Origin of the sequence: Cohnella sp. GbtcB17 (assembly GCF_019091135.1) — a bacterium.
Lineage (GTDB): Bacteria > Bacillota > Bacilli > Paenibacillales > Paenibacillaceae > Cohnella.
On the sequence record NZ_JAGXJW010000021.1, the window covers coordinates 57672 to 115342 of the forward strand.

Consider the following 57671-nt stretch of genomic DNA (forward strand, 5'->3'; position numbering starts at 1 on the left):
CGCTCATATAGTGAATCCAATAGTTTCGTTTTGCGCCCGTCCAGTCGGGAAACGGATTTAACCCATCGTAAAACCGCGCAATATGGCTTTTAAAAACCTGATACAGCAAGTCGGTGCAGCCGGCCTCGATCGCCAATCGGATCTCGCTTGTCATGGCGTGGAAAAAATGCGTCAAGTCCGCTATTTTCTGCTCATGGCTGATTTGATTGGCGATTTTATTAAAAATATCCGCGAATTTGGGTTCATAGTAAGCAGTGAATACTTGCTCCAAGCTTTCGTAATTTCGATAAAACGCCATTCGGCTGACGCCGGCTTTTTTGACGACTTCCGAAACGGTCAGCTTAGCGATTTTCTTTGTTTTCAAAAGCTCAAGCAGAGCCAAGGTGATCCATTCCTTGGTGTCTTTTCGTATCGCTTGCGCGTGCTCGGTCGCTGCCATAACAGATCCTCCATTTTGTCACACATGCCTCTTTGCCGCTTGTATGCAATAAGCTTCAGTCTTATTATAAAGGCAAATCTGTTACATGTGTAACGTTAAATAAATGGAGGCTTCGCGATGCCGGAAAATAACAACCCGCTCGTTTTAGTGACCGGAGGCTCGGGCTTTATTGCGGTTCATATTATTTTAAATTTGCTGGCGAAAAAGTACCGCGTGCGGACGACGCTCCGCACGATGGACAGACAGGACGAGGTCCGAGCGATGCTAAGATCGGGCGGGATCGCCGATTTTAACGACTTGTCGTTCGTTCAAGCCGATCTTACTTCCGATACGAACTGGAAGGATGCGACCGAGGGAGCGGACTATGTCATCCATGTCGCTTCTCCGACGCCCAATCGAATCTACAAAGACGAGGATGAAATGATTCGGCCCGCGGTCGAAGGCGTACTGCGCGTGCTGAGAGCTGCGCGCGATGCTGGCGTCAAACGCGTCGTACTGACCTCCGCCTTCGGCGCGATCGGGGTGGGACATCGTCGTCACATCGGTCCGTATACCGAGACGGATTGGTCCAATACGGACGCCAACATTCACCCCTACCAGAAGTCCAAGACGCTCGCCGAGCAAGCTGCCTGGCGGTTTGTTCAACAAGAAGGAAAGGGAATGGAGCTGGCGACCGTTAATCCAGTCGGGGTGATGGGACCGATTCTGGGCCAGGATTATTCCCATTCCAACGACATCGTTCGTCAGATGCTGGAGGGCAAGCTGAAGGCCGTCCCCAAAATTTTTTCGGATTACGTGGACGTGCGGGACGTTGCCGAACTGCATGTATTGGCCATGACACGTCCCGAAGCCAAAGGCGAACGCTTTATCGCCTCCACCGCGGAAAATCTTTCAACGCTGCAGGTCGCGAATATTTTGCGGAAGCATCTGGGGGACGATGCGAAGGATGTACCAAAGAAGGAAGTGGCGAATACGATCGTTCGCGCGGCGGCCATATTTAATCCCAAGCTAAGAATGATCGCGACGCTCTTGGGCAAAGATTTGTCCACGAGCAACGAGAAGGCCAAACGTCTGCTGGGATGGACGCCGCGTTCGGCGGAGGAAGCGATTGTCGCGACCGGCAGAAGCATGATCAAAGTTATGAAGGGGCAAATGAAATAATACGTGCTGCAATAACCAATTGTTGTAACTTATTGCGGCAATTTATATAATACGACCATGAAAACGTTCAGCAGAGCGGGGATTGTGGAGGCGAAAAAGACATGACCCGAATTGTTGTCGCAGACGACGACGCGCACATCCGCAAGCTCATCGCCTTGTATTTGCAGAACGAAGGATTTGACACCGCCGAGGCGTCGGACGGGATCGAGGCGCTCTCCCTCATGGAGCAGTCGTCTGTCGATGCCGTGATTCTCGATATTATGATGCCGTACATGGACGGCTGGGAATTGTGCAGGGAGATTCGGCGCCTCTACCCGGAGATGCCCCTGCTGATGGTGACGGCCATCGGCGAATCGGCGCAAAAGGTGAAGGGCTTTCAGCTTGGCACGGACGATTATGTGACCAAGCCCTTCGATCCCTTGGAGCTTGTGATGCGCGTAAAAGCGTTGCTGAAGCGTTATCGGATCGCTGCCTCCCAGATCGTCCGATTGGGCGGGATCGTGTTGGACCGGCGTGCCGGCAAAGTGTTCCGCGAAGGCGAAGCGCTTCTCATACCTCTAAAGGAGTTTGAGCTGCTGTTTATGCTGGCCTGTCACCCGGGACAAATATTGACCAGAGCGCAGCTGATCGTGCAAATCTGGGGGATGGATTACGAAGGCGACGACCGAACCGTCGATGTCCATATTAAACGGATCAGGGAGCGATTCGCCGAAGATACCGGGCATTTTCGCATCGAGACGGTGCGCAGTCTCGGATACCGGCTAGAGGTGCATCAATGACGAGGTCTTTGTACACCCGCGTCGTGTTCACGTTTTTGGCCGCCATGGCCATCGGGCTGATTGTCTCCGTTGTTGCCGCGCTGGCGCTGTTCGAGAAAAAAATAGACCGCATCGGGCAGAACGATCTGATCGCCGCAGGCGAGGAGATCATTCGCGTCTATGAACAGACGAGCCCGGCGAGCATGGAAACGTTCATGCCAAGCATGGTGAAGCTGACTTCCTATTCGGTTCAACTGTACGACGGCTCCGAAACGATGCGTTCATTCAAATACAGCTCCGAAACGAACGATCTCGCGATCTCGCAGGAAGCCATTCGTCTTGTCAGGGAGGGGGCGATCTACCGATCCACCCGCAAGGACAAGGTGACGTTCATCGGGCTGCCCTTCCAAGTCGGAAGCGAGCGGCAAGCTTTATTTTTACGGCCCTCCTCCAAGAACGAGCCCACCCTCATTCGCTTGGCGCTGACCATTCTGCTATTCGTCCTGGTGACGGGCAGCGTCTGTATTCTCATCGCCGCTAGGTATATGGTCAAACCAATCAAGACGCTTACTGCCGCCACCAAGCGGCTTGCGGGAGGCGATTTTGATGTGGAATTGGGCGTGAAGCGCAAGGACGAGTTGGGCGCCCTGGCTCGAAGCTTTAACGAGATGACGATAGGGCTTAGGCAGCTGGAGCAGATGCGCCAGGAGTTTGTCACGAATGTATCTCACGAGATTCAGTCTCCTTTAACGTCCATCGCCGGTTTCGCGAAGGCCCTCAAGGACATGAATGCGATAGCCGAGGACGAGCGAGCGCAGTATCTGGACATTATCCTGGCGGAAAGCGGGCGCCTGTCCAGACTGAGCGACCATCTGCTGAAGCTCGCCTCTCTCGACTCCGATCGTCATCCGTTGGTATACGCTACCTATCGTCTTGACGAGCAAATCAGGCAGGTAGTCGTCCATTGCGAACCGCTCTGGTCGGAGAAAAACATAGCGGTGGATTTGGATCTGCCGCAGGCTGCCGCAATAACGGCCGATCGGGATCAGCTCGATCAGGTATGGACGAACTTGCTCGGCAATAGCATCAAGTTTACGCCCGCAGGCGGCTTCGTCCATTTTCGAGTTCATACTCGCATGGATGGGTACACCGTCACTTTAACCGACTCCGGGATCGGGATCGCGCCCGAACAGCTGAGCCGCGTTTTCGAGCGTTTCTACAAGACGGACCGGTCCCGGAGCCGCAGCGGCGGCAGCGGTCTTGGACTCGCCATCGTCAGCAAAATTGTCGCACTCCACCAAGGCGACATTCGGATCGAGAGCAACGTTGGGCAAGGCACAACCATCATCGTCGATCTGCCCGCCGTCCCGCCTGTCAAAGCGTAAAGCGATTCACGCTCCGTTCATATTTCCCCTCTACGCTTCCGAGTGTATCGCAACCGATACGGGAGCGAAGGAACGGGAGGAAACGGAAAATGAGCGTTATCGGTACGATCGATTCGGTAAAATGGCTGACGGTTTATGAGCTGACGATGTGCGTCATCAGTTTGTTCGTGTTGACGGTTTACGCGGTACCGATCAAGAGGTATCGCAGATGGTTTGATTTTTTGCCTGGTGCGGGTATGCTGGCAGCCTTGGCAAGTCTCCTTTCCGGGGACACGACCCTTCTGGCCTTGATTCTCGATTCGTTGACGCTGCTCGTGTTTTTAGGCACGGTCAGGAGACTGTATAAGCCTAAAGTCTGGACGGTTCCGAACAGGAAAATATTTAGAATCGTCAGACGCGTCATTTGCGCAGCCGGCGTCGTTCCCATTGTGTTTGCGCTGGCATACGCAGGAGTCATGCGGTACAACCCCGTCAGCGACTTCAGCACGATGAACTATTCCAAAGCCTTCGTGAAGATGAACGAGCGATTATCGCGGGAGTATCCGTTCGGGGAATGGAAACAGGTCGATTGGAACGAGCGTCGAAGCAAGTACGAGTCCGTCTTCAAACAAGCCGAGACAGACAAAGACGCCGCCCTGTATTACAGAACGCTAAGAGAATATTTGTTCTCTCTGCGGGACGGGCACATTAAGATCGTCAACGATTCTGTGTACGAAGGGAATGCGTTATTTAAAAAGGAAGTTGGCGGCGGCTTCGGACTGAGCACCGTTCAATTGGACAACGGCAAAGTTCTCGTTAGTCTTGTGCTGGAGAACAGTCCTGCGGCTGCAAGCGGAATCAAGCTGGGCGCCGAGATTGTCGCCTGGGACGGGAAGCCGGCGAAGGCCGCCTTCGATCAGACGACATGGAGCGAGAGCGGCATGGCTACGGATAAAGTGAAGCGGCTCAATCAGGGCCGATTCATGGTACGTGCGCCCATCGGCAAGGAAGTGCAAGTCGAATTTCGCAATTGGGGAGAATCCGTCTCGTCCCGGACGAAGCTGACGGCTTACGACGACGGGTTCGAAACATTAAAGCAAACGAAGAACAAACTGACCCCCGCGGATCTAAAGTCTTCCCCGATTGAAGGGGAAATGCTTGATCGAGGCTACGGCTATGTGAAAATCAAGCATTTTCTCCCCCGATCGAACGCCGCCTCACCGGAGAAGAGCCTGGCGAAGCTATTGAAAATGTTTCAGGAGAAGCATGCCAAAGGTCTAATCATCGATCTGCGGGACAACCCCGGAGGGGAGGACCAGCTTGCGGCCGATCTGGCCGGCTTCTTCGTCAAGTCGACGAAGCACTACGAATACGTCAGTTATTACAACAGGTACACGGGAAAGTTTGAACAGAACCGGAATGAAGTCGTCAAGGTCAAGCCCGCAAAGCCTTATTACGACGGCAAGGTGGCCATCTTGATCAACAGCAGAACCGGCAGCACGGGCGAAGGGATGCCCCTTGTACTGAAAGGGATGCCCAATATTAAAGTAATCGGATTCACTTCAACGGCAGGCTCGTTCGGCATCATGAGCAGCCCGATCGAGATCAAGATGCCGGAAGGCTACGTCATCCGGTTCCCCGACGGCAGGTCGCTCGATCAGAACAAAAGAGTCCAGGGAGATGCCGACCAAACCGGCGTGGGGGGCGCGATTCCCGACATCGAAATTCCACTGAATGAAGCAACGTTCAAAGCAAGCGTGATGGACGGGGTAGACGTCGAGCTGGAATATGCGATCGAAGCGCTGAAGAAATAGGCGACGTTCGTCGCAACGAAATGAGCCTTACGGGGGCGTTAGGCGGCGGGCACCGGACTCAGGTGACGCTATTTCGTTAAAAACGGTCCAAACTGCGATCGTTGCGGACCGGAGGGACGTTATTGTCCGGGATCAAGGCTAAATAAGGCCGCCAATCCCGCCTTAGCGGCTCCTGAGTCCGCAGACGGGCCGCGAATCGCGATAGGAACAACAATAAGGGCTCCTCAGTCCGGTTTGCTAAGCGCCAATGCGCAACCCTATGCGGCTGCGGGCATGCGGGAATGAATCCGTCGGAGACTGAGGAGGAAAACCGGCTCCTGTCGATCGTGTGAATAACCCAAGAAAGCCGCCGGACTTCCCCGGCGGCTTTCCGCTTTTTATTCCTTCGGCACAATGTCGTAAATCCGGCCGCTCTCCAGCGTTTCAATGAATCGGAGCAGCCACTTGTAATATTTCACAGCTTCAAGAATCTTGGCCTCATCGGTCGCGAGCAGCTCGGACAGTTTTTCGTTGCCCGCCTCCTGCCCTGCCCGGATGGCCTCGATGTCCTTCAGCGATTTGGACAAGGCGTTCATGTTCGCTTCCACGGCTTTTCTCCACTTGATGGAGAAAAAATCGGTGAAGTTCTGGTGCCAGTCCGGCGTCACCTCGTACAGATCCTTGCGCGAGCCTTTGCCCCACACTTTATCAATCATTTTCAGATCAAGCAGCGTGCGGACGCCCGTGCTCATCGAGGTCTTGCTCATGCCCATCGATTGGCTCAAGTCGTCGAGCGTCATCGGGTCGTTGCTGAAATACATGTATCCGTATAAATGGCCGATCGAAGAAGTGATCCCGTACAGATCCATATTCTTGCCGATCGTGTCGATTACGCGTTCTCGGACTTTGCGCACCCGGTTCGCTTCTTCCGGCGCGATTCCATCGAAGTCGTTCATGCAGTCCCTCCTGAAGGATAAGCCTCCGCTAGCCAAACTCTCATCCATATTGTAAACAAACCGCTCTTTACAAGTAAAGGAGCCATCACTACCGGAAATGAGAGGAAAACCGAGTATTCTTTACGATAAGTACGTAAAGTATAAACTGTACAAAGTTAACGGACGCTCAGCCGTTTTGACCGTTTTAGCGAGCGGACGATACACTTCTAACTAGTTAGCAAGCCAACTATTAGACGAAGATTCAGAGACGAGGGGGGTTACATGCCGATTCTAGAGGTGAAAAAGCTGACCAAGGTGTTCGGGCCGGATTCGGGCAGGGCGCTGTCGCTGCTGAACCAGGGCTGGTCCAAGGAAAAGATACTGAAGGAAACGAAGCTGACGGTAGGCGTGAATCAAGCCGAGTTCAGCATCGAGAAGGGCGAGATTTTTGTCATCATGGGTTTATCCGGAAGCGGCAAGTCGACGCTGGTCCGGCTGCTCAACCGTCTGATCGAGCCGACCGCCGGGCAGATTCTGTTTAACGGCAAAGACGTGATGCAGATGAACGACGCCGAGCTTCGCCGTTTCCGCCGTCGCAACATTGGCATGGTATTTCAAAAGTTCGCGCTGTTTCCGCATAAGACCGTCCTCCAGAACGCCGAGTTCGGCTTGGAGATTCAAGGCATCCCCAAAGCGGAAAGACATGAGGCGGCGCAAAAAGCGCTGCATCTCGTCGGCCTGAAGGGCTGGGAGCAGAGCCGCCCCGATCAGCTGAGCGGCGGGATGCAGCAGCGGGTCGGGCTGGCCCGCGGACTCGCCAACGATCCCGATATCCTTCTGATGGACGAAGCGTTCAGCGCGCTCGATCCGCTCATCCGCAAAGACATGCAGCATGAACTGCTCGAGCTGCAGGCGCGTGTCAAAAAAACGATTGTCTTCATCACGCACGACCTCGACGAGGCGCTTCGCATCGGGGACCGCATCGCGCTCATGCGGGACGGTGCCATCGTGCAGATCGGCACGCCGGAGGAGATTCTGACGCAGCCGGCCAACAAGTACGTGGAGCGCTTCGTAGAGGACGTCGACCTGTCCAGGGTGCTGACGGCCGCCCATGTCATGCGCAAGCCCGAGACCATCCGGCCCGAGCGGGGACCGCGCGTCGCGCTCCAGCTCATGCGGGACAGCGGCGTCTCCAGTCTGTACGTGACGGACGCCGAATCCCGCTTGCTCGGCGTGCTGACGGCGGACGATGCCTCCCGCGCGAGCAAGGAGGGCTTGTCGCTCGACGCGGTATTGCAGCGGGAAGTGCCTTGGGCCGGTCCGGATACGCTGCTGAACGAGCTGTTCGAGATGATGGCTGAGGCGAGGCTGCCCGTAGCCGTCCTGGACGAGAATAAGCGGCTGCGCGGCATCGTCATCAAAGGCGCAGTATTGTCCGCGCTCGCAGGAAACGCGCTGCCGGAAGCGGGTGTCGCCAGATGAACATGCCGAAGCTTCCGATCGGAGATTGGATCGAACGGGCCGAGGACTGGCTGACGAACCATCTGGGACCTTTGTTCGACTTCATTCATGTCGTCATCGGCGGCATGGTGGACGGGATCGAGACGGCATTGACGTCCGTGCATCCGCTTGTCCTCATTTTAGTTATCACGGCGTTGTCCTACTGGATCGGCAAATGGAAGATCGCGTTGTTCGCGGTCATCGGGCTGCTGCTGATCTACGATCTCGAGCTGTGGGAGCCGTCAATGCAGTCGCTGGCGCTCGTCCTGACCGCCTCGATTCTGTCCGTCGTCGCAGGCGTGCCGATCGGCATCCTCTGCTCGCGGTCGAGAACCTTCCGCCATATCGTCACGCCGATCCTCGACTTCATGCAGACGATGCCCGCCTTCGTCTACCTGCTGCCCGCAGTCTCGTTTTTCTCGCTGGGCGTCGTGCCCGGGGTCATCGCCTCGATCATCTTCGCGATTCCGCCGACCATCCGTTTGACGGAGCTCGGCATCCGGCAGGTGCCCGCCGAGCTGGTCGAAGCGGCCGACGCGTTCGGCTCCACGCCCTCGCAGAAGCTGTTCAAGCTGCAGTTGCCGCTCGCGATGCCGACCATCATGGCCGGCGTCAACCAGACGATCATGCTGTCGCTGTCCATGGTCGTCATCTCCTCGATGATCGGCGCCCAGGGCGTCGGCGCATACGTGTACCGCGCCGTGACGCAAGCCAAGACGGGCGTCGGCTTCGAAGCCGGGATCGCGATCGTCGTCATGGCGATCTTGCTCGATCGTCTGACGCAGAACGCCTTCAAAAAACAAAAAATCTAGGGGGATTCACCGATGAAAAAATGGTTAGGTTTGCTGTCGCTCGCACTCGTCGTCGCTTTGGCGGCGGGATGTGCCGATAGCGGAAGCAAAAAGAAAGAGATCAAGCTCGCCTACGTCGCCTGGGATTCGGAGATCGCCAGCACGAATGTCGTAAAAACGGTGCTCGAGGATAAGCTCGGCTACGACGTCGAGATGCTGCAGGTCGATGCGGGCCCGATGTGGGCGGGCATCGCCGACGGCAGCGCGGACGCGATGGTAGCCGCCTGGCTGCCGGGGACGCATGCCACCTATATGGAGAAGTACCAGTCGAATGTCGAAGATCTGGGTCCCAACCTCGAGGGCACGAAGATCGGGCTCGCCGTGCCCGAGTATATGAACATCTCGTCGATCGAAGATCTGGCCAAGGCCGATGTCGCCAAGTCGCTGCAAGGCCAGATTATCGGCATCGAGCCCGGCGCCGGCATCATGATGGCAACGGAGAAGGCGCTGGAGCAGTACGGACTTAAGGACGTGAAGCTTCTGGAAAGCTCGTCCGCGGCGATGGCGCAGCAGCTCCAGAGCGCGTACGACAAGCAGCAGCCGATCGTCGTGACCGGCTGGACGCCGCATTGGATGTTCGCGAAAATGAAGCTGAAGTACCTGGAAGATCCCAAGGGCGTGTACGGCGGCGACGAGCAGATTCATACCGTCGTTCGAAAAGGCTTGAAGGACGACAAGCAGGATGCCTACGCATTCCTCGACAGCTTCAACTGGACGCCCGACGATATGGCGAAGGTGATGGTGGACATTCAAGAAGGACAATCTCCGGAGGATGCCGCCAAGGCCTGGGTCGACAGCCATGAAGACCAGGTGAACGCATGGCTCGGAAAATAAAGCCCGCGGCGCCTTGAATGCGGGACAGCTGGCGCTGACGACGGGAGCGATAAGACAACCGGCCGTTGCTCGCGCGTGTATCCGAAATCGATATTTACTTCATCTATCCAAAAGCGTATATTCATATCAGTCATATGAGTGGATAGGGGAAGAGCGGGGATGCACGACCAGGCAAGAGCCGGCTACAAATCGATTGCGCTCGATATCGCCCAACGAATCGTCAGCGGCGAGCTGCCCGAGAATAGCAAGATATCCGGGAGATCCCTTCTGGCAGGACAGTACCATGTATCCCCGGAGACGATCCGCAAAGCCATGGTTCTGCTCAAGGAAGAAGGCATCGTATCCGTGTCCCAGGGCAAAGAAATTACGATCGTTTCCGCGGTCAAGGCCCACGAATACATTTCAAGGAACAATTATTTGAAGTCCGTCTATTCGCTTAAACAGGAGATTCAGCAGCTGCTGGACGAGAAGCGCGGGGTGGATCGCAAGTTCGAGGATTTGCTCAACGATATCGTCGAAGCCTCCGACCGACTCAAAAACCTGAAGCCTTACAATCCCGCGGAGCTCAAAATCAATCAGGATTCGCATGTGATCGGGAAGACGATCGCAGGGCTGGCGTTTTGGCAAAATACCGGCGCGACCATCATCGCCTTGCGACGCGGCATTCACGTTTCCATCTCTCCAGGTCCACAAGTAGTGTTGCTCGAGAATGACGTCGTCGTCGTCGTCGGGGACGACGCCGCGCAGCGGAAAGCCGCGCAATTTTTGAATATGCCGCGCTGATCATCGTTGGTAAAAGCCATCGTTCGGATGGCTTTTTGTTTTCGACCGCAAACTTACAACTTGTAATTGATAATAAGGTTGTCAGTTAACCGCGTTTTTGGTATCCTTTTAAGGAACTCTATATGACATTCAAACGGTGGAGCCTGTCAACAAGGGCTCTTTCTATTTTATTTACGGTCAAAGGAGTCGGAAATGTCTATTCACAGAGAATCAAGCAGACCTTTTCATCTATACCTCAGCTATGCCTGGAACGATGGCCGTACATTGGACGAATTCAGAATGCTTCTGCAGCGCGAACAGTTCAAGCCTACGATCTCCATCCTTTCTCCCACGCATTCCGCGAATGGGGCCGAGGACGAGAGGGCGCTCTACCGTGTCATTAAAACGAAAATGAAGTTCTGCGACGCGGTCGTCATGCTTGGCGGGGAATACGTGAAGTACGGACGGTGGATCAACAAGGAGTTGATTGCCTGCAGGGACGGATTGCGCAAGCCGGTGATCTTCGTCCGCAGAGATCAAAGCGAGTCTATTCCTTTTATTTTGGAGCAGCATGCGGATACGATCGTCGATTGGGATGCCGCAGCGATTATAGGCGCGATCAGGCAACTGTCCGGCCGGCAAGCGTAAAAAGGCAAAAGCCCCCTCGCCGAGGGGGCTTTCGCCTTTCAAGTCATTCCTGCAGCAGGCCTAGGGCTTCCCAGCCCGCAGAAGTCATACGCAACAGGTGTTTGAACAATTGGCCTTCGCCATCTTCTATGGCAACCAGGAGCCCTTCCGGCCGGGGTAAAACATATAAAATTTCCCCATCCGGGACGAGGCTGCGCGCAAGCGGGGCCAGGATCGGCACCAGGGCATCCTCCAGCCATATTCGCTCGCGATACCATTGCGGGGCGGGCGTTGGCGGCGGATAACCGCCGACCGGTGCGCCCAGCTCGATCGCCAATCGGCGGGGATCGGACGACAGCCGGCGTCCCGCCCCTATGGCAGCCACGAACCGAAGACACAATTCGACGGTGTTGATCACTTCATCGTAGTCCAGGGAACCGTTCGCGTAGCGGATCTCTACGGTGCCGATATCGTACCAGGCCGCCAGATTGATGCCGCACCGATGGGATTGGGGGCGCCCCTTGCGGTGTAGCGCTGCTTCCCCTGGATCGGACATAAATTGATCGTACATCTCCCGCGTGACGGGCGGACAGAAGGGCAGACGGGCGTCGCCGGTATGGAGCAGATTCTTCAGCGCGTCTTGATACAGCAACGCCGCTTCCAGCAAGCGCGGCAACGCATCTTGCCCCCACGGCTCCAAGCCGACATGGACATGCAGGCCGCAGTTCCAATTGGCGCGGGCACCCGTCGCCTGGAGCCGCTTCAACATCTCGCGAATTTGCTCGCGATCCGCCCACCGGATCGGCGGCGGCTTGAGTTCGCTGCCCGATTCGGCTCCCGTATCGTCGATCTGCCGTTCATCCAACGACATGATCCAGCCCGGCAGCAGCTCGACGCGCTCGGGGCTGCCGCCGACAAACTCGATCTCCACGCCGAACCGCAATTCCTTCCAATCCTTCCATAAAGGCATCATTTATAATCTTCCTCTCTTCTTAAAGTCGCATGGGGTCGGACTGAAGAAGAAAGGAGGCGGACCACGGGCTTAGCGAGGCACTTTTTTTCTGGGCACGAGGGCTTCCTCCAATCGAAATTTTCTGGTTGATTGGTTACTTCGGCGTTATGCCTGCGATCTCCTGCATGGTCGAACGTCGTTGGCGACGGTCACCAAGCCCTCTCCTCTCCCGTTTTCTCATGCTGTGGGACTATGCTATATTTAGGCTATGTCGCCAAGGCAAATTCAGCACGTAAAAGAGGTTTTCCATGTCAAAGTCCGTGACGGTTCACGACATCGCCAAATTGGCCAACGTCTCTTCGGCTACGGTATCCCGGGTGCTCAGCAACAGCAATTATCCGGTCAGCGACAAGCTCAGAACCCGGATTCTCAAAATTGCGGAGGAAGTCAACTACGTTCCGAATTTGCTCGGCAAGCAGTTGAAAAAAAATTCGACGATGACGATCGGCGTCATTATTCCGTCGATCATTAATCCTTTCTACTCGTCCGTCGTGTTCGGCGTGGAGGAAGTGGCCAGGCAAGCGGGATTCACGGTATTCGCCTGCAATTCGCTGCAGGACCCGGAGCTTGAGGACGAGTACATCCAGACCATGATGGAAAAGCAGGTCAAAGGCGTAATTATCTCCTCCATCACGACAAATAAAGAGAAGCTGAAGCGGTTAATCGAGATGAACGTGAACGTCATTGCGATCGACCAGAAACTGGACGAGGAAGGCATCTCCCAGATCGAATTCGATCATCGCAAGGGAGGCTATCTGGCCGCCAAACATTTGCAAAGCAAAGGGCATACCCGTATCGGTTATGTGACGACCAAGCTCAACCGCCCCAGCCGACAAGGGATCTGCCGCGGCTACGTCGATGCGATGGAGGAAGCGGGTCTTGCGCCGTTCGTGGAAGAATACCGGTCGGACGAGCCGTTTAATCCGATCTTCGAATTCGAGACGGGCAGGGAGCTTGCCGGGCGAATGATGGATGCAGAACGCCCGCCGACCGCGATCTTCGCTTGCAACGACCTTCTGGCATTCGGCGTCATTCATGAGCTGACGGCTCGCGGGCTGCAAGTGCCGTCCGACGTATCGGTCATGGGATTCGACGGCATCGACGTCGGGCAGATGATCCATCCCCCGTTAACGACGATCAAGCAGCCCGATTACGAGATGGGCAAGATGGCATGCCGGATGCTGGTCGACATGACGAAGGGCGAGGACAAGCCGATGTTCAACGTTACGCTTCAACCTAAGCTGCTGGAGCGGCACTCGGTCCGGGATTTGAATGGCTGATGCTGGACCGTTTTTTGCCGTTTATTTAGTAATCGATTACTGATTTTAAGAAGCTGCACTACCGTACACTTGTGCGCGATTGATCGCAAAAACAGCAATATCAGCCTTGGATGGTGCACTTTTGCACGATAGCCATGACGGCCGTGGTTGAATTGCCAACACGATCATGTTACGCTTTATATAGAAATCGATTACTTTTTGGAGAGGATGAAGATCGATGCATTTGAACATATCGGATACGCCCGATCAATCGGGACTGGAAGCGGCGATCGAGGCGGAGCGAATTTTACAGGATACTTTGGCGAAGCAAAAAGAGGCGCGGCTGCTGTTGTCGACCGGCGCATCGCAGTTTCAATTTTTGAAGCACTTCACGGCCAGGAACATCGATTGGAGCCGGATCGAAATGTTCCATCTGGACGAATACATCGGCTTGCCGGAGTCGCATCCTGCGAGCTTTCGCAAATATCTCAAGGAACGGTTCCTTCGGGATGCGAAGGTGAAGCGCGCTTATCTGGTAGACGGGGAGGGAGCGGTCCCGGACGTGCTGAAGTCCCTTAAGGAAGAGATCGCCCGGGCCCCCATCGATCTGGCTCTGATCGGCATCGGAGAGAACGGCCATATCGCCTTTAACGATCCGCCGGCCGACTTTGACATCGAGGAGCCGTACATGGCGGTCGATCTGAACGACTCGTGCAAGGATCAGCAGGTCGGAGAGGGCTGGTTCGCATCGCGTGACGAGGTGCCGAAGCAGGCGATCACGATGACGGTGAAGCAAATTATGAAAAGCCGCCATATTCTCTCGGTCGTACCGCATGGGGTGAAGGCGGAGGCGGTTCGCAACACGATGCAGAAAAGCGTGGATCCGCAATTTCCTTCGACGATACTAAAGACGCATCCGCATTGGCAGCTGTATCTGGACCAAGCATCGGCGTCTTTGATCTATCAGCGAGGATAAGGATTGTCGTGCATCGCCGCAATCGTCTTGGCAGGAGGGGGCAGGTTTGCCATTTCTGCACGGCGCAAGCCGCCTTCTCACGAAGGCGGCTTTTCGAGTTGACCGTTGTTTATCGTCGCGGCCGGACGGACCGAGGAGCCCTTATGCTTGATGCTATCGCGCTTCGCGGCCCACTTGCGGACCCGGATGCCGCTATTGCGGGATGGCCGGTCCTTTTTAGCCCTTGTTCCGGGTCCATAACGTCCCTCCGGTCCGCAACGATCGCTGTTGAACCGGTTTTAACGGAAATAACGACCCCTGAGTCCGCTCCCATTGCCCCATTCAGCGGCGTTATCCTTCTTCGTATGCGATTCCTTGCTCCTCGAACACCTTCATGACGACGAACATCGCATCCAGCGTCTTGGGGAAGCCGGCGTAGGATACGCAGTGCATGACGGCTTCTACGATCTCGTTAGGCGTAAGGCCGACGTTCAAAGCTCCCTGAATATGAAAATCCAGTTGTGCCGACGCGCCTGAAGCGAGCATCGCCGCGATGGTGAGCAGGCTCCGCTGCTTCAGATCCAGGCCCGGGCGGGCATACAGCGAGCCGTAAGGGAACTCGACGATCAGCCTGGCCATGTCGGGGCTGAACTGTTCCATTCGTTTGACCGTCGCGTTCAGCGTCTCTTCGCTGACCATCTTTTTTAACACTTCGATGCCTTGATCGTAGCGATTCGTATCCATAGCGAGGCGTCCCTCCGTTAGGTTTAGTCTAAGCTAAGCAGCCGGGTCAAAATGGGCGGGATCTCCTGCGGGTCCACCATGACCTCGACGACCGAAGCGGTGTCGGATTGCAAGGCGGACCGCACCGCGCGCTCAACTTCGGCGCCCGTCTCGCAGCGGTAGGCCGTCGCGCCCATCGATCGGGCGAACAGGCTGACGTCCAACGGCCGCTCGTAGACGGCGCCGACCGAGCGTCCCGTGTTATAGGACATGCCCTTATCCACCATGTCCAGGCGTCCGTTGTTCAGGACGAAAAAAATGACGGGAATGCCATGGTTGACTGCCGTCGAAATCTCCGTGCCGTGCATCATGATGCAGCCGTCGCCGGTAACGCAGACGACAGGGCGGTCCGGCATGGCGATCTTGGCCCCGATCGAGTAGCCGATCGCCGCGCCCATGGCGATGAACACTTCGTCGAAGAAGAACGTTCCGGGCTCGATAATTTCAAAATTTTGCACGGCATGGAACGAGTGGCTCCCCGCATCCCCGAACAGAACCGCGTCTTTGGGAAGCGCCGCCCGCAGACTCCTGAACGCCGTTCCCGCCGATAACGCGGCTTCCGTCTGCGTCGTCGCCGCTACCGCCGCTTCGGCACGGGCGGTCAGCGCCTCATGCGTCTCATGCGCCCTGGCTGACGCTCCGCTCTGCCGGATGAGCTGGGTCAGGTTGGATTGAATGTCGCCAAGGATCAGTTGGGTCGGCGCCTGTATCGTTTTGCCCGCGAACGTCAGGTCGTACTCGAACTGCAGCACCTTCTCCGGCTCCATATCGGCGGTAAATCCGGATAAGGACATATCGCACAATTTGCTGCCGACGACGATCATCAGGTCGATGCCGGATTTCAAATATTCCGTTGCAAGTTTGGAGCCGCCAAGGCCATACCCGCCCAAGTATAAGGGATGATTGGTGGGAAAGGCTCCTTTCCCGCCCGGTGTGGTCATAACGGGAATTCCCCAATGCTCGGCGATGGTCCGCAGCTGCGGATACGTCTCGGCCATGACGGCGCCCTTGCCCAGGAAGAGGACCGGCTTCTTGGCCTCGTCCAGCATCGCTACCGCTTTGTCAATATCGCGGGATACGACCGGCGAGATGTGGTCCGGCAGCGGCAGATAGAAGGACTCCACCTCCTCCATCAGCACGTCGAACGGGATGCACAGATGAACGGGACCCTTTTCGCCCGTATAGGCTTTTTCCAGCGCATGCTTCAGGTACAGGTACAGGAGGTCCCCCCGCTCGATGCGGGCGCTGAACAAGGTGACGGGCTCGAACATTTTAACCAGATCCGCCCCGAACTGGCTTGAATCCTGGCTCAAGGCGCGCCCGGTCTCCTGCATCGACGGCTGTCCGGTGATGAACAGCACGGGCAACTGGAACTCCTTGGCCTGTCCGGCGGCGGTGATCATATTCGTGCCGCCCGGTCCGGAGGTGCCGATCGCAATTCCGAGCGTCTTTTTCGCCAAAGCGTAGCCCGCCGCCTCGAACCCGCTGCCGGCCTCGTGTCGCCCCAGCACGTATTGAAGGCCGAAGCTTTCGAGCTCCAGCATCAGCGGAGAGATGGATTTGCCGGGAATGCCGAAAACGTGAGAAATTCCCCAATTTTTAAAATGCTCGACCAATAGGGTGTACACTCTCTTTTTCATCGTATCACCTTTGCGAATTGGTTTTCACTGCCCCTCTTTTTCTCAACAATCGCTCGAATTGCGCCGCCGGCAAAGGCTGGTGATAGTAGAAGCCCTGCACCTCATGGCAGCTGTGGCTGTGCAGGAAATCCAGCTGATCCTTGTCCTCCACGCCCTCTGCGATGACGCCTATGCCGAGCTTGTGGGACATCGCGATGATCGTCGCTACGATGTCCGCGTCGGTCGAATCCGTCATGATGTCCCTGACGAAGGAGCGGACGATCTTCAGCCGGTCGATCGAAAACAATTTTAAATAGTACAGATTGCTGTAGCCTGTCCCGAAGTCGTCGATGCAAAGCTGCAGGCCGAGCTGCTTCAGCTTTCCGAGCACCTCGATCGCGCCGTCCACGTTCATCGTCATCGACTCCGTGATTTCCAGCTCCAGGTATTGGGGCTCGATGCGGGTCTCGACCAGGATCTCTTTAATCCGCTCTACCAGGTCATGCTTTTGAAATTGGCGGGAAGAAAGGTTGACCGATACGCTCATCGGAGCGAAGCCCTTTTCCCTCCATATTTGATGCTGAAGGCAGGCGGTCCTCAGCACCCACTCCCCAAGCGGGACGATGAGTCCCGTCTCTTGGGCGATCGGGATGAACCTGGCGGGCGGGAGCAGGCCGAGCGTCGGATGATTCCAGCGGACGAGCGCCTCGGTACCGATGACTTCGCCTGTCAGCGCGTCGATTTGAGGCTCGTAATACAGCTCGAACTCGCCCGCTTGCAGCGCTTTGCGGATCGAATTTTCCAAGGTCAGCCGTTCGATGCCTCCGCTGTCCGGGTTCGGCTTGAAGACGTTGTAGTTGTTCTTGCCGTCGTCCTTCATCCGATAAAGAGCGATGTCGGCGTTTTTCATCAGCATCTCGACGTTCGTCCCGTCCTGCGGATAGAAGGCGATGCCGATGCTGGCCGTGATGTAAAACTCATAGCCGTCCACCGCGAACGGTTTTTCGAATACGCTAATGATCCGTTCGGCCACGTCGATGGCTTCCGCCTGGCTCGCAATATTGTGCAGGAGGACCGTGAACTCGTCTCCTCCCATGCGAGACACCAGTTGATCGGCAGCGCGGCAGCAGCTCTTCAGGCGTTCGGCAACCAGCTTCAACAGCACGTCGCCGTTGTTGTGGCCCAGCGTGTCGTTAATTTTCTTGAAGCTGTCGAGATCGAGAAACATGACGGCGAAGATGCTGTCGCCGTTCACGCCGTGTCTCAGCAATTCATCGAAATGAGCGGTGAAAAATCTGCGATTCGGCAGGCCGGTCAGATCGTCATGATAGGCCAGGTAGTTGATTTGCTTTTGCGTGCGGTAGCGCTCCGTAATGTCCCGGAACTGCGCGAATGCGCCCATGATTTGCAGATTCCCGTCGCGAATCGGGAACGCGTCGAACAAATAAACAAGCTCGTCCTGTCCGGACCGGGGACGCAGGATGAACTCCATGTCTTCGTATTCTTTTCCCGTCCTGAGCACCTGTTGGATGAAATCGTTCGCTTTGGCGTCCGGAATCGGCTGGTACAGGACGTCCTGCTTCTTGGCGCCGGTCAAAATTTCCGCAAACTTGTTGAACTCGGTGACGTTCCCGTCCCGATCCGTAATAATAATGCCGTTTCGCGTCGTCTCGATGACCACCTGGTTCAGAATGTGCAAGCGTCTGTTCTGCTTTTTCAGCAGCAGCTCTCGCTCGATCGAGTCAACGACCGTGCACAGCATCGCCAATAGAAAAGGATTGTGCTGATCGATCGTCGTCATGATCGTAATGGTGCCCAGCAGGTTGGAGAGATCCGCATATTGGAAGGGCACGGAATAGCACGCGGAGGACCCTAGAAATTCATAATAATGCTCGCCGCCCACCAGCTGTATGGGTTCGCGGTGATCCAGCACCAGATTAATGCTGTTGGTTCCCGCTTCGCGTTCGCTGAAGATCAGGCCGACCCGAATGCCCGATTGCTGAACGACGTTTTTGATCGTTTCGTCCCCGGCCATCTCTAGAATGCAGCCGTTCTCGTCGGAGATAAGGATCAACAGCGGAAGCCCTTTCATAAGCTCCAGCATGCGGTGGACGAAGAAGTCGATGACGGACAGGATCTCTTCGTATTCCGCCCGTTTGAGATTCAACTCGGCTTCCGATAGAAATCGAGTAAAGCAGGGAACCCCACACGGGTCGATGCCCAGCGCTACGCATCTCTGTTTAGATTCCGAGATCAAGGATACTTTCGTCAAAGCGATCCCCCTACTCCGCCAAGGAAAATGCAAAAATGTACTCGAATGTACCTCACATGTACTTTGATGTACTTATATGAAGAGAAATCCCGATGCTTTTCGATTCTAATTTTTATTATGACGACGCGTAAAGTTTTTTGTCAATTTATTTCTGTTAGATTCTGGAATGAATCGGCAGGAGCGCATCCCGTGCCTTGGACCTCATGTCGTCCCTTTGAACCGGCGTTCTCTTCGAAGGAGGAAGATGAAGTAAGGGGCTCCGATCGTCGCGGTGACGATGCCGACAGGAATCTCCCGGGGGATGATCAGGGTACGGCCCAAGAGATCGCCCAGCAGCATCAGGTCGGCTCCGATCGCCGCGGCCATGGGCAGACGCCATCGGTTGCGGCTGCCGACCAGCGCGCCGGCCATATGCGGGGCCAGCAGGCCGATGAATCCGATCGCGCCGACGGCGGATACGGACACGCCGGCCATCGTCACGGATAGCAGGATCAGCAGGCGCCGTTCTCGTCGCGCCGAGAGGCCGAGCGATTGGCTTGCGTCGTCGCCGAGCTGCAAAATGTCCAGCTTCTTCGCGTTCGTCAACGCGATAACGGACAAGATCGCGACCGGGAGGACGAGCGGAGGGACTTGATCCCAGCCCCGCGCCCACAAGCTCCCGGTCATCCACAACAGCGCCATGTTTACGTTCGTCGGATTCGTCGACATGAAGTATTGCACGCCCGCTTGGAAGACGGCGCCGATCGCGATGCCGGACAGCGCAAGCGATGCGGGGGACAAGGTCAGCTTGCGGCCGATCAGGTATAGAATCAGGAAAGCCAGCATTGCGCCTGCAAAGGCGAACAGCGGCAGCATTCCCGCCGTTGCTCCGGGCAGCAAGTAAATCGCCGCCGCGGCAGCGAAGCTGGCGCCCTGCGTAATGCCGACGACATCCGGACTGGACAACGGGTTGCGGAGCAGGGACTGCAGAACGGCGCCCGCCACCGCCAGTCCGCAGCCGGCCCAGATCGCGACGAGCATGCGAGGCAGACGAACCTGATGTACGATAAAATAAGCCGGGCTGGTCCGGTCGGCGAGTCCGGCGATAACCCGGGAAGGCGTCACGGACACGGCGCCCGAAGCTAAGGAGAGCCAACAAAGCGCGACCATAAGCGCCAGGGTCGCCAGCAGCAGAATGCTCCTTCTCATCGTGTCATTCCTCCTTGTCTGCGGGCGAGGTACAAAAAGGCGGGCGCCCCGACAAGCGCCGTCACGATGCCTACCGGCGATTCGAACGGAAAGGCGATCCAGCGGCCGAGCACGTCGGCGGCCAACAGAAGCAGGCTGCCGAGCAGCGCCGTGAAAGGGACGAGTGCGTTCAAAGAAGCGCCGCGGCCCATCAAGGCTCTGGCGATATGGGGGACGATCAGGCAGACGAAGCCGATCGGCCCGCAGACGGCGACGGCCGAACCGGCAAACAGCACTACGAGGAGCATGGAGAGGGCCCGGAGAGCATGGAGCTTCGATCCCAGTCCGACGGCGACTTCATCGTCCAGCTCCAGGAGGCGCAGGGAAGGGGCAAGACAGCATACCAGGACGAATCCCGCGCCGAGTACGGGAGCAAGCAGCCGTACATCCTGCCAGTCGGCATGATTCACGGAGCCGACCAGCCAGGAGATCATGCTCTCGGTCGAGTAGGAAGCCAGAATCATCGCGCCTTCCGTCAGCGAGGCAAACAGGAAGTGAATCGATATGCCCGCGAGCGCGAGCGTGACATACTGCCTGGGGCCGCTGCCGGCCAGCAGCCAGATGAAGAGCGCGCCAAAGAGCGCTCCCGCGAAGGCCAGGCCGATGGAAGCGAGCAAGCTGGCTGCCGGAAGGAACACCAGTCCCGATACGACGGCGAGCGAAGCGCCGGCGTTGATGCCGAACACGTGCGGGGAAGCGAGCGGGTTTTTCGTGGCAAGCTGGGTGAGCAAGCCCGCAAGCGCCAGCAGGGCGCCGACGATCGCGGACAAGACCGCGCGGGGCAGACGCAGCGTCCGAACGTACAGCGCTTCCTTGGAATCGCCCTCCGGCTGGAACGCCGCCTCGAAGAGCGTCCGCCATCCGATTGCCGCAGGGCCGAACTTAAGGCTCGCCAGGAAGCAAAGGACGAGCAGCAAGACGCCGCCGATAAACAGAAGCAGCAGAACCGAAGTTCGGTTCTGCTTCCTGTCGGGCTTCATCATCCGGTCCATCCGTTAATGACCAAGGTTAGCCGCGATGTCCGCCATGATCTGCTCCGAACCGAGCAAGCCGCGAGACAACGACCAGTTGCGGCGTTCCACCGTGAAGACGCGGTTTTGGGCTACGGCGTCGAGCTTGCCCCAGAGCGGATTTTTCTCCCATTCGCTCACGATCGTGACATCGGCCGTCGGCATAAGGAACAACGATTGAGGATTCAGCTCCGACAGCTGCTCCAGCGTCAGCTCCGGATAGGATGTCTCGTTCGCCAGGGGATCCGCGAAGCCGAGCAGCTTGACGATGGAGCCGGTATAAGAGTGGTCCGAGTGTCCGAAAAAGCCCTTTGGATTCACGACTGCCGGAAGCACGGTCAACCCGGAAGCCGCCAGCTTCTCCTTCGTCTCCTTCACGAGCGCTTGATGCCGATCCATCCGTTCGGCGGCTTCGGGCTCTTTGGCGACCGCTTTGGCGATGATATCGAAGTTTTTGAGCATCTGATCGTAATCCGCCTGGAAGTCGTCCAGGACAAGCACGGGAGCGATCTGCTCCAGTTGGGGCAAGGCTGCGCTATGCTTGTTGATGTCCGCGATGATCAGGTCCGGCTGGACCGAGCTGATCAATTCGATATTCGGTTCGTACCGGGAGCCGACGGACAGATAGTCCCCGAGCTTCTCCTTGACGGCATCCATGAAGAGGTCCGCGCTGCCGTCGTCGGCAATGCCGACGGGCTGCACGCCCAGAGAGACCAGCATGTCCGTGAAGCTGAAGTCCATCGCGACGATTCGCGTCGGCACCTTGTCCAGCTTGAGCTCTCCGCGCGCGTCCTGAATGACGACGGGGCCGGATGCGTGACTCTCGCTGGCCGAAGAGCCGACGGACGGGCTGGCGGACGGGGCGGCAGACGGACTCGCGGACGCGTTCGCTTGGTTGGGCGCGGCGTTTGTCTTGTTATTTTGACCGCAAGCGGCAAGCGTCAGAATTGCCATGAGGATGAGGCCTAGAGCGGTAAAGTGTTTCATACGATGCAGCATGATTTCCTCCTGATAATGAGAATTATTATCAACGATAATAACATCTCACTTTCAGCATTTACATGTCTATATGCAGGATAAAGCATGTCTGTTTACTCGATTTCTGTCAGCTGGTGAATATATTCCGAAGGGCTCATGCCAGTAAGCTCTTTATACGTTCGGCTGAAGTGGAAGTAATCGGCGAACCCTACGCTTTGCGCCGCTTTATTGGCGGAGCGCTCCCCTTGGTCGAACAGCTGCTTCGCTTTTGCGACGCGAAGACGCTTCAAATAACGGCTCGGCGTCATGCCGGTCCGCGCCTTGAACAGCACGCCGAAGTGTCCTGCGCTTAATCCGGCTCGCTCCGCCAGCATCGGAAGCGTCAGCTTAAGCATGTAGTGCTCCTCCAGGTAATGGACGGACTTCTCGATCTGCGCGTCCGAATGGCGGCGTTCCTCGTTCAACCGACCCTCGTACATGAAAAAGCTCAGAATCCGCTCCAGCATCATCCGATTGCGGAACCGCTGGGCTTCGGCCGCTTCGCCGTCCAAGCTCCGCAGATCCTCCTGGGCCTGCAGCAGGCCGTCGACCATATACCGGACCTTGTTCTCGCTAAGCAAGCGCTGGGGGCCGTTCCAATCCCAGGGCGCGCCTTCAGGTACGATCCGGTAGGCGAGCACGGCGTACTCCGCTTCCCGGCCGGCGGGAGGCTGGAGCTTCACAGGTCCGGCGGCCGAATGGCAGGCGTAACCTTGCGATACGGGCCTCGTCTCGCCCATCTCCGTAATGGCGATCAAGTATCCCTGCCGAACGATAACGAGCTTCTCCAAGCCGGGTTCCGGCACGATCAGGCGGGACTCCCGGACAATCTCGATGTTCCGGAATTGCGGGATGACGGCGTTCATCTGCTGAAAACTCATAGGTAGTTTCCCTTTCTAAGAACGAGGCTTCTGTATTTAAGAATAATCCAGTTGCTCGATCAGCTCCATAGCGTTTTGCGGGTATATACAGAAGTACGGCCATGCGCTTTGGAAAAGGGGAGAACGAGCTATGAAGCAGGCGACCATCATCATGAATCCATCGTCGGGGAAAGAGGAGGCGCCGGCCTTCGTGGAGAGCGCCGCCGGACTGCTGCGCGCGCAGGGCTACGAGGTGCTGGTGAAGGAGACCGCCGCGGAGCTGGACGCGACCCGCTTCTGCACGGAGGCGTGCGAGGCGCGCAGCGAGCTGGTCGTGTCGATCGGCGGGGATGGCACGCTGCACGAGACGATCAACGGGTTCGAAAATCAGGCGCACCGGCCGCGGCTCGGCATCGTTCCGCTCGGCACGGTGAACGACTTCGCGCGGGCGCTGCATATTCCGCTCGATCCGGAGGCGGCGGTATCCGCGCTTGCGTCTTCCCGGACGCGGCGGGTCGACGTCGGCCGGTTGAACGGGCGGCTGTTCGCCAATGTCGTCGCCGCCGGCCCGCTTGCCGAGACGCTGTCCGCGGTCACGTCGGCGGATAAGTCCCGCTTCGGCGCGTTTGCCTACTTCAAGGAAGGCGCGAAGGATTTGCTCGGCCGCTCCGGGCATCCGCTCGTCATTCGTTACGACGATGCGGTCTGGGAGGGCGCGTCGCCGCTTTTTATCGCCGCGCTGACGAACTCGGTCGGCGGCTTCGAGCGGCTGGCGCCGGAAGCGGCCGTCGACGACGGCCTCATCCACGGCTTCATCGTCAAGGATCTGAGCTTTTTCCGGACGCTCACGGCGGGCCTGTCGCTGCTGCGCGGTCATTTGCAGGATCACAAGGATGTCGTCTACTTCACGGCCAAGCGTGTGTCGGTGAGCTCCCCGAGCCTCGTCGGCACGAACGTGGACGGCGAGACAGGGCCGCCGCTGCCGCTTGAGCTCGATATTTTGCCGCGTCATATCGATGTGATCGTGCCCGAGCCGTCGGCCGAATAGCTGAACAAGCTGGAAATCAAAAACAACACGCAGCAAGAGATGCATGCGTGTTGTTCGCGTCATTAGACGGCGCCTGCCTGGAGCAAAATTCTTCCCCGTCCGCGTCTGGCTTCGCTTTTCTCCAGCGCTTGGGCCGCCTGTTCTAACGGGAATACCGAATCGACCTGCGCTTTGATCGTGCCTTCGGCCATGAGTTCCGTCAACCGCTGCAGGTCCTCGCGGGATGGGAGCTTTGTATTGAATTTGGCCGTAACGCCATGCTTCAGGGCGTTCTCCTGCGAAGGATCCTGCGTCAGGGAGACGAAGATTCCGCCTTTTTTCAGTACGGGCCACGACCTGGTCTCCGTCTCGCCTCCTACCGTATCGACGACCAGGTCCGCGTCCTTGACGATATCCTCGAAGTTAATCGTCTTATAGTCGATGACTTGATCCGCGCCAAGCGACTTTACGAAGTCAACGTTAGCGGCCGAAGCCGTGGCGATGACGGTCGCTCCCTTCCACTTGGCCAGCTGAGCGGCAAACTGTCCGACGCCGCCGGCCGCCGCATGAATCAGAACCGTTTGTCCGGCCGCGAGTTCTCCTTCGGTGAACAGCGCCTTCCAGGCGGCTTCCGCTCCCGCTTTGATCGTCGCCGCCTCCTCGAAGCTAAGATTGTCGGGCAGTCTCATGAGCTCCTGGGCTTTGGCCACGCCGTATTCGGCGTAAGCGCCTCTGATCATGCCGAACACGCGGTCGCCGGGATTAAACGTCGTTACGCCGGGCCCGACCGCCTCGATCACGCCCGAAGCGTAGAACCCGGGGATATAGGGCATCGTGACGGGAAAAACAGTTTGCAGCCAGCCGTTGCGAATCTTGAAGTCGAGCGGAATGACCGCGGCGTACACGATGCGGACGAGCGCTTCGTCCGCTTGCGCCTCCGGGCGCTCGACCGTTTCCGCCTTCAAAACCGCCGGACCGCCGTATTCGTGAACCCGGACCGCTTGCATGATTGCGTTAGACATATGAATCTCTCCTCTTGATTTTTTGGGGTTTAATCCTCTAGCGCAGCCGTGATTTTTTTGGCCAACGCGACGAACTGCGCTTGTTCCTCGTCGCTTAAATTTTCGATCGTCTTCTCGTCGATCTTGCTCCACGCTTGATTGACTTTCGATTCATAGTCCCGGCCCGCCTGGGTGAGCGATACGATCGTGACGCGTTTATCCTCGTCGGAGCGGCTACAGGAGACAAGTCCGGCGTCTTCCAGTCGGCGAACCGACTTGGCGATGGTCGAGTGGTCGAGACGCAGCGATCTGGACAGGCTGTTCTGGGACTGGCCGTCTCGGTGCCACAGCTGCATGAGCACGAGCTCCTGCCCGGGATACAAGCCGGCTTCCCGAAGCAGCTGTCCCGCCAAGCGATGATGCGAACGCGCAAGGCTGAAGATCGAGAAGCTGACGGGAAAGCGGGTGACCGCGTTGATTTCATTGTCGATGGTGTCGTCATGGTTGTCGCTGTGCTTCAAATTCGGTTCAGCCTCCTTTTATGTGGTCGTCAACATATTTCCTGTACTTAAAATAACATGCAGATATGTTGCCGTCAACATATTTTATGTTGCCGACAACATAAATTTGATCGACTTCGTGAATCGGCACGGTGCGGCGTTATATGGTAAAAAGGAAAGAGGCTATTCGAAGCAGCGAAAAGAATGTGCGAGCGGATCGTCAAGATCCGATGAACGCAGAGAGTTTGAACGGTTAGGGGGAGATCAGATGCGGGCTGAAGTGATTATTCGCCATGCAGCGGTGGATGATATCGATGCGCTGCGCGACATATTTGTACGCGCGTCGCTCGCCAACGAGGGCGCAGGCGATCTCATGGCCGCCCATCCCGAATGGTTCGTATGGGACGACGCGATGCTGCCCTTCGCGCGAGTCGCGGTCGCCGGGGAGCGGGTCGTCGGCTTCGCCTCGGCGCGTCCGGCCGACGGCTTCCTCGAGCTTGAGGACCTGTTCACCGATCCCGATTGGATGCGCCAAGGCGTCGCAAGCGCGCTAGTCGCCGACATGGCGCGTCGCGGCTTGCGCATCGAGGTGTCGGCCAGCCCGGACGCATTAGGCTTTTACGAATCGGCGGGCTTCGTCGCCATTGGCATGGCCGAGACCGAAGGCGGACCGGTGCCGCGGATGTGCCTCGAAGCTCGAAGAGGAAGTTAAGCCCGGACATACGCATCAAAAAACACGGTCATGGCGACCGTGTTTTCGTTCTTTCTGCAAGCTTGGTGATCGACGCAATGTCCAGATCGGTTAACTGATCCAGAAAATGCCGGCGTATGGCCATGGCGACGATCGGGCGGGCATCGCTTAATGCCGATGTACCGACGTCGGTGATGCCGACCAGAACGCCGCGATCCGCGTCCAGCGGCTTCCTCGTCACAAGACCGCGCTTCTCCATCCGCGTCAGATGATGCGACAAGCGGCTCTTGTCCCAATCCATGGAGTCGGCCAGCTCCTGCTGCCGAAGCTTGCCGTCTCCCAGAAGGTCAAGCCGGTCCAATACCCCGTAGTCGCCCTCCGACAGCCCGGTATGCTCGGACATCTCTTTAATGACGCGGCCGAAGATGTTGTTAAAGGTACCTTTCCACTTGTACCATAGTTGAATTTCTTCCTGGCTCAATTCGCGCTTATCCATGGCAACATCATAGCATGGTTGACGCGTCAACCACAATACGTTATAGTAGCTTTAAGTTGACGTATCAACCTAATAACAGTTTGATTAGGAGAGGAACATCCGCGATGGAAATGAACGAAAAGAAGTTTACGCCTGTCATCTCGTTTAAGCCGATCGTCCTGCCGGCCCCGGGCCGCGGCGAGGATCTGCAAGTGCGCGTGTCGGCCCCGGCGCAGGGGAGCCGACTGCCTGTCATTATTTTCTCACATGGCTACGGCTGGTCGCTTGAGGGCTACGGCCCGCTGGTCGACGACTGGACCGCCCGCGGCTTCGCGGTTATTCAACCCACGCATCTCGACTCGCGGACGTTAAATCTTCCTCCCGAAGATCCCCGCATGCCGTTGATCTGGCGATTCCGCGTGGATGACCTGAAGCGCATACTCGACCAGCTTGATTTCATCGAAGCTGCCGTTCCGGGCCTCGAGGGACGCCTCGACCGGAGCCGGATCGCCGCAGCAGGGCACTCGTGGGGAGGCCAATCGGTCAGCATGCTGCTCGGCGCACGCGTGATAGGCGACCAGGGCGAATCGGGAGAGGACATGTCCGACTCGCGGATCAAGGCGGGCGTACTGCTGGCCACCCCCGGCCGCGGCGGCGCCGACTTGAGTCCGTTTGCGGCCGCGCATTTCCCGTTTATGAACCCCGACTTCTCAGGCATGAAGACGCCCACTCTGGTGGTCGCGGGAGACCATGACCAGTCCCGTCTGTCCACGCGGGGACCGGATTGGTTCGCCGATCCCTACTTCCTGAGTCCGGGCAGCAAGAGTTTGCTTACGCTCTTTGGAGCGGAGCACACCCTTGGCGGAATCGCGGGCTACGACGTCGCGGAAACGACGGATGCGCATCCCGAACGGGTCGCGTTGCTCCGGCAAATCACGGGGGCCTACCTTCGCGATGCGCTTCAGCTCGACGACTCCAGTTGGCCGGCAGCGTGCCAAGCGCTGGAGGAGACCGCCAATCCGCTCGGCCGTATCGAGTCGAAGCATTAACCAAGGCCGCGCGGCCGATGCCGCTCTCGAGGGTGCCCCGGAAGTCATCATAGATGACCGAGGGACACCCTCTTTCATTTTGTCAAACAAAAGAAACCTTCCTTGACCAGATGGAGGCATCGCCTAACCATACACCAAGGAAAGGTTTCTTTTTAAATGGCGTTGTCATACAGACGACCCTAAACAGAGGCTATCGTTTGAGCAATCGGTCTCAAGTTCAACCTGTTATGGTTCTCTCCCCAGGCGCACATCGTCTCCAGCACCGGTACCATCGTTTTCCCATAATCGCTTAGCGCGTACTCGACTTTTGGAGGGACCGAAGGATAGATCGTCCGCGTCACCAGCTTGTCGGCCTCGAGCTCCCGCAGATGCTGCGCGAGCATTTTCTGGGTCACTTCGGGAATCAGCTTCTCCAGCTCGCTGAACCGTTTGGCGGAATCCAGCAGATGCCACAGGATCAGGGGCTTCCACTTCCCGCCCAACAAATGAATTACCGTTTCGATGGGGCATTTCCTCTCCGCAGCCGTCTCCGCGTTCGTTTCCATGCCAACCCTCCTCAGCCATGCTTACTTTCAAGTAAGTGCCCTACAAAAAAGTGGGTTCTTACGAAGATTTTATGCTTCATGATAGGCTGGAGTCAATTCGAGGGCCACCGAATGAATCCATCCAGTCATAGAAAGAGGGAATCGCAAAATGAAAATCGTTGTTTTCGGCGCGACGGGAAATACGGGGAAAAGGGTGTTGGCGCAGGGCGTCCGAATGGGACATGAGATGACTGCCTTCGTGCGCGATCCGGAGAAGCTGCATGCACAGCAAGACGGGCGGATCGTCGGGCAAGTCAGGGTGATCGCGCAGGATATTATGAACCCGGAGAGCGTCTTCGCGGCGTTAGCGCACCAGGACGTCGCCATACTGGCCGCCGGCCATGCGGGACAGGGGGACGAATTTGCCCGTATCGTCGACAACATCGTCAGCCAGTGCGAGCGCCAGCCTCTTTTTAAGGGACGCGTATGGATGATGGGAGGCGCCGGACTGCTCGATATTCCGCATACCGGCCTGATCGGCAACGATTTGCCGGGTTTCCCGCCGGCTTTCCAGTACCACAACAGGAACTTGGAGCGCCTGCGGCGGACCGGGCTTGACTGGTCGGTCATGTGTCCGGGGACGATGGTCGAGTCGAGTGCGGAGGCGCCGCTCAATCATTTGCACGTAACGACGGAAGTCTTGCCACTGGCACTTCCCGAGACGATCCGGGAGCTGTCCGAAGCCGAATTGGCGGGGCTCTTGTTCAGCCGGCTTCCGGAACTGGATGTGTCATACGAGGATGCAGCGAATTGCATGCTGAACCATACGGAGCTTGCAGGGCCGTTCAAAGGTAAAAGGGTGGGCCTCGCCTATCGAAGCGAGATGCCCGCGAACTAACCGGGGAAGGAGGAGATCGCATGTACGCATGGCTGCTTGTTTTGCATATTCTCGCTGCGGTCGCGGTGATCGGCTCGGCGTTCCTGGCGCCGATCGTCCGCAGATCGGCCCAAACGGCCGCCCAGCTTCGCTTTGTTTTCAACGCGACGGCTACGGTTGCCTTGTTGTCTAAAATCGGCGCCGCGATGCTCATATTGACCGGTATTTGGCTGATGATCATCGCCGATACGGGATTTGCGCAAATGTGGCTTAACATCTCCATTCTCTTGTCGCTGATCCTCGCCGCCACGATCGGCGGATTCATCGAGCCGCACGTCAAACGTCTCAAGCGGATCGCTTCGGATAGCCAAGGTCATGAATTATCCGCCGAACTCAGGCTGGCGATGCGAAAGCTCGTGCCCTGGGAGACGACCGCGCAACTGCTGGCCTTAGTCGTAACCGTGCTGATGGTCGTTAAGCCGCTATAAGAGGTAGAGCAACCAAGAGGGGCTGTCCGTTGGCAGTTTTTTAGTTTCAAAACACGACAAGCACGTTCCCCTTCTTACGTTCGGTCTCGACATATGCGTGGGCATCCGGCAGACGCTCCAAAGGATATCGGCGATCGATGACGGCGTTCAGCGTTCCATTGCCGGCTAGCTCCATCAGAAACTTCAGATTCGCTTCGTTTTGCAGCAGTCCGGCGGTTGCGAACATCGCCCGTTTGCCCTTCAGCAGCGACGTCCCAATCATCTGTATCAGGACGGACAGCCGGGGCGCGGTCGTCAGGTAGATGCCCTGTGCCGTCAGCGCGCGTTTGCATGCCGAGAAGGAGCGTCTGCCGACGGCATCGAACACGACGTCGTAGGCATTGTCCGTCTTCGTGAAGTCCTCCCGAGTATAATCGATGACGAAGTCGGCCCCTGCATTACGCACCATACGTTCGTTGGCGCCGGAGCATACGCCGGTGACTTCGGCGCCATAGAACCTGGCTAATTGCACGGCGTAAATGCCGACCGCCCCCGAGGCGCCGTTGATCAGCACCTTTTGTCCTTTTCGCAGACGCGCCTTGTCCCTCAGAAACGTCAATGCGGTGGCGCCTCCGTCGCAGACGCCGACGGCTTCTTCAAAAGAGAGGTTGTCGGGTATCGCCGTAACGGGGCTCTCTTCGGACAGACACTTATATTCGGCGTAAGCGCCGAAGTTCTTGACGCTCATTCCCAACACGCGATCGCCCTGCTTAAAGCGCCGCACGTCCTTGCCGACTGCCTCGACCACGCCGGCCAGTTCGGTTCCGCCGATCGCGAATTTAGGTTTGGACAGCCCGTACAGAAGCTTGATCATGAACGGATCGCCTTTGCGAAACGCGCAGTCGGACGGCCCCACCTTAGCGGCATGGACCCGGATCAGAAGCTCCTTGCGACCAGGCGACGGCTTGGGCCTTTCTTGCAGGACGATCACTTGGGGCGGACCATATGACAGCTGAACCATGGATTTCATCGGTTGTATCCTCCTTAAGAAGTTTCGAAGCGACGGACATTTACAAGCGGCACCCCGCGTTAGAAAATGGAACGAGGAACGGACGGACGACAAGGAGATGAGCGAGCGATCATGAAAGACATCCTGTACAAATACCTGTCGAGATGGACTTCGCTTGGCGAGGAAGATCAGCAAGCCATCGTGAACGAGATTCGCGTAGAGAAGCTGGACAAAGGCGCCGTTCTTTTTAAACAAGGCGATGTCCCCGCGGCATGCTACTTCATCCTGGAAGGCTGCGTCAGGCAGTATGCGATCGATGAAGACGGCAGGGAGGTCACGACCAATTTCTATACCGAAGAACAAGCCATCGCGATTTTTAACCATCACAAATCTGACAAGTCCTCCGAATATACCTTCGTATGCGTAGAGGATTCGGTCCTGGTCGTCGGCGATCTCGATCAAGAAAAGGACATGTACGACAAACACCCGCAACTGGAATTCATGACCCGCCGAATGATGGAGGAGAACTTCAGCAAGGTCCAGGCGGAATTCGCCGCTTTTATCGCCTCTTCGCCGGAAGCGCGCGTCAAGACCCTCCTCGCGAACCGACCCTCGCTCTTCGACCGGGTGCCTCAACATCAACTGGCCAGTTATCTCGGCATCACGCCGGAGTCGCTAAGCCGAATCAAGAAGCGAATCGGGTAGTGTCGTTCGTGCTTTCATTGTAATCAGGTGAAGGTATCCGCGCATTGACTTAAGTCAATGGAGATCGTTTAGCGTCCATGGAAAAATTGATTGCGCGTGAATCTACTGGGACCGCGGCGCATAAATTGAATCGACAGGAGTGTTGTCCACGCCATTGTACAGGGGGGCGTCCCGTGAACGAGCTTCAGATTCAAATCGACGGCATGACCTGCAGCGCCTGCTCGGCACGAATCGAGAAGGCGCTGCTGCGCATGGACGGCATGCGGCAGGCGGCCGTAAGCCTGGCGACGTCGACGGCCGGCGTCAGTTGGGAGGGGGACCGCATCGGGAGCGAGCAGATCGTGGACCGGATCCGGGCGCTCGGCTACGGCGCCGCGATACTCGCGCAGGACAAGCCGCCTTCGCATGCGTCCGACGCCGCGTCTTACAAGCGTCGGTTCTGGATCACGACGGCGCTGGCGCTGCCGCTCCTCATTGCGATGGCGGCGCATTTATTCGGCACGCCCGGCATGGCCGCTCCCGGAGGGCTCAATACCGGGCTCCAAACCGATACTCTTAACTCGCTCCTTAACGCGCTTCTGCATCCGTTTACGCAGCTGGCGTTGGGATCGGTCCTGCTGAGCTACGCAGGCTATCCATTTTACAGAGGCGCATATCACGCACTGAAGCAGGGCGTTCCCAACATGGATGTACTGATCGCGCTGAGCACGTCGATCGCCTACTTGTACAGCCAGTATCAGGTGTTCCGGTCGGGCTCGGCGCATATGCTCTATTTCGATTCGATCGCGATGGTCCTTGTCGCCGTCACCCTAGGCAAATGGCTGGAAGCGATCGCGAAGGGCAATGCCTTGCGGAGCCTGGCAGCCCTGTCCGGGCTGCAGCCCGAGACGGCAAGCGTCGTTCGCGACGGACGCGTGGAGACCGTGCTGTCCGGCGAGCTGTGCCAAGGCGATCTCGTGGCGGTAGGTCCGCTCGAATGGGTGCCGGCCGACGGCTTGATCGAGGAAGGGACCGTGGAAGTGGACGAGTCGCTGCTGACCGGGGAGTCGGCCGTCACGGTCCGGCATCCCGGCGAGCGGCTATTCGCGGGAACGCGCCTAGTCGGGGGAAGCGTCAGGCTCCGCATCGAAGGCAGCGGGGCGCTTACGCGCCTGGCGAAAATGATCTCGCTGGTCGAGACGGCGCAGCTCTCCAAGCCGCAGATCGCGCGCAGGGTGGACCGGATCGCGGCCTACTTCGTGCCGGGCATCCTGCTGGTGGCCCTGGCAACCTTTATCGTCCAGATGAGAGCGGGGACGACCGAGGAAGCCGTCGGCATCGCGATGGCCGTGCTGCTGACCGCATGCCCGTGCGCCCTTGGCCTCGCGACGCCGATCTCGGTGCTGATCGCGTCCGGCATGGCGCTGAAGGCGGGCATCGTCATCAAGGACGCAGGCCTGCTGGAAACGCTCAGCCGCGCGGATGCGTTCATATTCGACAAGTCCGGGACGCTGACCTACGGCAGACCCGCCGTGAGCGGGATCGAAGGCGATTGGCCCCCGGAGCAGCTGCTGCGGCTCGCCGCGTCGCTCGAATCGATGTCGGCGCATCCCTTCGCTCAAGCCATCGTGCGGGAGGCGGGCGTTCGGGAGCTGCAGTCGTTTCCCGTCGAGCGCTTCGCCGAGCGCCCCGGGATGGGCGCAGCCGGTATCGTCGAGGGCATGCATGTCGTCGTCGGCAGCGCGTCGTGGCTGCAGGCGCACGGCATTCGCCAGCCCGTCGTTCCGACGACCGCCGGAAATGGGGAGACGGCCGGCGATTCCGTCGTACATATCGGGATTAACGGCCGACGGGCGGGGCTGATTCGTCTCCGCGAGCAGCTTCGGGAGGATGCGGGACGGACGGTGCGCGCGCTCTCGGCGCACGGCGAAGTGTGGATGGCGACCGGCGACCGCGAGCGGACGGCGGCGCGCATCGGGGCCTTGGCGGGCATTCGCCGCATCCGGGCGGGATTGCTGCCGGAGCAGAAGCTGAGCCTGCTGCAGGAAGTGCGGGCCGGAACAAGGCGGAGCGCAAAGAGCCGGGTCGGAAAAAGCCAGTCCGGAAAAAGCGAGTCCGGAAAAAGCCGGTCCGGCAACAGGCGGGTCGTCATGATCGGCGACGGAGCGAACGACAGCGCCGCGCTGGCGGCCGCCGACGTGGGCATCGCGATGGCTTCCGGTCATGCGGCCGCGCTCGAGACGGGCGATATCGTCATCGTCGGCGGACGCCTGTCCCAGGTGGCCGACGTGCATGCGCTGGCTGGACGAACGATGCGGAACATCCGGCAAAACCTGCTGCTCGCGCTCGTATACAATGCAGCGATGATCCCTTTGGCGGCGGCGGGCCTGCTCGATCCGCGCCTCGCCTGCGTCGGGATGGCGTCGAGCTCGCTGCTCGTCGTCGGCAACTCGGTTCGGCTGCGAAGAGCGGCGTTCGGGCGCCGAGCGGGGCGGGCATGAACGGCGGAGATATCGCATTGGCCGTCGTCGCGGGCCTGACGGGGGCGCCGCATTGCATCGTGATGTGCGGCGGCATCGGCGCTTCGATCGCGATGGAGGCGCGGCGCAGCGCCGCCGCCTCGCTGATCGCCTATCACGCGGGCCGAATCGTGACCTACGGCTTGACCGGGGCCGCGATGGGCGCGGCCGGTTCTTTTCTGAAGGCCGCGGGCGAGCTGGTCGGCCTGCGCGGGGCGGCCAGCATCCTGGGCGGACTCCTCATCATCCTGTGGGCATGGCGGCGAATTTCGCTTCCGCTTCACCGCATCAAACTGCCGGGGCGGGTGCGGGCTGGCCGGCTTGCGGCCGCTGCCGCGCCGCGGCTGGAGGCGTTCGCGACGTTTCTGTCCGGCCTCAGCCTGGGATTGCTGCCCTGCGGCCTCACGTACGCGATGCAGATGAAGGCTGCCGCGAGCGGGTCCTGGGCGGAAGGGACGGCGCTGCTGCTCGTCTTCGGACTGACGACGTTTCCGATGCTCTTCGCGTTCGCGATGACCGCGCGGCGGATGAGCCGCGGCTGGAAGCGCCGGCTCGCCGGCGCAGGACGCTATCTCGCTTACTTGATGGGCATCCTGTCGATCTTAAAAGGCTGCAGCGCGAACGGGTGGATCCCTTCGATCCATCCGTGGCTCTGGTAAGATGCGCTCATGAACGGCCGGCCTCGAAGGGATGGCGGACGACGATCTCCTTTTCGCCGACCTCGATCCGGGCTTCCATAACCCAACGTCCCGTCATGACCGGGATGACGGCCGCCTCGTACACGCCCGCCTGGCCGGTCTTCCCGGCTTCGGCCGTGAACATGCCGCAGAACATGCCCGGCATCCAATACTTCAGCTCCAGCTTCTCGGCCTGCACGGGCAAGCCGGACCGATCCGCGATCTCGACGACAAACCGGCTGGGCTCCAGGATGGCGGGAGAGTGGGCGGGAGAGCGCACGGTGATCCGGTATTCGCCGTCCAGCGCGGAAGATTCGGCCGGCAGCGCCGAAGCCCGGGACGAATAGACGTACCACAATGCAAGGCCGACGGCCGCGACGAGCGCCATCGGCCTTAACGTGCGTCTGAGCAGTGGTCTGATGACGTTCACATCCCTTTGTTGAAGATTCAGAAAGGATCATGCTTTTCTAAAATCGACAGGTAACGCTGCACAGCGCCTCTTGGCCCGGAATACGCCACAGTCCCGACAGGTAACACTGTACCGCGCCTCTTGGCCCGGAATACGCCACAGTCCCGACAGGTAACGCTGTACAGCGCCTCTTTGGCCCGGAATACGCCACAGTCCCGACAGGTAACGCTGCACAGCGCCTCTTTGGCCCGGAATACGCCACAGTCCCGACAGGTAACGCTGCACAGCGCCTCTTGGCCCGGAATACGCCACAGTCCCGACAGGTAACGCTGTACAGCGCCTTACGCCCTCCTCTCGCATCGTCACGCGAGACGAGAAAGGGGATAACGCAGGCTTTGCAACGATTAGACGAGCCTAGGCGGAAATGCCGGCCCATCCTTTGCGGGCATTCGTAGGTCATCCCTCGCCCAGGCGGATTTCGAACCGAAGGCAAGCCAAGCCAAGTCGAACGAAGATACCGGACTCAGATGACGCTATTTCGTAAAAAACGGTGCAATTGCGATCATATCGGACTGGAGAGTCGTTATTCACCCAGATCCAGGCTGAAACAGGTCTCCAGTCCCGCAATAGAGGCTCCTGGGTCCGCGAGCGGGCCGCAAATAGCGATAGGAACAAAAATAAGGGCTTCCCAGTCCGTACGCTGCACGCCATTGCGCAAACAAAGGTCATAGGCGGCGTCATACGCGGCTTTCTAACACGCATGTATATGCCTTCGGGGATCGTCCCTATGTCCGCGAAGCGCTTGCCCCGTCCGCCTGCTGCCAAACCGGGCGCAAGTTCGGAATTTGATCATATTTGCAGGCCGATTTGGCCTGTCCGATAGCCCGATCGGGGCATACGCCCGCACCGCAACGTTCGGTACAATGAAGCGGTCCGGAGAGCGGGCTGTCCCGAATGCAGGGACTGCCGCCGCTCCGGCGAGCACTCCGGCTTCGGGAGTTGGTGAACATCAAAATTCGTGCAACACCGCATCGGCCTTTCAAGAGAGCGATTATGGCCGGAACGCTGGCACTGCTGTGCTGTGCCGGCATGGTCGCGCCGGGACCGCACGCCGCGCGGGCGGCGCCGGACGCCATACCGCTGCAGCCGCTTATCGATGCCGCGTCCCCGGGACAGACGCTGGTCCTGTCCGGCGATCGCGTGTATGCGGGACCGGCCGTCGTCTCCGAGCCGATCACGATCTCCTCGGACGGGGAGGCAGTCGTGACGAACGGCAGCGATCGCCCGGCGCTCACGCTGGCGGCGGACGGCATCGTCATTCGGGGCATCGCCGTGCAGGACGGCCAGAAGGACCCCAAGAAGCCTGCGATCCTGGTGCAGTCCGACGGCAACCGGCTGGAGCGGCTGCGGATCAAGTCGCAGGGCGGCGGCATTTTTCTCCGGCAAGCGAACGACAATCTCATCCTGGACAGCCGCATCGAAGGCGCGCACCCCGAGAACCCGGACGAGCCGTATTCCCGGCGCGGCAACGGCATCGACCTGCTCGCTTCGGCGCGCAACGTCATCGAAGGCAACACGATCGTACACGTGCACGACGGCGTCTATGCGGAGAGCAGCAACGAGACCCGCGTGCGCGGCAACGTGGCGACCGACTCGCGGTACGGGTACCACTTTATGTTCTCGGCCGGGTCCGAGCTCACGGACAACGTCGGCGAAGGGAATGTCACCGGGGGAATGGTGATGGCCGTGGAGGGGGCGGTCGTCAAAGGCAATCGCTTCGAGAAACAGACGGAAAACGTCAACTCGCAGGGCATTCTGCTGTTCGACGTCCATCGCTCCGACATCAGCGGCAATCGCGTCGTCGGCAATCGCGTCGGCCTTTACGTCGAGCGGTCGACGGACAATAAGCTGGCCGGCAACGAGATCGTTCGGAATTTTATCGGCATGCAAATGATCCAGTCCGACGGCAATCGGCTGCAGGGCAGCCTGTTCGCCGCCAACGTCAATCAGGCGCAGTCTACGGACAGCAAGGACAATGTGCTTGAGGGGAATTATTGGGACGACTTCGAGGCGCTCGACGCGGACGGAGACGGACGCAGCGATCTGAGCTACGAGATCGATCCTTTTTTCCTCCGGCTGACCGAGGATATCGAAGCCTTTCAGGTTTTTTTCCAGTCGCCGGGGCTGCCGTTTCTCGCGCAGATGTTCCGCGCCGATACGGCCAATTGGTTGCGGGATTCAAGCCCGCTGCTCGAGCCTCCGCTCGAATCGCCGGAGACGGGAGACGCGGCGAGCGGCCGTCGGACATGGCTTCCCGGCGTTCTGCTGCTGCTGGCCGCGCTCACAATCCTATATCGATGGGGGTACAAAAAATCATGAAAAAAAGGTTCGCTTTGACGCTGGCGCTTCTGCTGGCCGTCGCGATGCTTGCCGCCTGCGGCAAAACGACGTACAAGCCGGTCGCGATCGACGAGACGGTCGACAAATGTCCGGTGTGCAACATGGCGGTCGCCGACGACCAGTTCGCCGTCGAGATCATCCTCAAGAACAAGAAGGCGCTCAAATTCGACGATCTCGGCGATCTGTTCGTCTGGCGCGCGGAGAACGGAACGAAGGACATCGGCGAGCAGTTCGTGCGCGACTACAATACGAAGGAATGGGTCAGGCTGGCCGACGCCACCTACGTTTACGACAAATCGATTCAGACGCCGATGGCCTTTAACGTCATCTCCTTCAAAGAAAAGAAGGATGCCGAGGCGTTCGTCGCCAAGGAAGGCAAGGGCCGGATCATGACCGCGCAAGAGCTCGACAGTCATGAGTGGGCGTCCAACGAAGACATGATGAAGGCGATGATGGCGGAGCATGCCGATCAAATGAAAGACATGGAGAGCGACGGCATGGACGCCGAATCGAAATAAGGGGTTGAAGGCTTTGCTTCACCTGAAGACAATCGCTTCGCGGGAGATCAAGCTGGGCTTTCGCAATCCCTGGGCTTATTCGTTCATGGCGCTGTTCGCCCTGTTCAGCCTGGCGCTGCTGCTGATCCAGTCGCAGGCCGGCCTGACCGGGTATACGAGCACGACCGGGACGATGATCAACCTGATCCTGTACCTGCTCCCCCTGATGACGCTGCTGCTCGGATCGTTTTCTTTGACTTCGGAGAAGGAGGAGGGCGGCTGGCGACTGCTGTCTTCCTTCTCGCTTCGCACCCGCGCTTACATTTGGGGGAAATACGCAGGGCTCGCCGTCGTGCTGACCGTTATCGTCGCCTTCGGCTTCGGACTGTCCGGCATTGCCGGCGCGGCGTTCGGACGCGGCTTTTCGCTGCAGGCGTTCGGCCTGTTCCTACTCTTTTCCGTATTGATCATTTTGCAGTTCCTCGGCTTGTCAGCGCTGCTCGGCGCGCTTTGCCGCAATCGCTGGCAGGCCCTTACATACGGCGTCGGCATCTGGTTCTTTCTGATCCTGGGCTGGCCGACGATCCTCATCGCCGTCCTCGGATTCCTGCCGTATCTGTGGATCAAGCCGGCGCTGGTCGCGCTCATCTTCATGAATCCCGCCGAGCTGAACCGCCTGTTCCTCATCGTCAAGATGGGCGGCGGCTCCATCCTTGGCCCCGAATATTATCAATGGGTCAAATGGATCCAGCAGCCGCTGGGCAGCCTGATTTTCGCCGGCGTCCTCGTGCTGTGGATCGTCATCTACGTCGAAGCGGCGTCGGGCTTGTGGGAAAGGGGGCGCAGACGTGGGCAAGAAGCTGCTTGAGATCGCGGAGGTGTCCAAGTCAATCGGCAGATCGACGCTGCTCCATCCGTGCTCGCTCTCGGTTCGCGAAGGGGAGATCGTCGCGCTGTGCGGCGGCAACGGCGCAGGCAAGAGCACGCTGATCAACCTGATCGCCGGCATCGCGCGACCGACTTCGGGCACCGTCCTGCTGGACGGGCTTGCCTGGACGGACGACCGCATCGCCTACGCCGACCGGATCGGCTACATGCCCGACGAGTTCCAGTTCGGCTCGGCCCTGACGGCGTTCGAGACGCTGAGCTTCTACGCGGCGCTGCGCCGCGTCACGCGCGCAAGGGTGTTCGAGCTGCTGGACACGGTCGGCCTGCTCGACGTGCGGGACCGCAAAATATCCACGTTCTCGAAAGGGATGCGCCAGCGGCTGCTGTTCGCCCAGGCGATGCTGGCGAAGCCTGCCTTGCTGCTGCTGGACGAGCCGACGAACGGGCTGGATCCCTACTGGATGGAGGCCTTCGGGCAACTGATCCGGAGGGCCGCAGGAGACGGTCAAGCGGTCGTATTTTCGACGCATCAGCTCAATATTGCCGAATCCTACGCCGACACCGCCTTATTCATGGTTTCGGGACATGTGCGATATGCGGGGGACGTCGAGATGCTCAAAGAGACGTATCGCGACGCGGGCGGACTGTACGGCGCATTCGACAGACTCGTCGCGAGCGGCTCGCAGGCGATACAGGAAGGAGAATAGAGATGCACATCCATCGGTTCAAGCGACCGGCGCGCTTGCTTGGCGTCATGTTCGTTCTCGCCGCACTGCTGCTCCTGACGGCGGCTTGCGGCGCATCGGCAAGACAGGGGACGTTGAAGTTCTCCGAAGTCTCGCTGACGAGCGAGCCTGCGCAGCCTGCGGCCGGGCAGGAGGCCAAGCTGATCGCGACCGTCGACAACGAGAAGTATGCCGCTCTGGAAGCCGAAGTGCAGTTCCAGATCAACGCAAAAAGCGAGCTGCCGAGTCTGATCGACGCCGTCAGAGAGGGCGATGCTTACGTTTCGCCGTATACGTTTCCTTCGGCGGGGGCGTATACGATTACGATCCATATGAATTACGAGGACGAGCACTTCTCGTTTACGAGGCAGCTGGAGGTTCAATAAAGAGGGAAACTGGCGGAAGGAGGTGTTGAAGCGGTGAGCCGAAGAAACGGCGTATTGCTTGCGGACCGGTCGCAAGCGTCCAGGGACCGAATCAAATACCTGCTGGAGCTGGATCCGCTCTTCGAGGTCGCGGCCGAGACCGATAGCGGCGGGGAAGCGGTATCGCTCGCCGGAACGATCAAGCCCGCGCTGGCGCTGGTCGCGATGGAGCTGCAGGATATGAAGGGATCGCTGGCGGTCCGGGAGATCAAAAAAACAAATCCCGACATCCTTGTCGTGATGCTGGCGGGAGCTGCCGATGTCGAAACCTATTTTGAAGCGCTGAAAAGCGGAGCGCAAGGCTGCGTGCTCAAAACGCTGCACCCCGCCTCCTTCCATGAATACTTAAGATCGCTTCTCATTGAGGACGCGCCCTTGCCGAGAGAGCTCGGCTGTCAGATTTTGAAGCCGTTCGTCCTCGAGAGCGTTCCTCGCCCCGTACAACCCTCGCTTAGCGCCATGGAGACTGCCGTACTGCGATATTTGTGCAGAGGCTTCAAAAACGATGAGATCGCCCACCGCATGGCCGTTCCGGAAAATACGATAAAGCTGGTTCTCAAGGATATCTTTTTTAAGCTAAGGTTAAAAAATCGCGTACAGCTCGTCCGATATGCACTCGAAAATGGAATTTTTACGCCCAAGCCGGTTGCAAGGAAGGTCAAGCAGCGATGAAGCGCCGCCGGACCGCAGATCCCGAAAAAATATGATATGAATCGCAAAAATGTGAACTTTCCCACCCGTTCCTCCCGAGGCTATACTGGTCGCAAGACAGGATACGTTGGGGGAGAACGCATGCAAAGCGTGACGAGAAAGTGGAAAATATACGTCATTCACCATTCGCATACCGACATCGGCTATACGGAAAGACAGGAAAAAATCGAGCAGTATCACGTGGACTTTATCCGGCAGGCGCTCGCGATCAGCGAAGCTTCCCATACGGCCGAGCATCCCGAGTGGAAGGGCTTCAAATGGACGTGCGAGACGTTCTGGGCCGTCGAGAAATTCCTCGAAGAGGCGACGGACGAAGAAAAGGACCGCTTCGCGAATGCCCTGCGCAGGGGCGATATCGAACTGTCCGGCACGTACCTGAACATGACGGAGCTGATCGGCTACGAACTCCTCTCGGATATGGTCGCGAGGGCCGGCAAGTTCGCCGAGCCGCTCGGCCTGCGCGTCCGGTCGGCGATGACGGCGGACATCAACGGCTATAGCTGGGGCTATTCGCAAGCGATGGCGGACGCGGGCATCGAGCATCTGCTGAGCTGCATCCATACGCATCACGGCATGTTCGCAATCGGGCGCAAGCAGTTCCCGTTCTACTGGGAGACGCCCAAGGGCGACCGCTTGCTCGTATGGAGCGGCGAGCACTATATGATGGGCAACGACTTGGGGATCAATCCCGACGGGACGCTCTCCTATTCCGTTCGGGACGAGACGCCGATCTGGGGAATCGCCGAGGACCACTGGAAGATCGCGGAGACGAGAATCGCCAGGTATCTGGCCCAGCTGGAGAAGGAGGACTACCCGTACGACTTCGCCCTGGTCAACGTCATGGGCCTGCTGCGCGACAACGCCGCGCCTAACGGCCGTATCATGAGCTTCATTCAAGAGTGGAACGCGAGGCACGGCGACCGGATCGAGATCGAGATGACTACGCTGAACCGCTACTTCGACCTGGTGAAGCAGCAGGATACGCCGATCCCGGTCTACCGGGGGGATTGGCCGGACTGGTGGTCGGACGGCGTCGCCTCCACGGCGATGCATACGCAGATTTTCCGCAGCGCCCAGCGCGCGTTGTCCGTCGTCAAGCAGCTTGACCCGGAGAGCCGGAGCGTCAAGCCAGAAGAGATCGAGGAAGCGCAGCGGCAATTAATCATGTACGCCGAGCATACGTGGGGCTATCACTCCTCGATCTCCGAGCCTTGGCACCCGATGGTGCAGGAGCTGGGCGTCCGCAAAGAGGCGTACGCGGCCAATGCGAGCCGCTTGGTCCAACGTTCGCTCGACCGCGTGCTGCGGGCTCGCGGGGACGTGCTGCTGCGGGCGGGCCGCGCGTTCACCTATCAAGTCGTCAACCCGTTCGACGAGCCGATCGAGGATTTGGCATTCTTCTACCTGGAAGAGCAGTGGGAAGCCGACTATTATAGAAACGGTCTGGAAGTGGTGGAAGAACAAACGGGAGAGCTCGTGCCGCATCAGCAGGAGAAGGTGAGCAGAGGCTATCAGATCGCGATCATGGCCGAGCACGGCGCGCGGGAAGAGAAGCGCTACGTCATTCGCGAGGCTTCGGCGAAGCCCCAAGGACGCACGACGAGCAGCACGCGCCTTATCGGTGCGGCCCGCATCCACGATATCCGGGACCTGGTGCCGCTGGCCGGCGCCGCCGATCAAGCAGCCGTGACCGAGAACGGCATCGAGACGCCTCATATGCGGATCTCGTGGCGGAGCGGCGCCGGGATCTTCTCCTGGGTCGACAAGGGAACGGGCAAGGAGCTTATCGATCCGAACCAGGCGCACGCAGCTTTTACGCCCGTATATGAAGTGACGGAGGGCGAGCACGGCGACCAGATGACGGTTCGCCGGATCATGGGCCGCAATCGCAAGGGCATGAACGTGAAGCGCTCCGCGGGTGCGCTGACCGGCGTCAGATCGATAACGGACGGCCCGCTGTACGCGGTCGTGGAGCTGCTCTACGAGGTCGAGGGGATGAGCCATTACTCGCTATTCCTGAAGGTGTACAAGGACCAGGCGCGTGCCGACGTCTCCGTGCGCATGCACAAGACGAGCGTGTGGGAACCGGAGAACGTCTACGTGTCCCTGCCGTTCCTGCGGGCGGACGGCGGCGAGCTGTGGTTCGACAAGGCGGGGGCGGCCGTCCGGCCGGGCGTCGATCAGATTCCGGGCACGCTGACCGACTTCTACTGCATCCAGGACGGTCTGGCGCTCGTGTCGCCGTCCGGGGGACTTGCAATCGCGACGCCGGATACGCCGCTCATGCAGACCGGGCCGCTCGCGTTCGGCGAACGCAAGGTGCAGGGCCAGGCGCGGGACGAGGCGCCTACCTTGTACGCGTGGGTGCTGACGAATTACTGGGAGACGAACTTCAAGGCGACGCTGGGCGGATTTTACGAATTCCGCTACACGCTGCAGTGGGGCGGGGCGCTGAATTCGGCGGAGCAAGCCTTGCGCGTCAACCGCAGCGTAAATGCGGGTACCGTGGCATTTAGAAGCGTATAATTTTGATATCATGACAAGGGCGGCCTCTCTGCGGAGAGAAGCCCTTTTTGTGCTTATGCCGCCGGGAAGGAGCGAATCGCATGCGACGCCTGTTAATCGTGGATGATGAACGGATCGAGAGAGAGGGCTTGCGGAACCTGATTCGCAGCTGCAAGCTGGAGCTCGAGACGGTGACGGCGGAGAACGGGGAGAAGGCTCTCGAGATCGTTCGGAGCGAGCCTGTCGATATCGTGCTCACGGATATTAAGATGCCGTTCATGGACGGCCTGGAGCTGTCCGAGAAAATCAGGGAAGAAAAGCCGGACATCGAAATCATTATTTACAGCGCTTTCAACGAGTTCGAATATGCCAGGCGGGCGCTTCGCACGAACGTAGCGAACTATCTGCTCAAGCCGATTCAGGTGCCGGAGTTCCTGTCCGCAATGCGCGAGGCGATCGCCGCCTGCGAGGAAAAAGAGGCTGGGCGCATGCGCGAGCTGCAGCTGCTGGAGGGCTACGAACGCGGAATCGCCTACGAGCGGGAGAAGATGCTGCTGGACGCGATCAACGCGCCGCGAGGCGGCAGACTTCCGGCGCACCCGCCTTCGCCGGGCGCTCACGGGACGCTGGAAGCGATTCATCTGCTGCTCGTGGAATGCCCCAACATGTTCTTCGACATGCATAACGACGCGTTCGTCGCGATGCTTCAGGTGTGCGTGACTTATACGTTCGATTACCTGAACATCAACGAAAGTCAGAGCATCGTATTCGTCCGCCACCCGGTCCCGCTGTCCATAGGGGCGCTCCGGTCGCTGGCCGAGACGATCGCCTCCGGTGCCACCGAGCGCTTCGGCCAGAAGGTGAGCATCGTCGTCGGTGCGGCCGCCGACGGCTGGGAGCATGTGCACGAAGCCTACGGCAGTATCGAGCGGTTGCTGGAATACCGCTTTTTTATGGACGACCGGCCGATCCTGTTTTCCGAAGCGCAATTCACCGAAGCCCCCTTTAACGAGACCGAATTGAACGCGATGGTGGACAAGCTCTACCAGTGCCTGGCGTACCAGGACGTGCAAGGGGCCAAGTACGGGATCGAGCTGCTGTTTGCCTATCTGAAGACGAAAGGGCATTTCTCGTCGCTCTATACCAAGTTCCTCTGTTCGGAGATTTTGTCCAAGGCGTTGGCGAAGGAGCACAAGAGCCGCCTGCCCGTCATGAATGAGTACCTGGACAAAATATCCCGCTGCGCGTCTCTTCACGACCTGAAGCAGGTCATGTTCGCCATCTTCGATCTGGTGGAAGCGAGCCCCGGGTCGGCATCCAAAGCCGAGTCCACGAACAAGATCATCGAGCAGATCAAGCAGCTCGTCGGGGAAAATTACGACCAGGATCTCTCCCTGGAAGGCTTGGCGAACCAGGTGTACTTGACGCCCAGCTACTTGAGCTATCTGTTCAAGAAGGAGACCGGGCAAAGCCTGATTCGATACATTACGCAGGTGCGGATGGAGAAGGCGGCCGAGCTGCTGCGGGATACGAACATCAAGATCGTGGATATTTGCAGTATGCTGGGGTACCGAAGCTCCAACTATTTCATCCAGTCTTTCCGGCAATATTACGGCGTCACCCCGGCCAAGTACAGGGAAGCAACTCCGTAAAAAACCTGTTCAAATCATAAATTTGTGAGATGGAAGGCGTTTTCATGCTGCTGCTATGATGAATAGGCAAACAAGTTCATTCGATGGAGGTTGGGGCATGACTACAAAAAAATGGACCCTCTTGCTCTGTTCGACGCTGCTTCTGGGCGCGACGGCTTGCAGCAACGGCGGCGGCAACAATGGCGGCGACGGCGGCAATAGCGCGGCAAGCGATACGCCGAACGCTTCGCCAAGCGCTTCGCAGCAGGGTGCCGAATCGAGCGCGGCCGCATCCGGAGAAGATCCGTTCGGCAAGTACGCCGAGACGGTCACGGTGTCGCTGGGCAGACAAGGCGTATCCGGCAACAACCTGCCTTCCGGCGATACGCTGGAGAGCAACCAATATTTGAAGTATGTCGAGGATCGTCTCAACGTGAAGATCAAATACGATTTTTCGGTCGAGGATCTGGACGCCTACAATCAAAAGGTAACGCTGGCCATCGCGAGCAACAACATCCCGGACATCATGGTCGTCGACGAGCAGCAGTTCCAACGGATGGCCAAGGCGGGCATGCTGGCGGATCTGACCGACGTCTACGATAAATACGCATCGCCGCTGATCAAAGAGTACTACGACTCTTATACCGGCGACCGCGTACTGAACACCGGGCGGATCGGCGGCAAGCTCTACGCGCTGCCCAACACGAATATCGACGGCAACTTCCAGCTGCTCTGGATGCGCAAGGACTGGCTCGAGCATCTGAACCTGGAGCTGCCGAAGACCGTGGACGATGTCAAGGCCATCATCCAGGCGTTCGTCCAGAAGGATCCGGACGGCAACGGTCAGGCGGATACGATCGGTCTGCTCGGCGACACGTCGATCGCGACCGACGGCGGCTTCTTCACCTTCGATCCGATCTTCAACGCCTACCATAGCTATCCGAAGAGCTGGTTCCAGGATGCCGACGGCAATGTCGTGTACGGCTCCACGACGCCGGAGACGAAGCAGGCGCTCGGCGTGCTGCGGGAGATGTACGCGCAAGGCCTGATCGACAAGGAGTTCCTGACGCGGAAATGGGAGGACAACGCCGGTCTCGTATCCAGCGGCCGCGCGGGCATCCTGTTCGCGCCATGGTTCGCCGGCTGGGCGATGTCCGACGCAGTCAAGGCGAATCCGAAGGCGGACTGGGTGCCGCTCGCGGTGCCGCTCGACGACGCCGGCAAGCGCAATATCGTCCCTTCGGTCCCTTCGGGCTCCTTCCTGGTCGTCAAGAAGCAGGCCAAAAATCCGGAAGCTGCCATCAAAATCTTGAACGTAGAGTACGAAGGCATCCGCCTGATCGACCCTGCCTCGCAGGAGCTTTATAAAGGCCTCGGCGTAGGCTGGCTGAACTATCCGCTGAACCTGCAGCTGGACTTCCAGGATTCGCTGGCACGGGACGTGCCGATCTATGACAAGGTCGTCAAAGACAAGGACAAGACCGGCCTGCCGGCACGCATCCTTCCCCGCGTCGAGTCGGTGCTGAAGAACCAGGAGAATCCGAAGCAGGACATGGCGGCTTACGCCGATTCGCTGGCCTTCTATACGGCGGCGGCGGTCACCGGCGCCAAGGAGCTGAACAAGGTGGAGCCCGCGTACTATGGCAAGACCGAGACGATGCTCAAGCGCGGCGCCAACCTGGATAAGCTGGAGAACGAGACGTTCCTGAAGATCATTACCGGCACGTCGCCGCTGGACGAATTCGACAGCTTCGTCTCCACGTGGAAGTCCATCGGCGGCAACCAAGTCGCCAAGGAGATCAAGGAGGCGCTTCAGGCAAAATAATCGCGCTCGCTAAACGTGATCAGGGGCTGCCCGGCAAGTCAGGTCAGCCCCTTCTTAATGAACCGAATCTAGCGCATAGGTGGAGATGCAATGAATAACCGATCGTTTATCCGTCACTACCATTTCATGCTGCTGCCCGGCATCGCTTTATTGCTCGTGTTCAGCGTCATTCCCATGATTGGCATCGTCATCGCCTTCCAGGATTTCCAGCCGACGCTCGGCATCTTTCGCTCGGATTGGGTAGGTTGGGAAAATTTCCAGTACATGTTCGACTTGCCGGACAGCCGTACGATCTTCGTCAACACGCTGTCCATCGCATCCTTAAAGATTGTAGCCGGCATGGCGGTTCCGTTCGTATTCGCGTTGATGCTGCACGAAGTCATGAACATGAAGTTCAAGCGCATCGTTCAGACGATCGTTTATTTGCCTCACTTTATGTCCTGGGTCATTCTATCCGGCATTTTGGTTAATCTGCTGAGCCTGGAAGGCATCGTGAATCAGATCGTCCAGTGGTTCGGCGGCCAAGAGATCATGTTCCTGCAGAGCAATTCCTGGTTTCGGGTCATTCTGGTGGCGAGCGACGTCTGGAAGGAATTCGGCTTCAACACCATTATTTATATTGCCGCGTTGACCTCGATCAACGCGAGCCTGTACGAGGCTGCCGCGATCGACGGCGCCAACCGCTTTCAGCGGCTTCTTCACATCACCATACCCGGCTTGCTTCCCACAATCATCCTGCTGGCGACGCTCAGCCTGGGCAACGTGCTGAACGCCGGCTTCGAGCAAATTCTGAACCTGTACAATCCCGTCGTCTACCAGTCCGGGGACATCATCGACACCTACGTCTATCGCGCGGGCTTGCTGGAGATTCAATACGGCCTCGCTACCGCCGTCGGCTTGCTGAAGTCGGTTGTCAGCTTCCTCCTGATCGCCGTTTCTTACTTGCTTGCCGCCCGTTTTGCCAACTACCGCATCTTCTGACAGGAGTGACGATTCATGATACGCGGAAGCAGCCGTGCCGTCGACTGGACGATCTATCTGATCTTAAGCCTGATCGCCTTTTTTTCCATCGCGCCGATTCTCAATACGCTGGCCATCTCGTTCAGCGGCAAAATTCCGGCGATGGCCGGCCAGGTTTTTTTCTGGCCGGTCGACTTTAATCTGAGCGCTTACGAATCCATCATGCGGGACCGCAATTTTTTCATTTCCTTCGGCGTGTCGATCGAGCGGGTGCTGCTGGGGGGCGCGATCAACTTCGTGATCACGGTGCTGATGGCCTATCCGCTGTCCAGATCAGCCAAGCTGTTTCCCGGCCGTAACGTCTACATGTGGTTCGTCATCTTCTGCATGCTCTTCAACGGCGGCTTGATCCCTTGGTACATGACGATCTACTCGCTCGGCTTGCTGGACTCCATCTGGGCGCTCGTGCTGCCCACGGCAGTGCCCGTGTTCAACGTCATCCTGCTGATGAACTTCTTCAAGGGCATTCCGAAGGAGCTCGAAGAGGCGGCCAACATGGACGGCGCGGGTCCCTGGAAAACGCTATCCGTCATTTTTGTCCCGATCTCGCTGCCGGCATTGGCAACTGTCACCCTGTTCTCGATCGTCGGCCACTGGAACGCCTTCTTCGACGGCATGATCCTGATGCAGCACAAGGAGCATTGGCCGCTGCAAACCTACATCCAGCAGCTGATCATTAGCGTGAACTCGATCATGAATACGACCGATCCGGAAGAGATCAAGCGGCTGACCAATATGTCGAGCCAATTGCTGAACTCGGCGAAGGTTATGGTATCCATGGTTCCGATCCTGTTGATCTATCCGTTCCTCCAGAAATATTTCGTGAGCGGCATCGTGCTCGGCGCGGTAAAGGAGTAAGATGGAGAGACCATAAGGCGCAGGAAGGGCGGATCGACCGTTGCTAGCGAAGTGGGGAAAATCGATCAAACTCAGACATAAGCTGTTCATCTCCTATCTCGCCGTCACTTTGATCCCGCTCTCGATTCTTGGCGTTTACTCGTACCAGCAGTCCAAGGAAGTGCAATTGAAGCAGGCAAACGTCGTGCTGCAGGACAATCTGGGCAAGATCGACGACAGCCTGAGCTACAAGCTGCAGCGCTTCGACGCCGCGATCGAGCTTATCAGCTACAATCCGAACTTCTCCCACATCTTCAACGAAGAATACAAGAGCTACTATACGATGTACCTCGATCTGAAGGAGATCGTAGATCCGCTTATCAATACGACGACCTCGCTCAACAGCGACATTCAGCGGATCGTCATTTACACCGAGAACAACGTGACCGAACGCTTCAATTCGATCATGCCGATCTCTGCCGTTGAGCATGCCTACTGGTACAAGGAAGCGATGGAGACGATCGACACGCGCTGGTACATCGAAGACGGAAAGGTGTTCGGCGTCCGGCGCATCTTCGGCGACATCAACTACGACAAGAAAAACCTCGTTTACGTAGAGCTTGTCCCGGAGTTTTTGCGCGACTCGCTAAATCTGCCCGATCTGCCGGAAGCCGCGTCAGTCATCGCCGACAGTCACGGCAAGGTCGTATACGCGAGCGAGCCGGCCTCGGGGCGGATGGGGGACGCCGCGGCTCTTGTCGAGCGGCGGCTGCAGGGCGCGGCCGACGACCATCCGGAATATCTCTGGCTGCATCGCGAACTGAGAGCGTCCAACTGGTCGCTGTCCCTGATGGTGCCCGACGACGCGCTCACGATCAGCCCCTGGAAGATTCTCCGGGCGACGCTTATCATCGAAGGCCTCTGCATCGTGGTCCTGCTGCTCGTCGGCTGGATTTTCTCCCGCGTGTTCGTTCGCCGCATCCAGCGCCTGAACCACAAGATGAAGCTGGTCGAGGAAGGGACGCTGACGATCAGTCTCAAGGTCCACGGAGGCGACGAGATCGGAGAGCTCGAATCGCGGTTCGGCAAGATGCTGGCCAGCATCAACCAGTTGATCGAAGAGAGCTACAAGAGCAAGATCGTTCAGCGGGAGGCGGAGCTCAAGGCGCTTCAGGCGCAGATCAATCCGCATTTTCTGTACAATTCGCTGTCGGTTATCAACTGGAAGGCCATCGACGCGGGCGCCGAGGAGATCAGCCGGGTCGCCGGCATCCTCTCGACGTTCTACCGGACGACGCTGAATCAGGGCAACGACCTGATCCTGATCAAGGACGAGCTGCTGAATACGAAGTCTTACCTAGAGATGCAGCTCATCATGCACGACTACAACTTCGACGTCGAATACGAGGTGGACGACGCCCTGCTGGAGCAGCGGATGATCAAGCTCGTCCTTCAGCCGATCGTGGAGAACGCCATCGAGCACGGCATCGACCAGAAGCGCGAGGGCAGAGGCATGCTGCGTATCCGCGGATGCACCGGGGAGAACGGCGAGACGCTCGTATTTACGGTCGAGGACAACGGGCCGGGTATGCCCGCCGGCGTCGCGGAGGACGTCCTCGTCAAGCAGTCCCGCGGCTACGGGCTTCGCAACGTTCACCAGCGAATCCAGGTGCAGTACGGGAGCCAATACGGGGTCGATGTCGCGAGCGAGCCTGGCCGGTGGACGCGGGTCAGCGTGACGATCCCGGTTCCCGAGGCGTAGGAGCAGTGCGCTCCTACAAACATGTAACCTATATTAGACAGCATTTGGGGCGCCTTTTCCGGGGGAGTGCCCTATATTTTTTGCCCTTATGACCTTTAAGCAGAATCCTGCCGCATATGAAGGCGTACCAACCTGTTTTTCGTGAAGGCTGCGATTACGATGTTCGTTTATGATAGAATGAGAAAAAATGACGAGGTGCGCGATGCTACCATTGCAGAGGAAGCAATTGTTGATCGATTATTTGGCCGACAAAGGCGTGGCCACCATGCGGGAGCTGAGCGATCGCTTCGGCGTGTCCGAGATGACCATCCGCCGGGATCTGAACGCGCTGGAGCAGGAGAACGTGATCCGCCGCTCCCACGGCGGCGCCGTCTACCTGGGGGCGAGAGCGGAGCCGGGACAGGACGAGCCCGAGCTCACGGACAAGCAGGCCCACAATCGGGACGTCAAGGAGCGGCTGGCGGCTTATGCCGCGCAACGGTTCGTGGGCGAAGGCGACATCGTGGCGATGGAAAACGGCACGACGGTGTCCTATATGGTCGATCGCCTCGGAGGGATGAATGAGCTGACGCTGCTCACCAACGGCCTGGATACGCTGAACCGGTTCCGGCCTTACGCCGGCGAGCGGCGGAGCGCCATCGTGTGCGGCGGCATTCTCCGAGAAAAGTCGGGCACGTTCGTCGGCCCTTTGGCGGAAGAATTTTTCTCGCGTTATCAAGCCGATACGCTGTTCCTGTCCGCGCTCGGCTATACGCCGGAGATCGGCTTCACCGATCCGAACCTGATGGACACGCAGGTCAAGATCGCGATGATCCGCGCAGCGCGGCGCGTGGTCATGCTGCTCGATTCCTCCAAGATCGGCAAGCGTTTTTTCGCGCCGGTCGCCGTCCTGAAGGATATCGACGTCTTCGTCACCGACGCGGGCATTTCCCGTGAAGACCGCGAACTCATCGAGAGCAGCGGTGTGGAGCTTCATATCGTATAGCGTGTTATAGCGGGGTTCTAACAAAATCGAACAAAATGTCGCACTTTTATAATGTTCATTTGTGGTTGAATCTGATAATATATGATCAGATCACGCAAAGGAGCTGTGCAATATGCCATCACGCTACGACAAGGAGCCCTTCATCGCGATCAAGGGACGGGAAGACGAAGTATGGGCGGGCTACGAAGCGATCGGAGCCGAGCTCGGCTCCGCCATCGGCCGCCTGGGCCGGCGTCGAGCCGTCGTCGTCCTGGAGTGCTATCCCGGCGTCCGGCAGGAGGAGATCGTCGCGGGCGTTGAGCAGGCGCTCGGTGCCTTGACGGTCATCCGCGCCGAAGAAGCGGCGCTGCCTCCCGCCGAAGTCGACCGCATCGTCGCGCGCTATATGACGGATGATCGCGTGTTCGGCTACATGGCGCCTTTTCAAGTGGAAGAGTTCTACGATCGGGCGCGGATCGACGCGCTGCGCGAGCGGATCGAGGCGGTTCGGGAGGGCGTCGTCCTGATCGTCGGCTTCGGCGCATCGCTGATCGCGAACGGAGATCTGCTTATCTATGCCGACCTGGCGCGTTGGGAGATCCAGCAGCGGTACCGTTCCGGAGAGCTGGGCAGCTGGCGTTCGGCAAGCCGCGAGCGCGACATCCTGCGCCTGTACAAGCGGGGCTTTTTCTTCGAATGGCGCATGGCCGACCGGCTGAAGAAGCGGCTGCTCGGCGCGGCCGACTATTACCTGGATACGAACGTCAAGGCGTCGCCCGTCATGACGACCCGCGAAGCGTTGTTCGACGGATTGGCCCAAGCGGCGAAGCGGCCGTTTCGCCTGGTGCCGTACTTCGATCCCGGCGTATGGGGGGGCGAGTGGCTGGAGGCGCATATCGACCTGCCCAAGCGGGAGCATCCGTATGCCTGGGGCTTCGACGGCGTGCCGGAGGAGAACAGCCTTTATTTGCGCTACGGCCCGCATCGGCTCGAGACGCCGGCGATCAACCTGGTGTTTTTCCGCGCGATCGAGCTGCTTGGCGAGAAGGTGTACGCAAGGTTCGGCGCCGAGTTCCCCATTCGCTTCGACTTCCTGGATACGATCGGCGGCCAAAACTTAAGCCTGCAGGTGCACCCGACCGTGGAGTATATCCGCGAGCAGTTCGGCATGGCTTATACGCAGGACGAGAGCTATTACATTCTGGATGCCGCGCCTGGTGCCGAAGTGTATCTGGGACTGCGCGACGGCGTCAAGCCGGACGAGATGATGTCCGAGCTGCGCCGGGCGCAGGAGGGCGGCTATTCGTTCCCTGCGGAGAAGTATACGAATACGTTCCCGGCGAAAAAGCACGATCACTTTCTCATCCCGGCAGGGACCGTGCATTGCTCGGCCGCGGGCTGCATGGTGCTGGAGATCAGCGCGACGCCGTACATCTTCACGTTTAAGCTGTGGGACTGGGACCGGCTGGGACTGGACGGCAAGCCGCGTCCGGTGCATATCGATCATGGCGAGCGGGTCATTCGCTGGGACCGGACGACGAAGTGGACGGAGGCGCAGTGCGTCAACGTCGTCGAGCCGCTCGCGGAGGGGACCGGCTGGCGCGAGGAGCGCACGGGGCTGCATGAGCTCGAGTTCATCGAGACGCGGCGACACTGGTTCTCCGAACCGGTTCTGCACGAGAGCAACGGCAGCGTGCATATGCTCAACCTGATCGAAGGGGAGGAAGCGACCGTCGAGAGCCCGGACGGTGATTTCGAACCGTTCGTCGTTCGCTACGCCGAGACGTTTATCGTTCCGGCATCGATTCACGCTTATACCATTCGGCCGAGCGGAGCCAGCGAAGGCAAGACGGTGGGCACGATCAAGGCTTATGTCCGGGCGTAGGGGGAGTCGGTCATGACATCTTCCGTGGTGATCGCGCTGGATGTCGGCGGCACGCAAATTAAAGCGGGTGCCGTCGTGGACGGGAAAGTCGTCGCAGCGAGCGTCGGACATTATGAATCCGGGGCCCGGCTGGCGGCGAAGGAGACGATCGGGCATTTTGCGGCAGTCGTCGCGGACGTCTTGCGCAAGTCGGGGACGGATGCCTGCGTGGACGGGCTGGGTCTCGCTTTTCCCGGACCGTTCGATTACGAAGCGGGCGTCAGCCGCATTCGGGGGCTAGGCAAGTTCGACGCGCTGTACGGCCTCCCCGTGGGGAGCCTGCTCGACGAGGCGTTGCGGGCGGACGAGCGGACGGGCAGCCGGCTGGCGCCGCATTTTCGCCTCGCGTTCGAGAACGATGCCGCACTCTTCGGTCTTGGCGAGACGGGACCGGGCGGGGCCGCGGAAGGGGCGGGGCGCGTCGTCTGCCTGACGATCGGCACGGGGCTCGGCTCGTGCTTCCTGGATTCGGGACGTCTCGTGAAGACGCGCGCCGACGTGCCGAGCGACGGCTGGCTGTACGCCACGCCTTACAAGAACAGGATGGCCGACGACTATATCTCGCGGAGAGGCGTGCTGCAGCTCTCCGCGCGGTTCGGCCTCGCGGATGCCGGCCTGGACGTTAAGGATCTGGCGCTGCTGGCGGACGGCGGCGACGCCGCGGCGCAACGTCTCTTCTGCCGCTTCGGCGAGCGGATGGCAGAGATTCTGGCACCGCCGCTCCTCCGGTTCGGGCCGGAATCGATCGTGCTCGGCGGACAGATCTCCAGGAGCGCGCATCTGTTCCTGCCGGCCTTCCGCCAGGCGCTCGCCGGGTCCGGCATGCATGCCGAGGTCCGAGTCGGCCGCGATACGCTGACAAGCACGCTGCTTGGCATATACAGGTTTATGACGGAAACGACTTTCTTGACGGGGGGAGAACGTTGATGCCAAGCTTGACGAAAAAATGGAAGCTATTCGTCATCCACCATTCGCACACGGACATCGGCTACACGGAAAGACAGGAAAAAATCGAGCAGTACCAGGTCGACTTCATCCGGCAGGCGCTCGAGATCATCGAAGCCTCCTATACGGCCGAGCGCCCCGAGTGGAAGGGCTTCAAGTGGACCTGCGAGGCGTTCTGGGCCGTCGAGCGGTTCCTCGAAGAAGCGACCGACGCGGAAAAGGACCGCTTCGTAGAGGCGCTCCGCAGGGGCGATATCGAGCTGTCCGGCACGTACCTGAACATGACGGAGCTGGCTGGCTACGAGCTCGTCGCCGACATGGCCGGCCGGGCCGGCAAGTTCGCGGCTGCGCATGGCCTGCGCGTCCGTTCGGCAATGACGGCGGACATCAACGGCTACAGCTGGGGCTACTCGCAGGCGATGGCGGACGCGGGCATCGAGCATCTGCTGAGCTGCATCCATACGCATCACGGCATGTTCGCAATCGGGCGCAAGCAGTTCCCGTTCTACTGGGAGACGCCCAAGGGCGACCGCCTGCTCGTGTGGAACGGCGAGCACTACATGATCGGCAACGATCTCGGCCTCAACCCGGACGGCACGTTCTCCTACTCCATCCAGGACGAGACGCCGATCCGGGGGATCGCCGAGGACCACTGGCAGATCGCGGAGACGAGGATCGGCCGATATCTGGCCCAGTTGGAGAAGGAGGACTATCCGTACGACTTCACGGTCGTGAACGTCTCGGGCCTGCTGCGCGACAACGCCGCTCCGAACGGCCGCATCATGAGCTTTATCCAAGAATGGAACGCGAAGCACGGCGACCGGATCGAGATCGAGATGACGACGCCGGACCGCTATTTCGACCTGGTGAAAAAGCAGAACGTGCCGATCCCTGTCTACAGAGGCGATTGGCCGGATTGGTGGTCCGACGGCGTCGCCTCCACCGCCATGCATACCCAGATCTTCAGAGGCGCCCAGCGTGCGCTGTCCGTCGTCGAGCGGCTCGATCCGGAGGGCCGCAGCGTCAAGCCGGCGGATATCGAGGAAGCGAAGCTGCAATTGACGATGTATGCCGAGCATACGTGGGGCTACCACTCCTCGATCTCCGAGCCGTGGCACCCGATGGTGCAGGAGCTGGGCGTTCGCAAAGAGGCGTACGCGGCCCATGCGAGCCGCCTCGTCCAGCGTTCGCTCGACCGCGTGCTGCGCGCTCGCGGAGACGTGCTGCTGCGGGCGAGCCGCGCGTTCACGTTTACGGTCGTCAATTCGTTCGATGATCCGGTTACGGACGCAGCGTACTTCTATCTGGAGGAAAACTGGGAAGCCGACTACTTCAGGCAGGGCCTTGAGGTCGTGGACGAGCAAACGGGCGAGGTCGTGCCGCATCAGCAGGAGACGGTAAGCCGGGGCTATCAAATCGCGATCATGGCCAAGCTCGGCGCGCGGGAAGAGAAGCGCTACGTCATTCGCGAGGCTTCGGCGAAGCCCCAAGGACGCACGACGAGCAGCACGCGCCTTATCGGTGCGGACCGCATCCACGATATCCGGGACCTGGTGCCGCTGGCGGGCGCCGCCGAACAAGCAGCCGTGACCGAGAACGGCATCGAGACGCCTCATATGCGGATCTCGTGGCGGAGCGGCATCGGGATCGTCTCCTGGGTCGACAAGGGAACGGGCAAGGAGCTTATCGATCCGAACCAGACGCACGCAGCTTTTACGCCCGTGTACGAAGTGACGGAAGGCGAACACGGCGACCAGATGACGGTCCGCCGGATCATGGGCCGCAACCGCAAGGGCATGAACGTGAAGCGCTTTGCGGGTATGCTGACCGGTGTCAGATCGATAACGGACGGCCCGCTGTACGCGGTCGTGGAGCTGCTCTACGAGGTCGAAGGGATGAGCCACTACTCGCTGTTCCTGAAGGTGTACAAGGATCAGGCGCGAGCGGACGTCTCCGTGCGCATGCACAAGACGAGCGTGTGGGAGCCGGAGAACGTCTACGTGTCCCTACCCTTCCTGCGGGCGGACGGCGGCGAGCTGTGGTTCGACAAGGCGGGGGCGGCCGTCCGGCCGGGCGTCGATCAGATTCCGGGCACGCTGACCGACTTCTACTGCATCCAGGACGGTCTGGCGCTCGTGTCGCCGTCCGGGGGACTGGCAATCGCGACGCCGGATACGCCGCTGATGCAGACCGGACCGCTCGCGTTCGGCGAGCGCAAGGTGCAGGGACAAGCGCGGGACGAGGCGCCTACCTTGTACGCGTGGGTGCTGACCAACTATTGGGAGACGAACTTCAAAGCGACGCTGGGCGGATTTTACGAATTCCGCTATACGCTGCAGTGGGGCGGGGCGCTAAATTCGGCGGAGCAAGCCCTGCGCGTCAACCGCAGCGTAAATGCGGGTACGGTGGCATTTAGAAGCGTATAAAGGGATGGTTCTGTTCCCTCCAAAAGGTTGTCTTCGCGGCCCCTCCGGCCTTGGGGACGGCCTTTTGCGCGTCTCGTTTCCATTTCATATCAAGTCCGTTTTCGATTTGGTCCCGCACTCAATAATGCGTCCGCTTCATCGCTTCCGGGCCGAGCTCAGGGAATACCGGTCGAACGGTTCAAACATGGAATAGAAATGACGACCGGATTCGACCCTATCCGAATGGAGAACCGGTATGGACGCCGAGGAAAAGAGGCCGTTCCGAAAGCCAAGCGCTTTCGGGGCGGCCTCTTTTCGCCTCTTTAAACCGGGGCCGACAGTTGGAGACGAATAACTGTTAAAGAGCAGTTAATCGTAGCGCAGATTCGGGGGACGGAAGAAATAAGTGTTCAACAGCAATTATTTAGTTAAAAACCGGGTCAAAACGTTCGAACGTGCAAGATTAACTGCGCTTCAACACTTATATTGCGGGGGGACGTCGCGTTAAGGGGAATTGACTGCGTTTCAACAATGAATGGTTCCTCTGACAGGATGCTTAATGTGAAATAGACTTCCCGCCGGAACTACCACCCGCGCCGTATCTGCCGCCCCGCCCGCCGCCGTCCTCCGCCCCCCTCGGCAGAGATTGGGCGCATGGCGGCGACCGCATCGCAGCTTCGCTTACATTTTATCGCAGATGCTTTATATTTTGTCGGGTAGCCGACTGTTTTCCCTTCGAACGATCCTCTATAATCATAAATACCGATCAGCAAACTGAGAATTGATCTAGCGAAGCGAAAGGGGCAAGGCGCGCATGCATCAAGAGAGGATATCGCCCTATTCGGAAGGGGCCCTGCCGGATAACGGCGAAGCCGAGCAGCTCGCGCTGGCCAGGCTCTTCGAGACATTCGGCGCTTCCCGGGACGTGAAGAAGAACGCCTTTATTTTCAGGAGCGAAGAGGAGAGCCAGGAGATCTACTTCGTCCGGGAAGGTCTGGTGAAAATCTCTCAGTTCGCGCAAGAGGGTCAAAGCATCACCTTGTTCCTGCGGCACAAGGGCGAGGTGTTCGGCGCGGCCGAGGTGCTGACGGGGGAGAAGCGGCAGCGTTATGCGCGATGCATCACGGACAGCCGCATTCTCTCGATTCCCGCCTCTTCCTTTATCGGATTGCTCAAGCAGCACCCGGACGCCCTGTATGCGCTGACGGTGGCCAACGCCCGCCGGCTGCTGCAAACGCAGCGCTACGTGGAGACGCTCGT

General features: G+C 58.9%; 52 protein-coding genes (2 of these 52 cut by a window edge). 36 read left to right on the forward strand and 16 right to left on the reverse strand.

From position 1 onward, the window contains the following. A protein-coding gene (locus KVT38_RS13580) for a TetR/AcrR family transcriptional regulator (RefSeq protein WP_217594266.1) crosses the window boundary here: on the reverse strand, positions 1–439 show its 5' portion. It extends 95 nt beyond the left edge of the window; 439 of the gene's 534 nt are visible here — the first part of the coding sequence; it begins with the start codon at positions 437–439; its stop codon lies off the left edge, out of view. Positions 440–556: 117 nt separating this feature from the next. Between KVT38_RS13580 and KVT38_RS13585 the strand changes: the two genes are divergently transcribed. The 4 genes from KVT38_RS13585 to KVT38_RS13600 all read left to right on the forward strand — a co-directional run bounded on the left by KVT38_RS13585 (position 557) and on the right by KVT38_RS13600 (position 5536). After that, positions 557–1600 (forward strand): SDR family oxidoreductase, encoded by a 1044-nt coding sequence (locus KVT38_RS13585; protein WP_217594267.1) that lies wholly within the window; start codon positions 557–559, stop codon positions 1598–1600. Positions 1601–1701: 101 nt separating this feature from the next. Beyond that, positions 1702–2379 (forward strand): response regulator transcription factor, encoded by a 678-nt coding sequence (locus KVT38_RS13590; RefSeq protein ID WP_217594268.1) that lies wholly within the window; start codon positions 1702–1704, stop codon positions 2377–2379. Beyond that, positions 2376–3743 carry a HAMP domain-containing sensor histidine kinase gene (locus tag KVT38_RS13595; protein ID WP_217594269.1) on the forward strand — a complete coding sequence of 456 codons (1368 nt, stop codon included), beginning with the start codon at positions 2376–2378 and terminating at the stop codon, positions 3741–3743. The genes KVT38_RS13590 and KVT38_RS13595 overlap by 4 nt, the downstream gene beginning before the upstream one ends. Before the next feature lie 89 nt (positions 3744–3832). Beyond that, positions 3833–5536: a S41 family peptidase gene (locus KVT38_RS13600; RefSeq protein ID WP_217594270.1), complete on the forward strand. Its 1704-nt coding sequence runs from the start codon at positions 3833–3835 to the stop codon at positions 5534–5536. A 377-nt stretch (positions 5537–5913) separates the two neighbouring features. Here KVT38_RS13600 and KVT38_RS13605 read toward each other — a convergent pair whose 3' ends face one another. Beyond that, positions 5914–6471 carry a GbsR/MarR family transcriptional regulator gene (locus KVT38_RS13605; RefSeq protein ID WP_217594271.1) on the reverse strand — a complete coding sequence of 186 codons (558 nt, stop codon included), beginning with the start codon at positions 6469–6471 and terminating at the stop codon, positions 5914–5916. Between the two features lie 261 nt (positions 6472–6732). Between KVT38_RS13605 and KVT38_RS13610 the strand changes: the two genes are divergently transcribed. From KVT38_RS13610 to KVT38_RS13630, 5 genes are all read left to right on the forward strand, one after another. Beyond that, positions 6733–7932: a quaternary amine ABC transporter ATP-binding protein gene (locus tag KVT38_RS13610; protein WP_217594272.1), complete on the forward strand. Its 1200-nt coding sequence runs from the start codon at positions 6733–6735 to the stop codon at positions 7930–7932. Continuing rightward, positions 7929–8762: an ABC transporter permease gene (locus KVT38_RS13615; RefSeq protein ID WP_217594273.1), complete on the forward strand. Its 834-nt coding sequence runs from the start codon at positions 7929–7931 to the stop codon at positions 8760–8762. The genes KVT38_RS13610 and KVT38_RS13615 overlap by 4 nt, the downstream gene beginning before the upstream one ends. 12 nt (positions 8763–8774) lie before the next feature. Continuing rightward, entirely contained in the window at positions 8775–9635 is an 861-nt protein-coding gene (locus KVT38_RS13620) for a glycine betaine ABC transporter substrate-binding protein (RefSeq protein ID WP_217594274.1), read from the forward strand. 159 nt (positions 9636–9794) lie between these two features. After that, entirely contained in the window at positions 9795–10418 is a 624-nt protein-coding gene (locus KVT38_RS13625) for a GntR family transcriptional regulator (RefSeq protein ID WP_217594275.1), read from the forward strand. 192 nt (positions 10419–10610) lie between these two features. Further along, positions 10611–11045 carry a TIR domain-containing protein gene (locus tag KVT38_RS13630; RefSeq protein WP_217594276.1) on the forward strand — a complete coding sequence of 145 codons (435 nt, stop codon included), beginning with the start codon at positions 10611–10613 and terminating at the stop codon, positions 11043–11045. A 43-nt stretch (positions 11046–11088) separates the two neighbouring features. On the opposite strand, the gene KVT38_RS13635 is transcribed toward KVT38_RS13630, so the two are convergent. Beyond that, positions 11089–11997: an amidoligase family protein gene (locus tag KVT38_RS13635; protein ID WP_217594277.1), complete on the reverse strand. Its 909-nt coding sequence runs from the start codon at positions 11995–11997 to the stop codon at positions 11089–11091. Between the two features lie 287 nt (positions 11998–12284). Here KVT38_RS13635 and KVT38_RS13640 point away from each other — a divergent pair, with 287 nt between their 5' ends. Both KVT38_RS13640 and KVT38_RS13645 read left to right on the forward strand, forming a co-directional pair. Continuing rightward, on the forward strand, positions 12285–13316 hold the full coding sequence (locus tag KVT38_RS13640) for a LacI family DNA-binding transcriptional regulator (protein WP_217594278.1): 1032 nt from the start codon (positions 12285–12287) through the stop codon (positions 13314–13316). 217 nt (positions 13317–13533) lie between these two features. Further along, positions 13534–14271 carry a glucosamine-6-phosphate deaminase gene (locus KVT38_RS13645; protein ID WP_217594279.1) on the forward strand — a complete coding sequence of 246 codons (738 nt, stop codon included), beginning with the start codon at positions 13534–13536 and terminating at the stop codon, positions 14269–14271. Between the two features lie 330 nt (positions 14272–14601). Here the strand turns inward: KVT38_RS13645 and KVT38_RS13650 are convergent, their stop codons facing one another. The 7 genes from KVT38_RS13650 to KVT38_RS13680 form a co-directional block, all read right to left on the reverse strand. After that, positions 14602–14994 carry a carboxymuconolactone decarboxylase family protein gene (locus KVT38_RS13650; protein WP_217594280.1) on the reverse strand — a complete coding sequence of 131 codons (393 nt, stop codon included), beginning with the start codon at positions 14992–14994 and terminating at the stop codon, positions 14602–14604. Positions 14995–15017: 23 nt separating this feature from the next. Beyond that, positions 15018–16673: a thiamine pyrophosphate-binding protein gene (locus KVT38_RS13655; protein ID WP_217594281.1), complete on the reverse strand. Its 1656-nt coding sequence runs from the start codon at positions 16671–16673 to the stop codon at positions 15018–15020. A 4-nt stretch (positions 16674–16677) separates the two neighbouring features. Further along, a complete protein-coding gene (locus KVT38_RS13660) occupies positions 16678–18819 on the reverse strand; it encodes an EAL domain-containing protein (RefSeq protein WP_254639209.1) in 2142 nt (713 codons plus the stop codon). A 306-nt stretch (positions 18820–19125) separates the two neighbouring features. After that, complete coding sequence (locus KVT38_RS13665; protein ID WP_217594283.1) at positions 19126–20112, reverse strand: FecCD family ABC transporter permease; 987 nt, start codon at positions 20110–20112, stop codon at positions 19126–19128. Then, a complete protein-coding gene (locus tag KVT38_RS13670; RefSeq protein ID WP_217594284.1) occupies positions 20109–21143 on the reverse strand; it encodes an iron ABC transporter permease in 1035 nt (344 codons plus the stop codon). The genes KVT38_RS13665 and KVT38_RS13670 overlap by 4 nt, the downstream gene beginning before the upstream one ends. A 3-nt stretch (positions 21144–21146) precedes the next feature. Next, entirely contained in the window at positions 21147–22160 is a 1014-nt protein-coding gene (locus tag KVT38_RS13675; RefSeq protein WP_217594285.1) for an ABC transporter substrate-binding protein, read from the reverse strand. Between the two features lie 92 nt (positions 22161–22252). Continuing rightward, entirely contained in the window at positions 22253–23059 is an 807-nt protein-coding gene (locus KVT38_RS13680; RefSeq protein WP_217594286.1) for a helix-turn-helix domain-containing protein, read from the reverse strand. Positions 23060–23189: 130 nt separating this feature from the next. Between KVT38_RS13680 and KVT38_RS13685 the strand changes: the two genes are divergently transcribed. Then, a complete protein-coding gene (locus KVT38_RS13685; protein ID WP_217594287.1) occupies positions 23190–24086 on the forward strand; it encodes a diacylglycerol/lipid kinase family protein in 897 nt (298 codons plus the stop codon). Positions 24087–24148: 62 nt separating this feature from the next. On the opposite strand, the gene KVT38_RS13690 is transcribed toward KVT38_RS13685, so the two are convergent. Continuing rightward, positions 24149–25087 (reverse strand): NADP-dependent oxidoreductase, encoded by a 939-nt coding sequence (locus tag KVT38_RS13690; RefSeq protein WP_217594288.1) that lies wholly within the window; start codon positions 25085–25087, stop codon positions 24149–24151. Positions 25088–25116: 29 nt separating this feature from the next. Then, positions 25117–25587: a MarR family winged helix-turn-helix transcriptional regulator gene (locus tag KVT38_RS13695; RefSeq protein ID WP_217594289.1), complete on the reverse strand. Its 471-nt coding sequence runs from the start codon at positions 25585–25587 to the stop codon at positions 25117–25119. Positions 25588–25834: 247 nt separating this feature from the next. Here KVT38_RS13695 and KVT38_RS13700 point away from each other — a divergent pair, with 247 nt between their 5' ends. Next, the gene (locus KVT38_RS13700) at positions 25835–26278 is read left to right on the forward strand and encodes a GNAT family N-acetyltransferase (RefSeq protein WP_217594290.1); all 444 of its coding nucleotides are present in this window, start codon (positions 25835–25837) and stop codon (positions 26276–26278) included. Positions 26279–26306: 28 nt separating this feature from the next. Here the strand turns inward: KVT38_RS13700 and KVT38_RS13705 are convergent, their stop codons facing one another. After that, positions 26307–26753 (reverse strand): MarR family winged helix-turn-helix transcriptional regulator, encoded by a 447-nt coding sequence (locus KVT38_RS13705; RefSeq protein ID WP_217594291.1) that lies wholly within the window; start codon positions 26751–26753, stop codon positions 26307–26309. 104 nt (positions 26754–26857) lie between these two features. Here KVT38_RS13705 and KVT38_RS13710 point away from each other — a divergent pair, with 104 nt between their 5' ends. After that, the gene (locus tag KVT38_RS13710; RefSeq protein ID WP_217594292.1) at positions 26858–27781 is read left to right on the forward strand and encodes an alpha/beta hydrolase family protein; all 924 of its coding nucleotides are present in this window, start codon (positions 26858–26860) and stop codon (positions 27779–27781) included. 179 nt (positions 27782–27960) lie between these two features. Here the strand turns inward: KVT38_RS13710 and KVT38_RS13715 are convergent, their stop codons facing one another. Beyond that, the gene (locus KVT38_RS13715; RefSeq protein ID WP_217594293.1) at positions 27961–28326 is read right to left on the reverse strand and encodes a winged helix-turn-helix transcriptional regulator; all 366 of its coding nucleotides are present in this window, start codon (positions 28324–28326) and stop codon (positions 27961–27963) included. 148 nt (positions 28327–28474) lie between these two features. Between KVT38_RS13715 and KVT38_RS13720 the strand changes: the two genes are divergently transcribed. Together KVT38_RS13720 and KVT38_RS13725 are read left to right on the forward strand one after the other, a co-directional pair. Continuing rightward, positions 28475–29203, forward strand: a complete 729-nt coding sequence (locus tag KVT38_RS13720; RefSeq protein WP_217594294.1) for an NAD(P)-dependent oxidoreductase — start codon at positions 28475–28477, stop codon at positions 29201–29203. 20 nt (positions 29204–29223) lie between these two features. Continuing rightward, positions 29224–29670 (forward strand): DUF2269 family protein, encoded by a 447-nt coding sequence (locus tag KVT38_RS13725; protein WP_217594295.1) that lies wholly within the window; start codon positions 29224–29226, stop codon positions 29668–29670. Between the two features lie 46 nt (positions 29671–29716). Here the strand turns inward: KVT38_RS13725 and KVT38_RS13730 are convergent, their stop codons facing one another. Next, entirely contained in the window at positions 29717–30679 is a 963-nt protein-coding gene (locus tag KVT38_RS13730) for an NAD(P)-dependent alcohol dehydrogenase (RefSeq protein WP_217594296.1), read from the reverse strand. A gap of 111 nt (positions 30680–30790) precedes the next feature. Here KVT38_RS13730 and KVT38_RS13735 point away from each other — a divergent pair, with 111 nt between their 5' ends. The 3 genes from KVT38_RS13735 to KVT38_RS13745 all read left to right on the forward strand — a co-directional run bounded on the left by KVT38_RS13735 (position 30791) and on the right by KVT38_RS13745 (position 34520). Beyond that, the gene (locus tag KVT38_RS13735; protein ID WP_217594297.1) at positions 30791–31363 is read left to right on the forward strand and encodes a Crp/Fnr family transcriptional regulator; all 573 of its coding nucleotides are present in this window, start codon (positions 30791–30793) and stop codon (positions 31361–31363) included. A gap of 173 nt (positions 31364–31536) precedes the next feature. Next, positions 31537–33843 (forward strand): heavy metal translocating P-type ATPase, encoded by a 2307-nt coding sequence (locus KVT38_RS13740; protein WP_217594298.1) that lies wholly within the window; start codon positions 31537–31539, stop codon positions 33841–33843. Beyond that, the gene (locus tag KVT38_RS13745) at positions 33840–34520 is read left to right on the forward strand and encodes a sulfite exporter TauE/SafE family protein (RefSeq protein WP_217594299.1); all 681 of its coding nucleotides are present in this window, start codon (positions 33840–33842) and stop codon (positions 34518–34520) included. Before KVT38_RS13740 ends, KVT38_RS13745 begins: the two co-directional genes overlap by 4 nt. Before the next feature lie 7 nt (positions 34521–34527). Here KVT38_RS13745 and KVT38_RS13750 read toward each other — a convergent pair whose 3' ends face one another. Next, entirely contained in the window at positions 34528–34968 is a 441-nt protein-coding gene (locus tag KVT38_RS13750; protein ID WP_217594300.1) for a FixH family protein, read from the reverse strand. Positions 34969–36000: 1032 nt separating this feature from the next. On the opposite strand from KVT38_RS13750, the gene KVT38_RS13755 reads away from it, so the two are divergent. The 17 genes from KVT38_RS13755 to KVT38_RS13835 form a co-directional block, all read left to right on the forward strand. Continuing rightward, the gene (locus KVT38_RS13755; RefSeq protein ID WP_217594301.1) at positions 36001–37326 is read left to right on the forward strand and encodes a right-handed parallel beta-helix repeat-containing protein; all 1326 of its coding nucleotides are present in this window, start codon (positions 36001–36003) and stop codon (positions 37324–37326) included. Then, positions 37323–37865: a nitrous oxide reductase accessory protein NosL gene (locus KVT38_RS13760; protein ID WP_217594302.1), complete on the forward strand. Its 543-nt coding sequence runs from the start codon at positions 37323–37325 to the stop codon at positions 37863–37865. Before KVT38_RS13755 ends, KVT38_RS13760 begins: the two co-directional genes overlap by 4 nt. Positions 37866–37878: 13 nt before the next feature. Further along, positions 37879–38712: an ABC transporter permease gene (locus KVT38_RS13765; protein ID WP_254639210.1), complete on the forward strand. Its 834-nt coding sequence runs from the start codon at positions 37879–37881 to the stop codon at positions 38710–38712. After that, positions 38693–39439: an ABC transporter ATP-binding protein gene (locus KVT38_RS13770; RefSeq protein ID WP_217594304.1), complete on the forward strand. Its 747-nt coding sequence runs from the start codon at positions 38693–38695 to the stop codon at positions 39437–39439. Before KVT38_RS13765 ends, KVT38_RS13770 begins: the two co-directional genes overlap by 20 nt. 2 nt (positions 39440–39441) lie before the next feature. Then, positions 39442–39843, forward strand: coding sequence for an Ig-like domain-containing protein (locus KVT38_RS13775; protein WP_217594305.1), 402 nt, complete (start codon positions 39442–39444; stop codon positions 39841–39843). 33 nt (positions 39844–39876) lie between these two features. Then, entirely contained in the window at positions 39877–40554 is a 678-nt protein-coding gene (locus KVT38_RS13780; RefSeq protein ID WP_217594306.1) for a response regulator, read from the forward strand. Positions 40555–40674: 120 nt separating this feature from the next. Next, positions 40675–43119, forward strand: a complete 2445-nt coding sequence (locus KVT38_RS13785) for a glycoside hydrolase family 38 N-terminal domain-containing protein (RefSeq protein WP_217594307.1) — start codon at positions 40675–40677, stop codon at positions 43117–43119. Between the two features lie 80 nt (positions 43120–43199). Then, positions 43200–44750, forward strand: coding sequence for a response regulator transcription factor (locus KVT38_RS13790; protein ID WP_217594308.1), 1551 nt, complete (start codon positions 43200–43202; stop codon positions 44748–44750). 97 nt (positions 44751–44847) lie between these two features. Further along, positions 44848–46554 (forward strand): extracellular solute-binding protein, encoded by a 1707-nt coding sequence (locus KVT38_RS13795; RefSeq protein WP_217594309.1) that lies wholly within the window; start codon positions 44848–44850, stop codon positions 46552–46554. Between the two features lie 90 nt (positions 46555–46644). Continuing rightward, positions 46645–47535 carry an ABC transporter permease gene (locus KVT38_RS13800; RefSeq protein WP_217594310.1) on the forward strand — a complete coding sequence of 297 codons (891 nt, stop codon included), beginning with the start codon at positions 46645–46647 and terminating at the stop codon, positions 47533–47535. A gap of 15 nt (positions 47536–47550) precedes the next feature. Then, complete coding sequence (locus tag KVT38_RS13805) at positions 47551–48432, forward strand: carbohydrate ABC transporter permease (RefSeq protein ID WP_217594311.1); 882 nt, start codon at positions 47551–47553, stop codon at positions 48430–48432. A 40-nt stretch (positions 48433–48472) separates the two neighbouring features. Next, positions 48473–50173 (forward strand): sensor histidine kinase, encoded by a 1701-nt coding sequence (locus KVT38_RS13810; RefSeq protein WP_217594312.1) that lies wholly within the window; start codon positions 48473–48475, stop codon positions 50171–50173. Positions 50174–50375: 202 nt separating this feature from the next. Beyond that, positions 50376–51158 carry a DeoR/GlpR family DNA-binding transcription regulator gene (locus tag KVT38_RS13815; protein ID WP_217594313.1) on the forward strand — a complete coding sequence of 261 codons (783 nt, stop codon included), beginning with the start codon at positions 50376–50378 and terminating at the stop codon, positions 51156–51158. Positions 51159–51270: 112 nt separating this feature from the next. Next, positions 51271–53022 carry a class I mannose-6-phosphate isomerase gene (locus tag KVT38_RS13820; RefSeq protein WP_217594314.1) on the forward strand — a complete coding sequence of 584 codons (1752 nt, stop codon included), beginning with the start codon at positions 51271–51273 and terminating at the stop codon, positions 53020–53022. A 12-nt stretch (positions 53023–53034) separates the two neighbouring features. Further along, positions 53035–53988, forward strand: a complete 954-nt coding sequence (locus tag KVT38_RS13825; protein WP_217594315.1) for an ROK family protein — start codon at positions 53035–53037, stop codon at positions 53986–53988. Next, positions 53988–56432 (forward strand): glycoside hydrolase family 38 N-terminal domain-containing protein, encoded by a 2445-nt coding sequence (locus tag KVT38_RS13830; protein ID WP_217594316.1) that lies wholly within the window; start codon positions 53988–53990, stop codon positions 56430–56432. The genes KVT38_RS13825 and KVT38_RS13830 overlap by 1 nt, the downstream gene beginning before the upstream one ends. Before the next feature lie 793 nt (positions 56433–57225). Next, on the forward strand, positions 57226–57671 hold the 5' portion of the coding sequence (locus tag KVT38_RS13835; RefSeq protein ID WP_217594317.1) for a Crp/Fnr family transcriptional regulator. The gene runs 235 nt beyond the window's last position; only the first 446 of its 681 coding nucleotides appear in the window; its start codon is at positions 57226–57228; its stop codon lies off the right edge, out of view.

What these genes read in the sequence shown, in the direction of transcription:
- KVT38_RS13805 (WP_217594311.1), top strand. Translation starts at nt 47,551, where the DNA reads ATGATACGCGGAAGCAGCCGTGCCGTCGACTGGACGATCTATCTGATC.
- KVT38_RS13685 (WP_217594287.1), top strand. Translation starts at nt 23,190, where the DNA reads ATGAAGCAGGCGACCATCATCATGAATCCATCGTCGGGGAAAGAGGAG.
- KVT38_RS13760 (WP_217594302.1), top strand. Translation starts at nt 37,323, where the DNA reads ATGAAAAAAAGGTTCGCTTTGACGCTGGCGCTTCTGCTGGCCGTCGCG.
- KVT38_RS13655 (WP_217594281.1), bottom strand. Translation starts at nt 16,673, where the DNA reads ATGAAAAAGAGAGTGTACACCCTATTGGTCGAGCATTTTAAAAATTGG.
- KVT38_RS13705 (WP_217594291.1), bottom strand. Translation starts at nt 26,753, where the DNA reads ATGGATAAGCGCGAATTGAGCCAGGAAGAAATTCAACTATGGTACAAG.
- KVT38_RS13690 (WP_217594288.1), bottom strand. Translation starts at nt 25,087, where the DNA reads ATGTCTAACGCAATCATGCAAGCGGTCCGGGTTCACGAATACGGCGGT.
- KVT38_RS13700 (WP_217594290.1), top strand. Translation starts at nt 25,835, where the DNA reads ATGCGGGCTGAAGTGATTATTCGCCATGCAGCGGTGGATGATATCGAT.
- KVT38_RS13665 (WP_217594283.1), bottom strand. Translation starts at nt 20,112, where the DNA reads ATGAGAAGGAGCATTCTGCTGCTGGCGACCCTGGCGCTTATGGTCGCG.
- KVT38_RS13720 (WP_217594294.1), top strand. Translation starts at nt 28,475, where the DNA reads ATGAAAATCGTTGTTTTCGGCGCGACGGGAAATACGGGGAAAAGGGTG.
- KVT38_RS13620 (WP_217594274.1), top strand. Translation starts at nt 8,775, where the DNA reads ATGAAAAAATGGTTAGGTTTGCTGTCGCTCGCACTCGTCGTCGCTTTG.
- KVT38_RS13815 (WP_217594313.1), top strand. Translation starts at nt 50,376, where the DNA reads ATGCTACCATTGCAGAGGAAGCAATTGTTGATCGATTATTTGGCCGAC.
- KVT38_RS13825 (WP_217594315.1), top strand. Translation starts at nt 53,035, where the DNA reads ATGACATCTTCCGTGGTGATCGCGCTGGATGTCGGCGGCACGCAAATT.
- KVT38_RS13610 (WP_217594272.1), top strand. Translation starts at nt 6,733, where the DNA reads ATGCCGATTCTAGAGGTGAAAAAGCTGACCAAGGTGTTCGGGCCGGAT.
- KVT38_RS13675 (WP_217594285.1), bottom strand. Translation starts at nt 22,160, where the DNA reads ATGCTGCATCGTATGAAACACTTTACCGCTCTAGGCCTCATCCTCATG.
- KVT38_RS13790 (WP_217594308.1), top strand. Translation starts at nt 43,200, where the DNA reads ATGCGACGCCTGTTAATCGTGGATGATGAACGGATCGAGAGAGAGGGC.
- KVT38_RS13830 (WP_217594316.1), top strand. Translation starts at nt 53,988, where the DNA reads ATGCCAAGCTTGACGAAAAAATGGAAGCTATTCGTCATCCACCATTCG.
- KVT38_RS13820 (WP_217594314.1), top strand. Translation starts at nt 51,271, where the DNA reads ATGCCATCACGCTACGACAAGGAGCCCTTCATCGCGATCAAGGGACGG.
- KVT38_RS13650 (WP_217594280.1), bottom strand. Translation starts at nt 14,994, where the DNA reads ATGGATACGAATCGCTACGATCAAGGCATCGAAGTGTTAAAAAAGATG.
- KVT38_RS13590 (WP_217594268.1), top strand. Translation starts at nt 1,702, where the DNA reads ATGACCCGAATTGTTGTCGCAGACGACGACGCGCACATCCGCAAGCTC.
- KVT38_RS13755 (WP_217594301.1), top strand. Translation starts at nt 36,001, where the DNA reads ATGGCCGGAACGCTGGCACTGCTGTGCTGTGCCGGCATGGTCGCGCCG.
- KVT38_RS13605 (WP_217594271.1), bottom strand. Translation starts at nt 6,471, where the DNA reads ATGAACGACTTCGATGGAATCGCGCCGGAAGAAGCGAACCGGGTGCGC.
- KVT38_RS13785 (WP_217594307.1), top strand. Translation starts at nt 40,675, where the DNA reads ATGCAAAGCGTGACGAGAAAGTGGAAAATATACGTCATTCACCATTCG.
- KVT38_RS13680 (WP_217594286.1), bottom strand. Translation starts at nt 23,059, where the DNA reads ATGAGTTTTCAGCAGATGAACGCCGTCATCCCGCAATTCCGGAACATC.
- KVT38_RS13795 (WP_217594309.1), top strand. Translation starts at nt 44,848, where the DNA reads ATGACTACAAAAAAATGGACCCTCTTGCTCTGTTCGACGCTGCTTCTG.
- KVT38_RS13630 (WP_217594276.1), top strand. Translation starts at nt 10,611, where the DNA reads ATGTCTATTCACAGAGAATCAAGCAGACCTTTTCATCTATACCTCAGC.
- KVT38_RS13730 (WP_217594296.1), bottom strand. Translation starts at nt 30,679, where the DNA reads ATGAAATCCATGGTTCAGCTGTCATATGGTCCGCCCCAAGTGATCGTC.
- KVT38_RS13735 (WP_217594297.1), top strand. Translation starts at nt 30,791, where the DNA reads ATGAAAGACATCCTGTACAAATACCTGTCGAGATGGACTTCGCTTGGC.
- KVT38_RS13725 (WP_217594295.1), top strand. Translation starts at nt 29,224, where the DNA reads ATGTACGCATGGCTGCTTGTTTTGCATATTCTCGCTGCGGTCGCGGTG.
- KVT38_RS13715 (WP_217594293.1), bottom strand. Translation starts at nt 28,326, where the DNA reads ATGGAAACGAACGCGGAGACGGCTGCGGAGAGGAAATGCCCCATCGAA.
- KVT38_RS13745 (WP_217594299.1), top strand. Translation starts at nt 33,840, where the DNA reads ATGAACGGCGGAGATATCGCATTGGCCGTCGTCGCGGGCCTGACGGGG.
- KVT38_RS13640 (WP_217594278.1), top strand. Translation starts at nt 12,285, where the DNA reads ATGTCAAAGTCCGTGACGGTTCACGACATCGCCAAATTGGCCAACGTC.
- KVT38_RS13645 (WP_217594279.1), top strand. Translation starts at nt 13,534, where the DNA reads ATGCATTTGAACATATCGGATACGCCCGATCAATCGGGACTGGAAGCG.
- KVT38_RS13800 (WP_217594310.1), top strand. Translation starts at nt 46,645, where the DNA reads ATGAATAACCGATCGTTTATCCGTCACTACCATTTCATGCTGCTGCCC.
- KVT38_RS13615 (WP_217594273.1), top strand. Translation starts at nt 7,929, where the DNA reads ATGAACATGCCGAAGCTTCCGATCGGAGATTGGATCGAACGGGCCGAG.
- KVT38_RS13600 (WP_217594270.1), top strand. Translation starts at nt 3,833, where the DNA reads ATGAGCGTTATCGGTACGATCGATTCGGTAAAATGGCTGACGGTTTAT.
- KVT38_RS13585 (WP_217594267.1), top strand. Translation starts at nt 557, where the DNA reads ATGCCGGAAAATAACAACCCGCTCGTTTTAGTGACCGGAGGCTCGGGC.
- KVT38_RS13625 (WP_217594275.1), top strand. Translation starts at nt 9,795, where the DNA reads ATGCACGACCAGGCAAGAGCCGGCTACAAATCGATTGCGCTCGATATC.
- KVT38_RS13710 (WP_217594292.1), top strand. Translation starts at nt 26,858, where the DNA reads ATGGAAATGAACGAAAAGAAGTTTACGCCTGTCATCTCGTTTAAGCCG.
- KVT38_RS13595 (WP_217594269.1), top strand. Translation starts at nt 2,376, where the DNA reads ATGACGAGGTCTTTGTACACCCGCGTCGTGTTCACGTTTTTGGCCGCC.
- KVT38_RS13635 (WP_217594277.1), bottom strand. Translation starts at nt 11,997, where the DNA reads ATGATGCCTTTATGGAAGGATTGGAAGGAATTGCGGTTCGGCGTGGAG.
- KVT38_RS13775 (WP_217594305.1), top strand. Translation starts at nt 39,442, where the DNA reads ATGCACATCCATCGGTTCAAGCGACCGGCGCGCTTGCTTGGCGTCATG.
- KVT38_RS13670 (WP_217594284.1), bottom strand. Translation starts at nt 21,143, where the DNA reads ATGGACCGGATGATGAAGCCCGACAGGAAGCAGAACCGAACTTCGGTT.